Source organism: Bradyrhizobium sp. MI1.7 (assembly GCF_055811795.1).
Genome location: NZ_JBVVPO010000022.1, coordinates 13703 through 70461, shown reverse-complemented (window position 1 = coordinate 70461; position 56759 = coordinate 13703). Strand labels below are relative to the sequence as shown.

Annotated in this window: 51 protein-coding genes and 1 pseudogene (1 of these 52 cut by a window edge); 27 read left to right on the top strand and 25 right to left on the bottom strand. The window is 62.6% G+C overall.

Annotated elements, in window-relative coordinates; genetic code table 11:
• The 4 genes from AC0L3X_RS21035 to AC0L3X_RS21020 all read right to left on the bottom strand — a co-directional run.
• Positions 1-2421 carry the 5' portion of an autotransporter outer membrane beta-barrel domain-containing protein gene (locus tag AC0L3X_RS21035; RefSeq protein WP_354131889.1) on the bottom strand. The gene continues 168 nt to the left of window position 1, outside the view, so the window shows 2421 of its 2589 coding nt (coding positions 1-2421); it begins with the start codon at positions 2419-2421; its stop codon lies off the left edge, out of view.
• 311 nt (positions 2422-2732) lie between these two features.
• Entirely contained in the window at positions 2733-4046 is a 1314-nt protein-coding gene (locus AC0L3X_RS21030; protein ID WP_041955081.1) for a GGDEF domain-containing protein, read from the bottom strand.
• A gap of 246 nt (positions 4047-4292) precedes the next feature.
• A complete protein-coding gene (gene pncB / locus AC0L3X_RS21025) occupies positions 4293-5597 on the bottom strand; it encodes a nicotinate phosphoribosyltransferase (RefSeq protein ID WP_028159033.1) in 1305 nt (434 codons plus the stop codon).
• An 80-nt stretch (positions 5598-5677) separates the two neighbouring features.
• Positions 5678-6607 carry a LysR family transcriptional regulator gene (locus AC0L3X_RS21020; RefSeq protein ID WP_063985254.1) on the bottom strand — a complete coding sequence of 310 codons (930 nt, stop codon included), beginning with the start codon at positions 6605-6607 and terminating at the stop codon, positions 5678-5680.
• Positions 6608-6702: 95 nt separating this feature from the next.
• Between AC0L3X_RS21020 and pcaH the strand changes: the two genes are divergently transcribed.
• Both pcaH and pcaG read left to right on the top strand, forming a co-directional pair.
• Entirely contained in the window at positions 6703-7485 is a 783-nt protein-coding gene (gene pcaH, locus AC0L3X_RS21015) for a protocatechuate 3,4-dioxygenase subunit beta (protein ID WP_063985253.1), read from the top strand.
• A 4-nt stretch (positions 7486-7489) separates the two neighbouring features.
• Positions 7490-8116 carry a protocatechuate 3,4-dioxygenase subunit alpha gene (gene pcaG / locus AC0L3X_RS21010; protein ID WP_063985252.1) on the top strand — a complete coding sequence of 209 codons (627 nt, stop codon included), beginning with the start codon at positions 7490-7492 and terminating at the stop codon, positions 8114-8116.
• Positions 8117-8140: 24 nt separating this feature from the next.
• On the opposite strand, the gene AC0L3X_RS21005 is transcribed toward pcaG, so the two are convergent.
• Positions 8141-8755 carry a LabA-like NYN domain-containing protein gene (locus AC0L3X_RS21005; protein ID WP_166350011.1) on the bottom strand — a complete coding sequence of 205 codons (615 nt, stop codon included), beginning with the start codon at positions 8753-8755 and terminating at the stop codon, positions 8141-8143.
• Positions 8756-9155: 400 nt separating this feature from the next.
• The gene (locus AC0L3X_RS21000; RefSeq protein WP_063986646.1) at positions 9156-10061 is read right to left on the bottom strand and encodes a helix-turn-helix domain-containing protein; all 906 of its coding nucleotides are present in this window, start codon (positions 10059-10061) and stop codon (positions 9156-9158) included.
• A gap of 51 nt (positions 10062-10112) precedes the next feature.
• Here AC0L3X_RS21000 and pobA point away from each other — a divergent pair, with 51 nt between their 5' ends.
• A complete protein-coding gene (pobA, locus tag AC0L3X_RS20995) occupies positions 10113-11285 on the top strand; it encodes a 4-hydroxybenzoate 3-monooxygenase (RefSeq protein ID WP_231144289.1) in 1173 nt (390 codons plus the stop codon).
• A 177-nt stretch (positions 11286-11462) separates the two neighbouring features.
• Positions 11463-12527, top strand: a complete 1065-nt coding sequence (locus AC0L3X_RS20990) for an SDR family oxidoreductase (RefSeq protein WP_354131888.1) — start codon at positions 11463-11465, stop codon at positions 12525-12527.
• Positions 12528-12553: 26 nt separating this feature from the next.
• On the opposite strand, the gene AC0L3X_RS20985 is transcribed toward AC0L3X_RS20990, so the two are convergent.
• The 3 genes from AC0L3X_RS20985 to AC0L3X_RS20975 all read right to left on the bottom strand — a co-directional run bounded on the left by AC0L3X_RS20985 (position 12554) and on the right by AC0L3X_RS20975 (position 16707).
• A complete protein-coding gene (locus AC0L3X_RS20985; RefSeq protein ID WP_354131887.1) occupies positions 12554-14704 on the bottom strand; it encodes an adenylate/guanylate cyclase domain-containing protein in 2151 nt (716 codons plus the stop codon).
• Positions 14705-14722: 18 nt separating this feature from the next.
• Complete coding sequence (locus AC0L3X_RS20980; RefSeq protein ID WP_354131886.1) at positions 14723-15394, bottom strand: hypothetical protein; 672 nt, start codon at positions 15392-15394, stop codon at positions 14723-14725.
• 188 nt (positions 15395-15582) lie between these two features.
• Positions 15583-16707: a response regulator gene (locus AC0L3X_RS20975; RefSeq protein WP_473316719.1), complete on the bottom strand. Its 1125-nt coding sequence runs from the start codon at positions 16705-16707 to the stop codon at positions 15583-15585.
• Positions 16708-16993: 286 nt separating this feature from the next.
• Here AC0L3X_RS20975 and AC0L3X_RS20970 point away from each other — a divergent pair, with 286 nt between their 5' ends.
• From AC0L3X_RS20970 to AC0L3X_RS20915, 12 genes are all read left to right on the top strand, one after another.
• Positions 16994-17317 (top strand): STAS domain-containing protein, encoded by a 324-nt coding sequence (locus tag AC0L3X_RS20970; RefSeq protein WP_354131885.1) that lies wholly within the window; start codon positions 16994-16996, stop codon positions 17315-17317.
• Positions 17317-17682, top strand: coding sequence for a response regulator (locus AC0L3X_RS20965; RefSeq protein WP_354131884.1), 366 nt, complete (start codon positions 17317-17319; stop codon positions 17680-17682). The genes AC0L3X_RS20970 and AC0L3X_RS20965 overlap by 1 nt, the downstream gene beginning before the upstream one ends.
• A complete protein-coding gene (locus tag AC0L3X_RS20960) occupies positions 17679-19766 on the top strand; it encodes a chemotaxis protein CheA (protein WP_063985244.1) in 2088 nt (695 codons plus the stop codon). Before AC0L3X_RS20965 ends, AC0L3X_RS20960 begins: the two co-directional genes overlap by 4 nt.
• Positions 19766-20227, top strand: coding sequence for a chemotaxis protein CheW (locus AC0L3X_RS20955; RefSeq protein WP_166350025.1), 462 nt, complete (start codon positions 19766-19768; stop codon positions 20225-20227). The genes AC0L3X_RS20960 and AC0L3X_RS20955 overlap by 1 nt, the downstream gene beginning before the upstream one ends.
• A 38-nt stretch (positions 20228-20265) precedes the next feature.
• A complete protein-coding gene (locus tag AC0L3X_RS20950) occupies positions 20266-21963 on the top strand; it encodes a methyl-accepting chemotaxis protein (protein ID WP_473316713.1) in 1698 nt (565 codons plus the stop codon).
• Between the two features lie 36 nt (positions 21964-21999).
• Complete coding sequence (locus tag AC0L3X_RS20945; RefSeq protein ID WP_063985241.1) at positions 22000-22476, top strand: chemotaxis protein CheW; 477 nt, start codon at positions 22000-22002, stop codon at positions 22474-22476.
• 60 nt (positions 22477-22536) lie between these two features.
• Entirely contained in the window at positions 22537-24339 is a 1803-nt protein-coding gene (locus AC0L3X_RS20940; RefSeq protein ID WP_354131883.1) for a methyl-accepting chemotaxis protein, read from the top strand.
• A gap of 138 nt (positions 24340-24477) precedes the next feature.
• A complete protein-coding gene (locus tag AC0L3X_RS20935) occupies positions 24478-25332 on the top strand; it encodes a CheR family methyltransferase (RefSeq protein ID WP_063985239.1) in 855 nt (284 codons plus the stop codon).
• A gap of 16 nt (positions 25333-25348) precedes the next feature.
• Positions 25349-26440: a protein-glutamate methylesterase/protein-glutamine glutaminase gene (locus tag AC0L3X_RS20930; protein WP_063985238.1), complete on the top strand. Its 1092-nt coding sequence runs from the start codon at positions 25349-25351 to the stop codon at positions 26438-26440.
• A 5-nt stretch (positions 26441-26445) separates the two neighbouring features.
• On the top strand, positions 26446-28173 hold the full coding sequence (locus tag AC0L3X_RS20925) for a chemotaxis protein (RefSeq protein WP_187387801.1): 1728 nt from the start codon (positions 26446-26448) through the stop codon (positions 28171-28173).
• 149 nt (positions 28174-28322) lie between these two features.
• Positions 28323-28769: a hypothetical protein gene (locus AC0L3X_RS20920; protein WP_028150364.1), complete on the top strand. Its 447-nt coding sequence runs from the start codon at positions 28323-28325 to the stop codon at positions 28767-28769.
• Positions 28770-28893: 124 nt separating this feature from the next.
• Positions 28894-29178: a hypothetical protein gene (locus AC0L3X_RS20915; protein WP_063985237.1), complete on the top strand. Its 285-nt coding sequence runs from the start codon at positions 28894-28896 to the stop codon at positions 29176-29178.
• A gap of 24 nt (positions 29179-29202) precedes the next feature.
• On the opposite strand, the gene AC0L3X_RS20910 is transcribed toward AC0L3X_RS20915, so the two are convergent.
• From AC0L3X_RS20910 to AC0L3X_RS20900, 3 genes are all read right to left on the bottom strand, one after another.
• Positions 29203-29568, bottom strand: a complete 366-nt coding sequence (locus tag AC0L3X_RS20910) for a VanZ family protein (RefSeq protein ID WP_014497531.1) — start codon at positions 29566-29568, stop codon at positions 29203-29205.
• A 499-nt stretch (positions 29569-30067) separates the two neighbouring features.
• Positions 30068-30319 carry a hypothetical protein gene (locus tag AC0L3X_RS20905; protein WP_063985235.1) on the bottom strand — a complete coding sequence of 84 codons (252 nt, stop codon included), beginning with the start codon at positions 30317-30319 and terminating at the stop codon, positions 30068-30070.
• A gap of 224 nt (positions 30320-30543) precedes the next feature.
• Entirely contained in the window at positions 30544-30717 is a 174-nt protein-coding gene (locus AC0L3X_RS20900; protein WP_187387800.1) for a hypothetical protein, read from the bottom strand.
• A gap of 435 nt (positions 30718-31152) precedes the next feature.
• Between AC0L3X_RS20900 and AC0L3X_RS20895 the strand changes: the two genes are divergently transcribed.
• The 4 genes from AC0L3X_RS20895 to AC0L3X_RS20880 all read left to right on the top strand — a co-directional run bounded on the left by AC0L3X_RS20895 (position 31153) and on the right by AC0L3X_RS20880 (position 32979).
• Positions 31153-31404 carry a hypothetical protein gene (locus AC0L3X_RS20895; protein WP_063985234.1) on the top strand — a complete coding sequence of 84 codons (252 nt, stop codon included), beginning with the start codon at positions 31153-31155 and terminating at the stop codon, positions 31402-31404.
• 254 nt (positions 31405-31658) lie between these two features.
• Entirely contained in the window at positions 31659-31865 is a 207-nt protein-coding gene (locus AC0L3X_RS20890) for a hypothetical protein (RefSeq protein ID WP_283018484.1), read from the top strand.
• Between the two features lie 394 nt (positions 31866-32259).
• Complete coding sequence (locus AC0L3X_RS20885; RefSeq protein ID WP_063985233.1) at positions 32260-32505, top strand: hypothetical protein; 246 nt, start codon at positions 32260-32262, stop codon at positions 32503-32505.
• A gap of 51 nt (positions 32506-32556) precedes the next feature.
• Positions 32557-32979, top strand: a complete 423-nt coding sequence (locus tag AC0L3X_RS20880; RefSeq protein WP_028159056.1) for a hypothetical protein — start codon at positions 32557-32559, stop codon at positions 32977-32979.
• 28 nt (positions 32980-33007) lie between these two features.
• Here the strand turns inward: AC0L3X_RS20880 and AC0L3X_RS20875 are convergent, their stop codons facing one another.
• On the bottom strand, positions 33008-33742 hold the full coding sequence (locus AC0L3X_RS20875; RefSeq protein WP_063985232.1) for a metallophosphoesterase family protein: 735 nt from the start codon (positions 33740-33742) through the stop codon (positions 33008-33010).
• Between the two features lie 132 nt (positions 33743-33874).
• A complete protein-coding gene (locus tag AC0L3X_RS20870) occupies positions 33875-34180 on the bottom strand; it encodes a hypothetical protein (RefSeq protein WP_245328482.1) in 306 nt (101 codons plus the stop codon).
• A gap of 345 nt (positions 34181-34525) precedes the next feature.
• Between AC0L3X_RS20870 and AC0L3X_RS20865 the strand changes: the two genes are divergently transcribed.
• Entirely contained in the window at positions 34526-35950 is a 1425-nt protein-coding gene (locus AC0L3X_RS20865) for an undecaprenyl-phosphate glucose phosphotransferase (RefSeq protein ID WP_166350045.1), read from the top strand.
• An 85-nt stretch (positions 35951-36035) separates the two neighbouring features.
• On the opposite strand, the gene AC0L3X_RS20860 is transcribed toward AC0L3X_RS20865, so the two are convergent.
• The 7 genes from AC0L3X_RS20860 to AC0L3X_RS20830 all read right to left on the bottom strand — a co-directional run bounded on the left by AC0L3X_RS20860 (position 36036) and on the right by AC0L3X_RS20830 (position 43712).
• Positions 36036-36833, bottom strand: a complete 798-nt coding sequence (locus tag AC0L3X_RS20860; protein WP_354131881.1) for a hypothetical protein — start codon at positions 36831-36833, stop codon at positions 36036-36038.
• The gene (locus tag AC0L3X_RS20855) at positions 36817-39042 is read right to left on the bottom strand and encodes a GNVR domain-containing protein (protein ID WP_354131880.1); all 2226 of its coding nucleotides are present in this window, start codon (positions 39040-39042) and stop codon (positions 36817-36819) included. The genes AC0L3X_RS20860 and AC0L3X_RS20855 overlap by 17 nt, the downstream gene beginning before the upstream one ends.
• Positions 39043-39061: 19 nt before the next feature.
• Positions 39062-39628 carry a hypothetical protein gene (locus AC0L3X_RS20850; RefSeq protein ID WP_354131879.1) on the bottom strand — a complete coding sequence of 189 codons (567 nt, stop codon included), beginning with the start codon at positions 39626-39628 and terminating at the stop codon, positions 39062-39064.
• Between the two features lie 360 nt (positions 39629-39988).
• Positions 39989-40636 carry a transglutaminase-like cysteine peptidase gene (locus AC0L3X_RS20845; protein WP_354131878.1) on the bottom strand — a complete coding sequence of 216 codons (648 nt, stop codon included), beginning with the start codon at positions 40634-40636 and terminating at the stop codon, positions 39989-39991.
• Between the two features lie 149 nt (positions 40637-40785).
• Positions 40786-41493, bottom strand: coding sequence for a hypothetical protein (locus AC0L3X_RS20840; protein WP_354131877.1), 708 nt, complete (start codon positions 41491-41493; stop codon positions 40786-40788).
• Positions 41477-42808 (bottom strand): O-antigen ligase family protein, encoded by a 1332-nt coding sequence (locus AC0L3X_RS20835; RefSeq protein ID WP_354131876.1) that lies wholly within the window; start codon positions 42806-42808, stop codon positions 41477-41479. Before AC0L3X_RS20835 ends, AC0L3X_RS20840 begins: the two co-directional genes overlap by 17 nt.
• A 199-nt stretch (positions 42809-43007) precedes the next feature.
• Positions 43008-43712, bottom strand: coding sequence for a class I SAM-dependent methyltransferase (locus tag AC0L3X_RS20830; RefSeq protein ID WP_354131875.1), 705 nt, complete (start codon positions 43710-43712; stop codon positions 43008-43010).
• A 14-nt stretch (positions 43713-43726) separates the two neighbouring features.
• Here AC0L3X_RS20830 and AC0L3X_RS20825 point away from each other — a divergent pair, with 14 nt between their 5' ends.
• The 6 genes from AC0L3X_RS20825 to AC0L3X_RS20800 all read left to right on the top strand — a co-directional run bounded on the left by AC0L3X_RS20825 (position 43727) and on the right by AC0L3X_RS20800 (position 50369).
• Positions 43727-43894 (top strand): hypothetical protein, encoded by a 168-nt coding sequence (locus AC0L3X_RS20825; RefSeq protein WP_167768125.1) that lies wholly within the window; start codon positions 43727-43729, stop codon positions 43892-43894.
• 144 nt (positions 43895-44038) lie between these two features.
• Positions 44039-45250: an acyltransferase family protein gene (locus AC0L3X_RS20820; RefSeq protein WP_354131874.1), complete on the top strand. Its 1212-nt coding sequence runs from the start codon at positions 44039-44041 to the stop codon at positions 45248-45250.
• Positions 45251-45261: 11 nt separating this feature from the next.
• Positions 45262-46572, top strand: coding sequence for a hypothetical protein (locus tag AC0L3X_RS20815; RefSeq protein ID WP_135215493.1), 1311 nt, complete (start codon positions 45262-45264; stop codon positions 46570-46572).
• A gap of 78 nt (positions 46573-46650) precedes the next feature.
• Entirely contained in the window at positions 46651-47748 is a 1098-nt protein-coding gene (locus AC0L3X_RS20810; protein WP_354131873.1) for an acyltransferase family protein, read from the top strand.
• On the top strand, positions 47745-48821 hold the full coding sequence (locus AC0L3X_RS20805) for an acyltransferase family protein (protein ID WP_354131872.1): 1077 nt from the start codon (positions 47745-47747) through the stop codon (positions 48819-48821). Before AC0L3X_RS20810 ends, AC0L3X_RS20805 begins: the two co-directional genes overlap by 4 nt.
• 93 nt (positions 48822-48914) lie before the next feature.
• Positions 48915-50369: an oligosaccharide flippase family protein gene (locus AC0L3X_RS20800; protein WP_354131871.1), complete on the top strand. Its 1455-nt coding sequence runs from the start codon at positions 48915-48917 to the stop codon at positions 50367-50369.
• A 27-nt stretch (positions 50370-50396) separates the two neighbouring features.
• Here AC0L3X_RS20800 and AC0L3X_RS20795 read toward each other — a convergent pair whose 3' ends face one another.
• The 4 genes and pseudogenes from AC0L3X_RS20795 to AC0L3X_RS20780 form a co-directional block, all read right to left on the bottom strand.
• Positions 50397-51692, bottom strand: coding sequence for a glycosyltransferase family 4 protein (locus AC0L3X_RS20795; protein WP_354131870.1), 1296 nt, complete (start codon positions 51690-51692; stop codon positions 50397-50399).
• A 186-nt stretch (positions 51693-51878) separates the two neighbouring features.
• The gene (locus AC0L3X_RS20790; protein ID WP_354131869.1) at positions 51879-53270 is read right to left on the bottom strand and encodes a hypothetical protein; all 1392 of its coding nucleotides are present in this window, start codon (positions 53268-53270) and stop codon (positions 51879-51881) included.
• Positions 53271-53352: 82 nt separating this feature from the next.
• Positions 53353-54498 (bottom strand): acyltransferase family protein, encoded by a 1146-nt coding sequence (locus tag AC0L3X_RS20785; RefSeq protein ID WP_135215487.1) that lies wholly within the window; start codon positions 54496-54498, stop codon positions 53353-53355.
• A gap of 206 nt (positions 54499-54704) precedes the next feature.
• Positions 54705-56759 (bottom strand): annotated as a pseudogene (locus AC0L3X_RS20780) (RHS repeat protein); the annotation flags it as partial.

Below are 56759 nucleotides of genomic sequence, written 5' to 3'. Positions count from 1 at the left end.
CGCGCCGGGCAGCGTCTGGAATGCGGCGACGAGCGTCGGATCGCTCACCCAATCATGGGCCCAGGCCGCGCGGCCGCGCAACGTGAGGACCGAGTTCGGCGTGACCAGCGTCGCGCGATCGAAGCGCGCGCCGAGCTCACTCCGTGTGTCGGAGGCCGTGCGTCCCTGATAGGTCAGGCCAAAGCCGCTGCCGGCCAGATCGGCCTCGGTATAAGTCGGTGTGCGAAAAGCCTGCGCCTGCGCCGCCACGTACGGCGTGAAGCCGCCAATCGGCGTGGCGAAGCGATAGCCGCCCTCGATGCGGCCTCCGACGGTTTGCGCGTCGAATTTGGCGGTGAGCTGGTTGCCGAACGGAGCGAGCCGGTCTGTCGACATCCAATGATTGGCCACGGCGAGAGAGGCGGCGAAATAGGCCGGCCCTGTACGCACGGCGGTGTAGACGCCGGCCTGGATTGCATCGCTCTTGCCGCCGCCGATCGCCTGCGCGAGGTCCCATTTGGTGCCGCCGCCCGACAGCGCGAAACCGACCAGCGCATCGCGGCCGAAATGATAATCGGCGCCGGCCGCGACGCCGCCGGTGCGCGCGCCGAGGTCGTGACTGCCGATCACGACGGGGTCGCCGCTGGTGCGGTTGGTACCGCCGAACGCCGTGCCCCAAGCCGTCCAGCGCTCCGCAAAGACCGGCGCTTTCATGGCAGGCGTCCCCAGCACCTTGTTGTAGGCGAGGGCGATATCGTCCGGCAGCGCGGCGCGTTCGGGGCTGAAACCAAGCGCCGTGTCGCCGGTGCTCATGCCACTGCGTCCACCTACGAACGGATCAAGCATGAGGCCGAGGAATTGGCTCGTGAACTGGAAGGCGCCCTGCTGGGCGCCGGTGGCGGCTTCACCCGAAAGCTGGTCCAGACTGTAACGGAGTTGGGCGTCGCTCTGGCCTGCGAAGGAGGAGAGGAAAGGCAGGTTGGGACCGAACGCGCTCAAGGCGCCGGCCACGGCCTTCTGGTTCTGCGTCTGGGCGAGGGAGAGGAATGCGGCGTTGTTGTAGTTGAGCGTCAGGAAGACGCTGAACCCGTCATAGCTGAGGGAGGAAGCGAAGAGCAGCGGATTGTATCCGCTGACAGTGACGCCCGAGAAGCTGCCGGTGACGCCAGTCGTCGTGCTGAGGATCGTGTATTGCGTCGAGGGGTTATAGGCGCCGGCGATCGTGTTGACTGCGACGGTGCCGCCGTTCAACGTTGCGCTGACCGCGAGGATCTTCTCGGATTGTCCGGTAGCGGTGACGGAGATCGCGTAGGTCGAACCGGAGTTGAACGTGACGTTGCCATTGCTCGTCAGGGTACCGAGATTGCCGGGCAAGACCGTGCCGCCCGATAGCACCGTGATATTGCCGATCGCGCCGTTACCGCTGAGGATGCCCGCGCTGACGGTCGTCGCGATGTTGGGCATCGAGCCGTTCACCTCGACGGTGCCGGCCAGGACATTCATGGTCGCGATCTCCGTCGTCGAGCCGTTCATCGTCCAGGTGGAGCTGCCGGTCTTTTCCAGCACCTCGAATTCCCGGAACTGACCGGCCGCGCCGAATATGCTGAGATTGAACGCTGCGTTGGTGGCCCCGCCCAGGCGCAGCGTGTCCGTTCCGTTGCCGCCGAGGACCCATCCCGTGATGCTCGATCCCGCTCGCAACTCGAAGACGTCGTTGCCTCCCTTCAGGTCGACAGCCGTGCTGACGCCACCGCTGATGATCGTGCCTGAGTTGATGATGGTGTCCTGATTGGCCGAGCCGATGATTGCCGTGCCCGAGGCACTCGAGATCGTGCCGGCGTTGCTGACGACGTTGCCGTCGGCCGCGCCGCTCAGATCGACGGCCGCGACATTGATGGCATGGACAAAGCCGCTCGACAGGATGTTCGCCTGATTGTTCGCCGACCCGGCACCGATGCTGATGCTGATGGCTCCGGTGACGCCGTTTCCGACCGTACCTCCGATCACGATGATGTTGTTGCTCGAATTGGCCAGTGCGAGCCCCGACGTGCCGAGGCTCGATGACCCAACCATGGCGCCGGCATCCACGGTGATGGTGTTGCCGCCGCCGCCGATCACTGCAATGCCGTCGCTGTTGGCGGAGGTGACGGTTGCGTTGCCGAAGACCTTGGCCGCGCTATTGGATGCCGCCTCGAGGACAACGCTGGCAAAGGTCGGGTCATTCAGAGAGGTCGCGGTGCCGTCTCCAATGTTGACGGTGACACCGCTGACCACGGGCGCCGTCTTGATCTGGGTGTTGCCCGCTCCGGTGCAGGTGATCGAATCGCCTGACTGCAGCGCTGCCTGCGCGCCGCTTCCAGTCACCACACAGGCCGCCTCTGCCGGCGTCGCGAGCCACGGCAGCGCACCACCTGCGGCAACAGCGCCGATCGCGGTGCTCAAGAGAAACGCACGCCGCCGACACGTCTTCGCGCGACGGATCCGGGGCGGGGGCAACAAACCATTCCAGGGCACCTGCAAACTCCTCTTTCGGCACGGTCCGGGCGGAATTCGGACCGCAACGTTGGCTGGTGCCATGCTTAGCGAGGGAGGTTCTGGCCATCGTGGATCAGCGCGCAAGGCGGTGTGGCGGAAAGCGAAAGACGCAGTTTTTTGGGAGCAATGTGGCCGCGGCGTCACATAGCCGCGCCGCTGCGACGCCGTTGGACGATGTCTGCAATCGGATGCCGGGGTTGAGAGGGCGCCGGCGCCTGTCAACCTCGCGCTGCGACGGCCTCGCGCGGACGGGCTGCAACGACGACGACGTCCGGTCTGCCATTGTCGACCTGTACCCGGTTGCGCCCCTTTTCCTTGGCGCGGTAGCAGGCGGCATCCGCGCGCCGCATGGCGTCCTCGAGCGTGGTGTTGCCGTCCGCGATACAGGCGACGCCGATGCTGGCAGTCACCGCGAAGCAACGATCGTCCCAGGCGAAGGTGAACAGCTCGAGCGATCTGCGCAGGCGTTCGGCGATATCGACGGTGGTCGAGGGCGAGCACTGCGGCAGGATCAGGCCGAATTCGTCGCCGCCGAGCCGGGCCACCAGATCATGCGGCCCCCGGTCCTGTTGCAGCAGGCGCGAGACCTGGCAGAGCAGGCGGTCGCCGGCGAGGTGGCCGCAGGTGTCGTTGACGCTCTTGAACTGGTCGAGGTCGAGCAGGATCAGGCCCAGCGAACCCGCCGCGGTGGTGTCCAGCACGCTTTGCAGGCGCGCCTCGAAGGCGCGGCGGTTGGACAGGCCGGTCAACCAGTCGTGCGATGCCTGCCATGCCAGGCGCTCCTTCTCGGCATGCAAAGCATCCTCGAACGCCTGTCGTTGCAGCATCAAGCGCCGCGTGTGCCAGATCAGGAGCAGGATCAGCGTCGCGGCCGCCACGATGTTGATGCACGTCAGCGTGACCTTGATGGCGCGCGAGCCTTCGCCGAGGACGGTCGAGAACCGCTTTGCATGCACCGTGAACTGCGTGTTGAGTTCCGAGAGCCGCGACGACAGCAGCCGCAGGCGGTCGCGGTCCTCAATGGGTCCGTGCGCCAACTCGGACCGGATGACCTCGCCGAAGACGCTGAGCTCCAGCAACATGGGATCGGTGGCCGCCCACTCGTGGATCGCTTCCTGGAGGAAGCTGACGCGGTTGAAATAGCGGAACAGCCAGATCAATCCCGGAACGTCATCGGGATGGTTGCCGCCTTGCAGAAACCCGACGCGGGCGGCCTCGACGTCGACCGGATCGCGCTCGAGTGCCCAGCGCGCGAACTCATCGCCGATGGGAACGGCGAGGGACGCCTGGTAGTGGGTGAACTGGCTCGGTTCGCCTGAATGCAGATAGAGATTGAGGAAATAGACCGCGTTCTTCTGTGACCGCGACCACATCGCTTCGCCCGCGACATAGGCGCGGACCGATGACATCACCTCGAGGCTGAATCCCGCGATCGTTGCCTGGAGCACGACGACCATCACGAATGGCGAGACAAGTTTGATGACGTGAAGGAAACTACGCCCCTTCGTCGACGTCGCTGTTCTGCGAAACACCCTGCATTCCCCAAATCGATCAACGACCCCACCGGAGCGTCGCGCCTGCAACGCCAAGTAGAGGGGAAAGTTGCTTAACTCGACCCCAAGGACGCAGGCGACTGCACTGCAGGGTGAAAGCGTCGTGAAGCGGATGCCCGCAGATCGTTGCAAATGCCGACCAACCGGAACCGATGCGGTCGTGGCGAACCAATGCCTCGCATTCGTCCTGCGCGGTTTACCTGATCGAGAGAGTTTGGTCCGGCGCTAGACCAGCACCGGCTTGCGCACCCGGCCAGCGTCGCCGAACACGCGCAAATAGCGTTCGATCTCGGAGGGCATGCCGGTCGCCTTCTCCGGATTGTCCGAGAGCTTGACGGCCGGGTGGCCGTCAACCGACGACACCTTGCAGACCAGCGAGATGGGATCGAGATTGAACGAGCCGTCCGGCGGGCAGCCGACGAAATCATTGGTGAGGTTGGTGCCCCAGCCGAACGAGAGCCGCGAGCGACCGGAGAAGTGGTGATAGGTCTCCTCAATCGAGCCGACATCCATCGCATCGGAGAAGACGAGCAGCTTGTCCTTGGGGTTGCGGCCCTTCTTTTCCCACCAGGCGATGATCTCCTCGCCGGCCTGGATCGGTGGCGCGCTGTCGGGGCGGAAGCCGGTCCAGTCGGCGACCCATTCCGGCGCATCGCGCAGGAAGGATTTGGTGCCGAAGGCGTCGGGCAGCGCGATCAGGAGATTGCCGCCATAGGTCTGGCGCCATTGGTCGAGAATGCGATAGGGCGCCCAGCGCAACTCCTCGTCGTCCTTGGCAAGCGCAGCCGCGACCATCGGCAGCTCATGCGCATTGGTGCCGATGGCTTCGAGATCATTGTCCATCGCCAGCAGCACGTTGGAGGTGCCGATGAAGGACGGGCCCAGGCCTTCCTTCACCGCCTCGACGCACCAGCGCTGCCAGAGGAAGCCGTGGCGGCGGCGGGTGCCGAAGTCGGAGAGCCGCAAATTCTCGAGCTGGCGCAGCCGCTCGACCTTGGTCCACAGCTTGGCCTTGGCGCGGGCATAGAGCACGTCGAGCTCGAAGCGGCCGCGGCCCTTCATCGCGGCGCGCGACCGCAACTCGTTGAGGATGGCGAGCGCCGGAATTTCCCACATCGTGGTGTGGGTCCAGGGGCCGTGGAAATGCAGCTCGTACTGGCCCTCGACCTTGCGCAGCTCGTATTCGGGCAGCCGGAATTCGGCCAGCCAGCGGATGAAGTCCGCCGAGAACATGTGGGTCTTGCCGTAGAAGGTGTTACCGGCAAGCCAGATCAGCTCTTTCTTGGCGAAGCGGATGGTGCGGGCGTGGTCGAGCTGGGCGCGCAGCTCGCCCTCGTCGATGATCTCGGCCAGCCGCACATGGCGCGAGCGGTTGATGACCGAGAAGGTCACCTGCTGATTCGGATAGTCCTCCCGAATCATCTGCAACATCAATAGCTTGTAGAAGTCGGTATCCAGCAGGCTGCGGATGATGGGGTCCAGCCGCCAGCTATGATTGTAGGTCCGGCTCGCAATATCGGTCACTGTCATGGGACAATTCTAGCGTGGCGGCCCTCGCGCAACCAGTGGGTTTGGCGAAGGGCAGACTTCCCTGAAACCGTAACCGAGGCTCAGTCTCCGGCCGCCGTTGCCGCCACGGTTTCGAGCTGGCCGCGGATCCAGCGATGGGCCGGGTCTTTCTGATAGCGCTGATGCCAGACCATGAACATCGGCAGCTCGGCCAGCGTCTTTGTCCGCGACGCCAGCGGAATCGGTACATGCGCAAAGCCGCGCATCACACCGGAGGCGAGCAGGCTCGGCATGCTGGCCAGCATCTGCGAGCCGTGCAGGAAGGGCGGCACGCCGGAAAAGCTCGGCACGGAGATGGCGATGTCACGAAGAAAGCCGTTCGCCGCCAGCCGGCGGTCGAAGTCGAGCCGCTCGTTGTCGGTATAGACCACCGTGATGTGGCGTGCTGCGAGATAGGCGCTGCGGCCGGCCGGCGCGGTGCGCGCCTTGGGATCGAAGTAGCAGACGTAGTGATCGCTGAGCAGCCGCTTCTGCACGATGTCCACGCCGGATGGCGGCAGCGGCGTGACCATGAGATCGCAGCGGTTTTCGCGCAGCATCGCGGGCGACGGCGATTGCGAGGGGATCACGCGCAGGTTCAGGCTCCTGACCTGTCCCGCGACATGATCGAAGAACCGCGGCAACAGCAGATCGCGCTGGAAATCATTGGCGGCGATCGTCAGCGAAAGCTGCGCGCGCGCCGGCTCGAAGGTGACGCCGCCGGCAAAGCTGCGCATCTCGTCGATCAGCGCCCGCGCTTTCGCAGCCAAGGCCTGGGCATGGGCGGTGGCGACGATGCCGCGGCCGGATTTGGCAAACAGCGGATCGCCCGCGATCCGCCGCAACTTGTTCAGCCCGTGACTGACCGCCGATTGCGTCAGACCAAGCCGCGTCGCTGCCGCCGTGACCGAGCCTTCCTCCAGCACGGCAAGGAACAGTTCGAGGGCGTGGCCGTCGAGCGCCAAATGATCGATTTCCTTCATGTAATTCATTATAATCGATCTATTTATCTTGAGAATAGATCGTCCCATGATCTCCCGATAAGCCGCGCCCCCGGACCCGGGCGCCACAGGGAGAGACAACGCCGATGAACGTCCAGGCGCCAGCCTTGCAGGATCCCCGCCTCAACCGACCCGAGCCGTTCAGCCTTCGCGACGGCGGCTTCTTCCAGCGCGACCGCTCGATCCATCCACCGGCACATGCGCCCGGCTACAAATCCTCGGTGCTGCGCTCGCCGCGCCAGCCGTTGCTGTCGATCGAGAACTCGGTCTCGGAGATCACGGGTCCGGTGTTCGGCCACAACGATCTCGGCCCGCTCGACAATGATCTGATCCGCAACTACGCCAAGGATGGCGATCCCGTCGGCGAGCGCATCATCGTCCATGGCCGCGTGCTGGACGAGACCGGCCGCGGCGTGCCGAACACGCTGGTCGAGTTCTGGCAGGCCAATGCCGGCGGTCGCTACCGGCACAAGAAGGACACCTATCTCGCCCCGATCGATCCGAATTTCGGCGGCTGCGGCCGCGCGCTGAGCGACGACACCGGCTACTATTATTTCCGCACCGTGAAGCCGGGTCCCTATCCCTGGCGCAACTTCGTCAACAGCTGGCGTCCCGCCCACATCCACTTCTCGGTGTTCGGCTCGGGCTTTGCGCAGCGGCTGATCACCCAGATGTATTTTGAGGGCGATCCCCTGATCCCGGTCTGCCCGATCCTGACGACGATCCCGGACAAGGACGCGCTCGACCGCCTCGTGGCGCCGCTCGACCTCAACGCCTCGACGCCGTTCGACTCGCTCGCCTACCGCTTCGACATCGTGCTGCGCGGCCAGCGTTCCACCTATTTCGAAAATCGCACCGCGGGGAACTGAGCCAATGCCGCAGCCGCTCGACTATCTCAAGGAAACCGCCTCGCAGACCGCCGGGCCCTACGTCCATATCGGCCTGATCCCGGCCATGGCCGGCTTCGACATTTTTAAGAAGAACTTTTCTAACGTGCTGGTGACGCCGAACACGCCAGGCGAGCGCATCACGCTGGAGGGCAAGGTGTTCGACGGCAGCGGCACGCCGCTGCGCGATGTGCTGCTCGAAATCTGGCAGGCCAACGCAACCGGCCGCTATAACCATCCGGCCGATCGCCCGGCCGGCCCGGTGGACGAGGAGTTTCGCGGCTGGGGCCGCGCCGGCTCCGATTTCGAGAGCGGGTTGGTGACGTTCGAGACCATCAAGCCGGGCGCGATCACGGACAAGGCAGGCCGCAAAGGCGCGCCGTACGTCAATATCTGGATCGTCGCGCGCGGCATCAACATCGGTCTCAATACGCGGCTCTATTTCTCCGACGAAGAAGCCGCGAATGCCGCCGACCCCGTGCTCAACCTGGTCGAGCCGCCGGTGCGGCGCGCGACGCTGATCGCCACGCGCGGTGAGCGCGCCGGCAAGGTCGTGTACTCCTTCACGATCAATCTGCAGGGGGCGGAGGAGACGGTGTTCTTCGACGTCTGACGATCCGCCGATCGCCCCGCAGGATCATTCCACCTGGTCGCCTCGATTGATCGATCCGCGCGTGGTGGCTTGCGGTGGTTGCGGGCGCATCTCGCGCGATCCCGGCCGCTCGGCCGGGGCGCGCCCCACTCTTGGCTTCAGCTCTGTCAAATCGATGAAGACGTCGGCCTGCCGGCGCAGTTCGTCGGCAACCATGGGAGGCTGGCTCGCAAGCGTGGAGACGACCGTCACGCGGACGCCGCGGCGTTGCACGGCTTCCACCAGTGAACGAAAATCCCCATCGCCCGAGAACAGCACGATCTGATTGACGTGCTCGGCGAGTTCCATGGCGTTCACGGCGAGTTCCACATCCATGCTGCCCCTCATCTTGCGGCGGCCGGTCGTGGCGTCAACGAACTCCTTGGCGAGCTTGGTGACGACGGTGTACCCGTTATAGTCGAGCCAATCGATCAATGGGCGGATTGACGAGTATTCCTGATCCTCGCTCACGGTCGTGTAGTAGAAGGCTCGCAGCAACGTACCTCGGCCGTGAAATTCGCCGAGCAGGCGCCTGTAGTCGATATCGAAACCGAGCGCCTTGGTGGCGGCATAGAGATTGGGGCCATCGATGAAGACCGCAATCTTCTCAAGCGAAGACATTATGCACTAATCCCCAGTTCCGCATTGAAGCCGGCAGGTTCAGCCGCCAGGGCTGTGTGCCGGCCGGAAAACGCCGAAGTCGCCGATGGCCCGCGGAAAAAGGCGGCGCAGACGGCCGGAGGGGGGGCCGTCCCGCGCCAGTTAAGGGAGGTTGCTGCTATCAGCGCCAGGATTCCGAATGCAGTCACGTTAAGGCGTGCGCATGCCACGCTCAATTGTACGGAGGTAAACGGCGCGTATCCAAAGGGTTGGATGCTCTATACGAAGGTAAGTGGCGCGCCGGTTCGGATCTCGACAGCCCGGCGCGATCACGGATGCGGCCGGCCGCAAATGCGCGCCGCACGTCGATGTCTGGATTGTTGCGCGCACCCGAGGACCGGATCATCGACGTGGGATGGCCTCAAGCCTCGCCGCCATGGAGTTGGGCGCGAAAGGCGCGCGGCGACAGGCCCGTGGCCGCGGCATAGACGCGGCTGAAATAGGCGGGATCCTCGAAGCCGAGCGCGTAGGCGATCGTCGAGACCGGCAAATTGGTGTAGACGAGGTTGCGACGCGCCTCGCGGATCAGCCGGTTGAGGATCAGGTGGGAGGCGGTGTCGCCGGTCGCCGCCCGCGTCAGCCGGTTGAGATGGGTCGGCGTGATCGACAGCGCGCCGGCATAGTCCGCAACGCTCCAGCGTTCCAGATGATGCTGTTCCAACAGCGCCTCGAAGCGGCGGAACAACCCGCTTTCCGCCGTGCCGTTGCCGCCGCTCTCGCTGGTGAGCGCGCGGGCCACCAGCCCGATCATGGCCGCCGACAGTGCACGCAGCACGTGCGCGCGGCCGAAATCGCGCGCGGCGTGCTCGGCGAAGATCTGCTTCATGGTGGTGCGGATCTGCGGCGTGCCGCGCACCACGGCCGATCGGGACAGGGCGCCGCGCAGTCCTTCCGAGGCAAGCAGTGCCTCGTCCAGAATTTCCGCAGCGATGGTCAGCACCCAGCCCTGGGTATCGGGCTCGAAGCGGAAGCCGTGGACATGGCCGACCGGCACATTGACGACCTGCATTGGCCGGAGCGGCACCACGCGCCCGTCGAGCGTCGCCTCGCCACCACCGCGCTCGATCAGCAGCACCTGGTGCAGCCGGGCATGGCGGTGCACGGCCAGCGTCCAGTCGTGCAGCACCGAGCGTGACGCGATCGTCTCGCAATGCACGACGTCGGGCAGATCGCCGGACTCGCCGAAGAGGTTGTAGACCCGGATTGCCGGGGCTGAGGCTGCGCTTTTCATGTTCGAATAGTACAAGACAAAGACGAAACCCTCCATCGGTTTGCGGCGGCGGATCTGCAAAAAACGCAGCGACGGGAGGACGTAAAAATGAAAGTTCAGGTCTGCATCATCGGCGGTGGGCCGTCCGGGCTGCTGTTGTCCCAGCTTCTGCACCTGAAGGGCATCGATACGGTCGTGCTGGAGAAATACAGCCGCGACCACGTTCTCGCCCGCATCCGTGCCGGCGTGCTCGAGCACGGCTTCGCCAGGTTGATGCGCGAGGCGCAGTGCGGCGAGCGGATGGACCGCGAGGGCGAGATCCACAACGGTTTCGAGATCGCGCATGACGGCGTGCTCTCCCACATCGACCTGCACAAGCATTCCGGCGGCAATTCGGTGCTGGTCTACGGCCAGACCGAGCTGACGCGCGACCTCTACGAGGCGCGCGATCGCCTCGGCGGCAAGGTCGTGCACAACGCCGAGGACGTGACGCCACACGATCTGACGTCGGACCGGCCCTACGTGACCTATCGATCGAACGACGAGATCGTCCGCATCGATTGCGACTACGTCGTTGGCGCCGACGGCTTTCACGGCGTCAGCCGCAGGTCCATCCCGAAGGACGTGCTGCGCGAATACGAGAAGGTCTATCCGTTCGGCTGGCTCGGCGTGCTGTCGCGCACGAAACCGGTGTCGCCCGAGCTGATCTATGTGAAGCATGAACGCGGCTTTGCGCTCTGCTCGCTGCGCTCACAAGTGCTGAGCCGCTACTACGTCCAGGTGCCGTTGACCGACAAGGTGGAGGACTGGAGCGACGATGCGTTCTGGACGGAGCTGAAGCGTCGCCTGCCGGACGAGGTCGCCGGCCACCTGATCACCGGGCCCTCGATCGAGAAGAGCATCGCGCCCCTGCGCAGCTTCGTCGCCGAGCCGATGAGCTACGGCCGCCTGTTCCTCGCCGGCGATGCCGCCCACATCGTGCCACCGACCGGCGCGCGCGGGCTCAACAGCGCCGCCTCCGACATCTACTATCTCTACCACGCCATGCTTGCGCATTATCAGCACGGCGACGATTCCGGCCTTGCGGGCTATTCCGCCAAGGCGCTTGCGCGGATATGGAAAGCGCAGCGTTTTTCGTGGTGGATGACGATGCTGCTGCATCGTTTTCCCGACCGTTCCGAATACGAGGACCGGCTTCAGCAGACGGAGCTCGAGTACCTGCTCTCGTCCGAGACGGCGCAGCGGCTGCTCGCGGAGAATTATGTGGGATTGCCGTTTTAGCGACGGTTTGTGACCGCTCAGCTGACGTTGCCGCTCCAAAGGGGAGCTCTCCTCGCGGCACGAGGCGAGTTCGCCTGTCAGGCCGGTTCCCTTTCAATAAGTGGTGACGGACGCCGAAATGCTCTGTTGCCTTGTGCGATCGTTCCTACCTCCTCAACCGAACAGGAGGGCGCAGCGATGACGAACACAGCGCTTGTGGTCGGCGCCAGCGGTATTGTCGGCAGCAATCTCGCCCGCCATCTCAGCGATCGCGGCTGGCAGGTGCTTGGGCTCGCAAGGCGCCCACCAAGCGACCTCGATGGTGTTCGTCCCATCGCGGCCGATCTGCAGGATCCGGCCTCGCTTCGCGACATCCTGGCGAGCCTTCGTCCCACTCACGTGTTTCTCGCCACATGGCTACGTCAGCCGACCGAGGCGGAAAATATCCGCGTTAACGCTGCGATGGTGCGCAACGTGTTGGGGGCACTTTCCGGCGCAGATACGCTTTCTCATGTCGCGCTGGTCACCGGGCTAAAGCATTACCTGGGACCGTTCGAGTCCTACGGTAAAGGCAGGCTGCCCGCGACGCCATTCCGCGAGGAGCAACCGCGGCTCGATGTCGAAAACTTCTACTACGCTCAGGAGGACGAACTATTCGATGCAGCCAGGCGCGGTGGTTTCAGCTGGAGCATTCACCGCCCGCACACGATCATCGGTTATGCGATAGGCAACGCCATGAACATGGGAACGACGCTTGCCGTCTACGCGACGATCTGTCGAGAAACGGGGCGGCCATTTCTCTTTCCAGGCTCGGCGATGCAATGGACCGGCTTGACGGATATGACGGATGCCAGATTGCTGGCGCGGCACCTGGAATGGGCCGCGACGACGACGGTCGCGCGAGACCAGGCATTCAACGTCGTAAATGGCGATGTCTTCCGATGGAGCTGGATGTGGGCGCGACTGGCCGGCTGGTTCGGGTTGCAGCCTGCCCCCTTTCCAGAGGAAATTTCGCCGCTTGAGCGTCAGCTTGCCGATTCAGGTCGTATATGGGCTGATATCGCGCTCAAGTATGATCTCGCCGAAAGCGACCTCTCCGTCCTTTCGTCGGCGTGGCACACCGATGCCGACTTGGGCCGACCTATCGAAGTCGTCACCGATATGAGCAAGAGCCGTAAGCTCGGTTTCCTTGAATATCAGGCGACGGACGACAGTTTTTTCGATCTCTTCAGCAGGTTGCGTGCCGCGAACGTCATTCCTTGAGCCTTCTGACGAAGAGTAAACAACCGCTACTTTCCTTCCAGCGTATTGACCGGCGTCCACTCTGGCGATGGTGGATTTGCGGCGAGGGCTTTCGCGCGCTTGGCGAACAGCGCCGACGCCGGGTCGATCTTCGCGACGCCGTCGAACGCCTCGGCCGCCTTCGCAAACTCCCTCGTCCGCCAGGAGGCGAGCCCCTCCGCATACGCCGCGGCCATCTTTGTTTGCGCCGCGCTCTCTGCGCCCTTGTCCGCCAGCGGCTCGAACACCTTGATTGCCTCGCCGCGGCCGAGCACCCTGATCGCATCGAGCTCACGCCAGACGAAAGTGTCGCCGGTCTGCGCCATCGTCGTTTCCGAGGCCATGATGGCGGTGCCGTAATATTTGTTGGCGCCCTCGAGGCGCGAGGCGACGTTCACGGTGTCGCTCATCACGGTGTAGTTGAAGCGGCGGCGCGAGCCGATATTGCCGACCACGGCTTCGCCGCTGTTGAGCCCGATGCGGTGCGACAGTCCGTGCCCTGCGAAGGCGGGATTGCTGGCGTTCAATTCCGCGAGCTTCTCGTGGCACTTCAGCGCGGCGTGAACGGCATTGCGCGCGTGGGCGGGATCGTCGGCCGGGGCGCCGAACATGGCGACGATGGAATCGCCGATATATTTGTCGACATAGCCGCCATGGCCCTCGATGATGTCGGTCATGGCGGAGAGATATTCGTTCATCAACGTCACCAGCTCGCCCGGTGTCATCGTCTCCGCAATGGAGGAGAAACCGCTGAGGTCGGAGAAGAACATGGTGACGTTGCGCATCTCGCCGCCGAGCGCCGGCATCTTGCCGGAGGTAACCATGGTGTTGATTACTTCGGGCGCGAGATAGAAGGCAAAGCTCTGGCGCAGGAAGCGCTCGTCGCGATCGGCCAGCACGAAGCGGTAGCCGATCATCATCGCGAGCGCGGCGAGACTTGCGAGCGCAGGCTCGGTCAGCGGCAGCGCCACGGCTTGGACGAATGCCCCGACAGTCACGGCAGTGTAAGCGGCGGTAAGGACGAACCAGACAATCAGTGCGCCGCTCGGTGCGAGTATGCAGGCCGCGCTGGCGATGATCGCTGCAAACATAACGGTGAGAACGGTTCGCAGCGGAAAGCCGAGTTCAGTCACGGCGTCGCGCTCGATCAGGTTTCGCACGACGGTGGCATGCACGAACACGCCGGCGATGTCGCTGCGGGCCTTCTGTGCGGTGCTTGCCGGGGCGGGCAGGGCACAACGCGCGGCCGGCGCTCCGTCATATCCGCCCGCAAGGCGCATCGAGGTGAGCTTGCGGTCCTCGAAGTTCAGGGCGGTGCCGAGCAGCACGACCTTACCGTCGAAGGCGTGGCGGAAGAAATCGCGGCCGCCTTTTTCGACGCAGGCGCGCAGATCGGCGAAGGAATAGGTCGGAACGTCGCGGCCCATTCCGCGGAAGTTGAGCGTCAGCGTGTTCGGCACCGCGCTCGGGACCGAATAGCCGGACAGCTCGGTCGCACCGGACGGCGCAATCGCGGGCTTTCCGCCGAGCGCGCGCGCGGCGAGCTCGACTGCCATCGCGGGGGCCGGCTTGCCGTCGATGGAGAAGCTGAGTGGCATTCGCCGGATCACATCATCGGTGTCGGTATGCACGTTGAGGGCGCGGACATTGTTTTTCACCGCAAGTCGTTGTGCGGGGTAGGGTACGTCCGGATGGTCATTGCTGAGGATCTCGCCAAGCACCAGCTTGCCGCCGTCGGAGAGTTGCCGGAGTGCGATGAGGTAGTCCCGGTCAAAGCCCTTCAAGCGGCTGCCGAACGACGCATCGCCGAACGGAATCTCCGATTGCTCGATCGAGCTTGGAAAGATCACGTCGAAGCCGATGACCTTGGCGCCGCCTTCGGTGATGCTTCCGAGCACCCGGCCGATCTCGCGCGTCCAGGTCTGGGTCGGCGATCCCTTGAAAGGGGGAGTGTCGTAGGTCTCCCCGTCGATCGCAACCACGACGACCGGCGATGTTGCGGGATCACGGTGGTCGCCGACCAGCTTGCCGCGCATCGCGGTGAGGATGTCGAGCGACAGGCCTTGCAGCGTCTGAAGCGGAGGGGACGTGAAGACCGCGCCCGCGACGAGCGCAATCAGGATCGCCGCAACGATGTCCCGTCCCCCGATCCGCCGCATCGCCCCGTCGCAGACCGCCTATTCGAGCCGCAGCAGGCGACCGACGATCGGCGTCGGCGATGACGTGGCGCTGGCATCGACCTGGAAGGCGTAACGCTTGGCGCCGAGAATGGCGAGATAGCTGCCACCCGGGGTCAGTGTCTTCCCGGCCTTGGCAAAGTCATAGAACCTGCCGCCGACCATGATCTCACTCTTGAGCGGCACGCTGATCGTGGGTTCCTTGCCGTCGGTGCGTTCGATCACCAGCGTGCTGCCGCTCTTGGCTTGCACCAGCGGGGCGACGCCATAGAGCGTCGGCAGCTTGGCCGGCGGCGCTCCCTTGGCGTCCGATCGCATGGTGCGGAAGGTCGTTGCGGCGCTCTGGTTCGCCTCGCGCTCGGACAGTTTTGCTGCATTGGTATCGCAGGGCACCTTCTCGCGCTTGACCTCGCCGAGTTGCACGGTGCTCTGCTCGGCGCCGACCAGGACGACGCCTTCGCTGATGGTCTCGCGCTGGCAGGATTTGAGGTAGCTGAGCGTGATGCTGGCCTTGGGCCCGAGCTTGATGATCTTGCCGGGCGCCACATAGTCCATGAACGCGATGCCGTCGACCTTGCCCTGGACGTCCTCGACGATCGCGGCAGGGGTCTCCGCCAAAGCGGGGGCCGCAAGACAGAACGCGCCGACACCAGCGCCGATCAGGCTTCTCATGGGAATTCTCATCCAATTCGACCGATAAATCGCCGGTCCCCGTCCTGGTTCGATGCTTAGCATCGGCGCGTCCAGGTAAGTGTGACCGGAATCACTCTTGGTTATTGGTGCACTCTAGCAGGAACTGGTTCAAACCGGCGACCGGAGAAAAGCGAAGCCGCGGCAAGCGGTTGGCCGCATGGATCATGTCAGGCGGCCGGGACGGGCTCAGCCAACTGGTCCTCGGCCGCACTCTCAATAATGGGCGCGAGATGCGCTTCGGTCTTCTGATACGGCGTCGCTTGTTGACCGGCGGCGATTTCCACGACCTCGTCCCAGCGTGACAGGAAGGCCTCGACGCAGGCCGGGTCGAACTGCCGGCCCTGGTTCTCGACCAGATAGTCGCGCGCCACGTCGAGCGGCATCGGCTCTTTATATGGCCGGCGCGTCGTCAGGGCGTCGAACACGTCGGCGACCGCGACGACGCGCGCGGCGACCGGGATCTCGTCTGCCTGAAGGCCGTTCGGATAGCCCGCGCCGTCCCAACGCTCGTGATGGCCTGCGGCAATTTGCGCACCGAGCTGGATCAGCTCGCAGCTGGAGTCCGCCAGAATCTTTTCGCCGATCGTCGCATGGGTGCGGATCACCGCCATCTCTTCGTCGGTGAGCCTGCCGGGCTTGAGGAGGATATGGTCGGGGATGGCGACCTTGCCGACGTCGTGCAGGGGCGCGGCCAGATAGATGTCGCGGCAGAGCCGGGGCGGCAGGCCGAGCTGCTCGGCGATGATGCGGCTGTAGCGGGCGACCCGCAGCGTGTGCTCGCCGGTGTCGTTGTCGCGGTATTCGACCGCAAGCGCGAGCCGCAGGATGATCTCCTCCTCGCGCTCGCCGAGCTTCTGGGTCGTGGCCGCGACCGCGCTCGCCAGATCGGCGGCACGGTCGTTCTGCTTGCGCACGGCTGCACCAAGGCGCACCAAGTTGCGCAGGCGCACCGTCATCTCGAGGCTCTGTGGCTGTTTCGGTAAGAAATCGGTTGCACCAACCTGCAGCGCTTCCATCTTGACGTCATCGGTCTGTCGCGACGTGATCATCGCGATCGGGATGTCGTGGCAGCCGGGCAGGGCGCGGAAGGCGCGGATAAAGCTGATGCCGTCCATATGCGGCATCTCGTAGTCGACCAGCACGAGGTCGAAGACGCGCTCGCGTGCGCAAGCCAGCGCCTCGACGGGATCGAGGAACGTCGCGGCCTCGACCAGGCCTTCGGCTTCGATATGACGTTTCAGGAAATTGAGGACAGAGCGGCTGTCATCAACGAGAAGCGCTTGGGTCAGCAGCGGCGGCCGGTCTCGTTCGGATGCGAGGCGTGACCTACACGAATAGTCTTTGCGATTTAACGCGGAGCAAACGCCCGGGCTGCGGCGAACTGACTCAAGACTGCGCACAGCGCATGCGAATTGAGCGAACCATGCACGTCTGCATGCATGCGCGAAGTTCTTCGGTTTGTGACCCGTAGTTGTACGGTGATGCCCATTAGGGGTTTGCACACTCTCCCAAGCGAATAGTCGTCGCGCGAGATTCGCGTCATGCGTGCAGCGAATCCCGAGGAAATCTGGGGGACGAATGCCGTCTGATGTCACTGAGCCGAAGTGGTCCCTACGGCTGCCTGCAGATTGCAGCATCGCTGCGATCCGCAACGTCTATGACCTGATCCGCGAAGCTTTCGGCCGGCAGGACCGGCTCGAGATCGATTGCTCGAGCGTCGACAAGGCCGACGTAACCTCGATCCAGCTTCTGCTGTCGACCGCCAAGACGGGCGAGGCCCAAGGCCGCCCGGTGGTGCTCACATCATTCTCCCAGTCTCTGCGCAACACCCTTCGCCGCGCCGGCTTCGCCAGCGATGCGATGATCGAACAGCACTTCCCGCAAAAGAAAGATGGCACCTGATGGCCACGGTTCTCACGGTCGACGATTCCCCCAGCATCCGTCAGATGATCAAGGTCGTGCTCGAGCCGGCCGGTCACAACGTGATCGAGGCCGGCGACGGCGCGCAAGGGCTCGCCAAGGCGCAGGCCGGCAAGCTCGACCTCGTCATCACCGACCTCAATATGCCCGTCATGAACGGGCTGGAGCTGATCCGGGCGCTGCGCAAGCTGCCGAGCGCGGTCGGCATGCCCATCGTGTTCCTGACCACCGAATCCAACGACACGGTGAAGCAGGAAGCCAAGAGCGCCGGCGCCACCGGCTGGATTACCAAGCCGTTCAAGCCGGAGCAGCTGCTCGCCGTGGTCGGCAAGCTGGTGCGTGCATGAACGCGATGGACCCGACAGAGGTCTTTCGCCAGGAAGCCAGCGAGCTGTTCGAGGTCCTGGAAGGGGCCCTGCTCGACCTCGGCCAGCGTCCCGACGACCGCGAGTTGGTCGATTCCGCCTTCCGCGCCCTGCATACGATCAAGGGCTCGGGCGCCATGTTCGGCTTCGACAAGGTCGCCTCCTTTACCCACGAATTCGAGACCGCGTTCGACCGCGTCCGCAAGGGCGAGATCAAGCCGACGCAGGAGCTGATCTCGGTCGCGCTTGCGGCCAAGGACTATATCCGCGCGCTGATCGAGGATCCGCAGTCGACCGACGACATCATCGGCGAGGCCATCCTCGACGACCTCAAGCGCTTCGTGTTTCCCGACCAGTCCGCCGCGCCCGTCGCCGAAATCGCCGAAGCGCCGCCGCTGGCCCCCGGTGAAAGCAAGCAGGCCGGCTGGCACCTGTATCTGGAATTTGAATCCCACATCCTGCGCAACGGCTCGAACCCGCTCGATCTGCTGGAAGACCTTTGCAAGCTCGGCCCGTGCTTCGTCGTGCCCGTGACCGACGGCATCCCGTTCCTCGACGAGATGGAGCCGGAAGATTGCTATCTGAAGTGGGACGTCAAGCTGCACGCCGCCTGCGACAAGGACGCGATCGACGACGTCTTCATGTTCGTCCAGGACGAGATGAAGCTGACGCTCTCGCCGCTTGAGCAGGTTGAAGCGCCCGCGCCGCTGCCGTTGTTCCAGCTCCTCGACGAAGAGCCGGCTCCCGTGGCCGAGATGGCCGCGCCGGCGGTCGAGGTCGCTGACGCGCCCGTCGCCGCGCAGCCCCTCCTCAAGGCAGAGCCGAAGCCGGAAGCCAAGCCTGAATCGAAGTCTGAACCGAAACCCGAGGCCAAGCGTGACGATCGCGGCATCGCCACCGTCCGCGTCCAGGCCGAGCGTCTCGACGAGTTGATGGACCGGGTCGGCGAGCTCGTCATCGCCCAGGCGCGGCTGACGCAGCTCGCCTCGTCCGGCTCGGATCTCTCGATCAAGATGATCGCCGAGGAAATCGAGCGCCTCGCCTCCTCCCTGCGCGACACCACGATGGGCGCGCGCATGGTACCGATCGGCTCGCTGTTCGGCCGCTTCCGCCGCCTGGTGCACGATTTGTCGCGCGACCTGTCGAAGCCGGTCGAATTCGTCACCACGGGCGAGGACACCGAGCTCGACAAGACCATGATCGAGTGCCTGGCCGATCCGCTGGTTCACCTGATCCGCAACGCCATCGACCATGGCATCGAAGACACCGCGACCCGCTCCGCCAACGGCAAGACGGAGCAGGGCCGGATCGAGCTCGCGGCCGTTCATTCCGGTGCGCAGGTGCTCGTCACCGTGAAGGACAATGGCGGCGGCCTCAACACCGCGCGCATCCGCGCGAAAGCGGAAGAGCAGGGGCTGATCGCCTCCGGCGCCGTGCTGACCGATCACGAGATCCACCAATTCCTGTTCCACCCGGGCTTCTCGACCGCGCAGACCATCTCGGCGCTGTCGGGCCGCGGCGTCGGCATGGACGTCGTCAAGCGCACCATCGAGAACATGCGCGGCACGATCGATCTGTCGACCCGGCCGGGCCAGGGCACCACGGTGACGCTGCGCCTGCCGCTGACGCTTGCGATCATCGAGGGTCTTTTGATCCGTGTCGGCGAGGGCCGCTACATCATTCCGTTGTCGGCCGTGGAGGAATGCATCGAGCTGACCGCCGAGGACGAGCGCTCCCGCGGCCGCAACTTCCTCAACGTGCGAGGCAATCTCGTGCCCTTCCTCAGGCTGCGCGAAATCATGACTGCGTCGGGTACGCCCGACCGGCACCAGAAGACGATCATCATCTCGACCGGTGAGACGCACGTCGGTCTTGTCGCGGACCAGATCATCGGCAACCACCAGACCGTGATCAAGTCGCTCTCCAAGCTGCACTCCGACGTCACGATCTTCTCCGGCGCGACGATTTTGGGTGACGGCACGGCGACGCTGATCCTCGATGTCGCGCAGCTCGTCACGCTGGCGCAGTCGAAGGTCGAGAAACAGCATATCAGCGAGGCGGCCTGATGAACGATGGTTTGACGGGCGAGCATCACGCCGACGCGATGCAGGTCGTAATGATCGGCCTCGGCGAGGAGAAGTTCGCGCTCGACGCAGGCCTCGTGCGCGAGATCATCGATCCCGTGCCGGTGACCAAGGTGGCGGGCGCGCGGGCCTTCGTTCCGAGCGTCATCAACGTGCGCGGCAACGTCATTCCGCTTGCGGACCTGCGCATCCGCTTCGGCATGCCGCAGCTCGACAATTCGGCCGACACGCGCATCGTCGTCATCGAGCTCACGCTCGACGGCGAGCCGGTCCTGGTCGGCGTCACCGCCGACAAGGTCTACGAGGTCACCGAGATATCGCAGACCGACGTGCAGCAGACGCCGCGCGTCGGCATGCACTGGAAGCCGGAGTTCATCCGTTTCATCGCCAAGTGGCGAGAAGAGTTTGTCATCGTTCCCAACATGGAACGCATCCTGAATTGAAATGAGGTCTCGGGGCGAGACTGGGGTAGGGGCTGGAAATGAGATTCACGGTCAAGGCAAAGCTTGCCATCGCGTTCGGTGTGGTCCTATTGCTGTCGATGGCGGCGGGCGGCCTCGCTTATGTGAAACTGAGCGAGATGATCGACACCGCCGACAGTCTGGTGTCGCGTGCCAACCGGATGGACCGTGCGGCGGAGATCGAGAAGGGTATCCTGCTTCAGGTTCGCGCCGAGAAGAACCTCATTCTCGCGCCTGAAGGCGAGGCGGATCGTTTTATCGCCGAAATCGCCAAGCAGCGCGAGACGCTCTCGAAGTTGAAGGAAGAGATCCAGGCCGCGGCTTCCCCCGAAGGCAAGAAACTCATGGAGAATTTCGGCGTCGCGTACGCGCGGATGAACGCCGTTCAGGACGACGCCCTCAAGACCGCCCGGACCGACAAGGCGAAAGCCGCCGAGCGCTCCATGACCGAGGTCCGCAAGGCGGTCGCCGAGGCCATGGAAGCCGCCAACGTCTACGTCACCAACGTCAAGAAGAACATGGCCGCTCAGGCGGCCCAGGCTCACGAGGACGGCAACCGGGCCCAGCTCCTGCTGATCTCGGCCGTGCTGGCTTCGCTTGTCATCGGCCTGATCGCCGCGATCTGGATTTCCTTGAGCATCTCCCGCGGTCTCGGCCGCGCCGTCGGGCTCGCCGGCGCGGTTGCCGATGGCGATCTCAGCCAGTCGATCAAGGTCACAAGCAACGACGAGATCGGCGATCTTGTTACCTCGCTGAACTCCATGGTCGAGAAGCTCAAGCAGATCGTCGCCGAAGCACTCACCGCGGCGCAGAACGTCTCGGCCGGAAGCCAGGAGCTTTCGGCCAGTGCCGAGCAGCTGTCGCAGGGCGCGACCGAACAGGCCTCGTCGGCCGAGGAAGCCTCGTCCTCGATGGAAGAGATGGCCTCGAACGTGAAGCAGAATGCCGACAACGCCAACCAGACCGAGAAGATCGCCGCGCAGTCGGCCAAGGACGCGGAAGCCAGCGGCGTCGCCGTCGGGCGCGCCGTCAATGCGATGCAGACCATCGCCGAGAAGATCACGATCGTGCAGGAGATCGCGCGCCAGACCGACCTGCTTGCCCTCAACGCCGCGGTCGAGGCCGCGCGCGCCGGTGAGCATGGCAAGGGCTTTGCCGTGGTCGCGTCCGAAGTGCGCAAGCTCGCCGAACGCAGCCAGGCGGCCGCGGCCGACATCGGTACGCTGTCGACGGAAACCGTGAAGGTCGCTCGGGAAGCCGGCGACATGCTGTCCAAGCTCGTGCCCGACATCAAGAAGACTGCCGAGCTGGTCCAGGAGATCACGGCGGCCTGCCGCGAGCAGGACGTCGGCTCAGCCCAGATCAATCAGGCGATCCAGCAGCTCGACAAGGTCGGCCAGCAGAACGCCAGCGCCTCCGAGCAGGTGTCCTCGACATCCGAGGAGCTCGCCTCGCAGGCCGAGCAGCTTCAGTCGACCATCTCGTTCTTCCGCATCGAGCATGCCGGCCGCGGCGAGGCTGCCGCGCCCGCGCCGATCGACCGTGCGGTCACCCAGCTCCGCGCCAAGGCCGCGCACATGGCGGCAGCGGACCGCGGCGTCAAGAAGCCCGCGCCCGCCCGCAAGCCGGCGCGCGCGCTGAAGGTCGCCAATGGCGGCGGCTTCGCCGTCGACATGCATGACGGCGAAGACGACCGCGACGCCGAGTTTCAGCGCTGACCGCAACTTGAAAACAATCTGACTCTGGACCGTACCATGGCCGCAACCTCGCAATATCTGACGCTCGGGCTCGCCGGCGAGACGTTCGGCATCAGCATCCGCAATGTCCGGGAAATTCTCGACATGCGGCCGATCTCACGGCTGCCGCATGCGCCGAATTTCCTGCTCGGCATGATCGACGTGCGCGGCAGCGGCTATCCCATCGTCGACCTCCGCACCAAGCTCGGCCTGCCGGCCGTGGAAGCGACTGAAGCGACCCGCATCATCATCCTCGACGTGCCGATGAAGGATCGCCTGGTCGGCGTCGGCTTCGTCGCCGATTGCGTGTTCGAGGTCACCGATATCGACGAGCAGGCGATCGAGCCCATCCCCGAGGTCGGCGGAAAATGGCAGTCCGACTATGCCGCCGGGATCGGCCGCAAGGGCGAGAAATTCGTCGTCATCTTCGATCTCGCCAAGCTGATGGCGAACGACGAGATCCCGGAAGGGCGCGATACTTCTCGCGCCGCCTGAAGTTGCAAGCGTGAAGCGTGGTCAAGCGTAAGCACCCCAATTCGAACCAACGAGACTGACATGAGATTCACCGTCAAAGCCAAGCTTGCCAGCGCCTTCGGCGTCGTCATCCTGCTGTCCATGATCGCCGGTGCGGTCGGCTATGTGAAGCTGGCGGACATGGTCGGCACCACCGAGCTTCTGGTCAGCCGTGCGGGCCGGATGGAAAAGGCGGCGGAGCTGAAGGAAGGCATCCTGTTCCTTGTGCGCGCGGAGAAGAACGCGATTCTCGCAGCGTCCGATGCAGAGCACGAGCAATTCCAGGCCGACCTCATCAAGAACCGCGACGCGATCACCAAGTCGAAGGACGAGATCTACGCAGCCGCCAGCGAAAGCGGCAAGAAGCTGATGGAGGTCTTCAACGTCGCTTTCGCCAAGCTCAACGCCTATCAGGACGAGACGGTCCGGCTCGCGAAGACCGACAAGCCGAAGGCCCTGGATCGCTCCATGCATGATGGCCGCAAGGTCGTTGCGGACGCGATCGAAGCGGCCGACGTCTACATCAAGAATGTCAAGAAGAACATGGCTGAGCAGGCCGAGCAGTCAAAGCAGGACGGTGCGCGCGCCGAGATGCTGCTGATGAGCCTGGTCATTGCCTCGCTGCTGATCGCCGCGGTCGCGGCGACCTGGATTGCGCTGAACATCAGCCGTGCGCTGGCGCAGGCGGTGGGCCTCGCTGATGCGGTGGCGATCGGCGATCTCAGCCACAAGATCGAGTCCTCCAGCAATGACGAGATCGGAGATCTCATCAAGTCGCTGAACGCGATGACGGTCAACCTCAACGCGACGGCGGCGCTCGCCAACCAGATCGCGCAGGGCGATCTCATGGTCGAGGCCAAACCGCTGTCGGACAAGGATACGCTCGGCCTCGCGCTCGAGCGCATGGTGGAGAAGCTCCGTCAGATCGTGTCGGAAGCCCTGACCGCGGCGCAGAACGTCTCCGCCGGCAGCCAGGAGCTCTCCGCCAGCGCCGAGCAGCTCTCGCAGGGCGCGACCGAGCAGGCCTCGTCCGCCGAGGAAGCTTCTTCTTCGATGGAAGAGATGGCCTCGAACGTGAAGCAGAACGCCGACAACGCCAACCAGACCGAGAAGATCGCCGCGCAGTCCGCCAAGGATGCCGAGGCCAGCGGCGCCGCGGTCGGCCGCGCCGTCAACGCGATGCAGACCATCGCAGAGAAGATCACGATCGTGCAGGAGATCGCGCGCCAGACCGACCTGCTCGCGCTCAACGCCGCGGTCGAGGCCGCGCGCGCCGGCGAGCACGGCAAGGGCTTTGCCGTGGTTGCGTCCGAAGTGCGCAAGCTCGCCGAACGCAGCCAGGCCGCCGCCGCCGAGATCGGCACGCTCTCGACTGAAACCGTCAAGGTTGCGCAGGAGGCCGGCAATATGCTCTCCAGGCTCGTCCCTGATATCAAGAGGACGGCAGAGCTCGTCGAGGAAATCACCGCCGCCTGCCGCGAGCAGGACGTCGGCTCGGCCCAGATCAACCAGGCGATCCAGCAGCTCGACAAGGTCGGCCAGCAGAACGCCAGCGCCTCCGAGCAGGTGTCCTCGACCTCCGAGGAGCTCGCCTCGCAGGCCGAGCAGCTTCAGTCGACGATCGCCTATTTCCGCATCGAGCAGGGACGCGCCCAAGCCGCTGCGCCGATCGACCGAGCGGTCACCCAGCTCCGCGCCAAGGCGGCGACAATGGCGGCCGTCGAGCGGCCGGCCAAGAAGCCGCAGGCGAGGCCGGCGCGCGCGGTGAAGGCGGCCGGTGGCGGCGGCTTCGCCTTCGAGATGAACGACGGCGAGGACGATCGGGACGCCGATTTCCAGCGCTGAGACCCGTCAAGAGGTCGGCCCATCCTTCGCCGGTGGGCCGATCCGCCGTCAGTGATCGTGTAAACGCGTGGGATTCAAGATGGCCCGTTCGGCCCGACATTCAGTGCAGGCGGCCATCGCGGACCGGGGCATTCAGCCATGATGCCCGCCGTGCAGGATACGGTCGTCCATCTGTCCGACCGCCACTTCCGGACCATCGCCGAACTGATCGAGGGCCAGGTCGGCATCAAGCTGCCGCAGGGCAAGCGGCTGATGCTGGAGGGGCGGCTGCACAAGCGCGTGCGCGCGCTGAACTTCTCCGACCTCAACGAGTATGTCGACAACCTGTTCGAGGCCGATCATTTCGACACCGAGCTGACCCATCTCATCGATGTGGTGACGACCAACAAGACCGACTTCTTCCGGGAGCCCCAGCACTTCACCTTCATGAGGGACGTCGCGATCCCGGCCCTGCTCAAGTCGCACGGGCGGAAAAACGCGAACCTGAAGATCTGGAGCTCGGCGAGTTCCACCGGCATGGAAGCCTACACCACCGCCATGGTGCTCGACGACATGACGCGGAACGGCTCGCGGTTTCAGTACCGCATCCTCGGGACCGACATTTCGACCGCGGTACTGCGTCTTGCCAAGACCGCGATCTACACCCGCGACGTGCTGGCGCCGGTGCCGGAGCATTTCCTGAAGCGATATTTCCTGTCGTCACGCGACAAGTTGCGCGGCGAAGTGCGGGTGGTGCCGGAATTGCGGCGCATGACGCATTTCATGAGGATGAACCTCATGGATAAGTCCTACCCCGTCGACCGGGACGTCGACATCATCTTCTGCCGCAACGTCCTGATCTATTTCGAGCGCGAGACCCAGCGCAAGGTGATCGAGCAATTGTGCAGCCATTTGCGGCCCGGCGGCTATCTTCTGGTCGGTCATTCGGAATCGATGATTCACAGTGCAGTGCCGGGTCTGAAGCAAGTTCAGCCAACCATTTTCAAGGTCTAGCCGGAGCGCAACCAGAATGCCGAGGGAGAAAGTTCGCGTACTGATCGTGGACGATTCGGCGTCGGTGCGCCAAATCCTGCAAACGATCCTCAACGACGATCCTGACATCGAGGTGATGGGGGCGGCCTCCGATCCGTTCGCGGCGGCGCGCCGCCTCCAGAACGAAATCCCCGATGTCATGATCCTCGACCTGGAAATGCCGCGCATGGACGGCATGACCTTCCTGCGCAAGATCATGGCGCAGCGCCCGATCCCGGTGATCATCTGCTCCTCACTCACCGAGGAAGGCTCCAACGTGATGTTCGAGGCGTTCGAGGCGGGCGCGGTCGACATCGTGCCGAAGCCGAAGATCGACACCCGGCAGGCGCTGCTCGAATGCTCGACGCGGCTGCGCGAGGCCGTGAAATCGGCAGCGCGCGCGCGGGTGCGCCCGCGGGCGGAGCGCCGTATGATCGAGAGGAAGCTGACCGCCGACGCCATCATCCCGCCGCCGGTGCAGGGTAAGGTCCGGCCGACGACTGAACGCATCGTGTGCATCGGTGCATCGACCGGCGGGACCGAAGCGCTCAACGACGTCCTCGAGATGCTGCCGCCGCACTGTCCTCCCATCGTCATCGTCCAGCACATGCCGGCTGGTTTCACCGCCGCCTTCGCCAGGCGCCTCGACAGCGTCTGCCAGGTCCGCGTCAAGGAAGCCGAGGACGGCGAGCCGGTGCTGCCGGGCTGCGCCTATATCGCGCCGGGCGCCCGTCACATGCTGCTCCAGCGCATTGGCCTGCGCTATCAGATCGCGATCAAGGACGGCCCGCCGGTGTCGCGGCATCGCCCCTCGGTCGACGTGCTGTTTCGCTCCGCGGCCCAGCATGCCGGCGCCAACGCGCTCGGCGTGATCATGACGGGCATGGGCGACGACGGCGCGCGCGGCATGCTGGAGATGCGCAAGCTCGGCGCCTCGACGCGCGCGCAGGACGAGGAGAGCTGCGTGGTGTTCGGCATGCCCAAGGAAGCCATCGCGCATGGCGGTGTCGAGAAGGTCGTCTCGCTGCATCATATCCCGCGCGAGATCATGCTCTGGTATCAGGCCGGACACGTTGCGGTGGCAGGTTGATTGCGATGTCCGCCATTCCGGCCAATACGCTCACCGAGGCGATCGTCGCGATCGAGGATGTCTCGTCGCGGATCGAGGACGTCTTCGCGCGCGTCGGTCACGAGCTCGGTCGCGGTCACCTCATCTTCAAGGAGCTGAACCAGGGCCTCGCGACGCTCTCGGAGGAACTCTCCGGCGCCGAGATCGAGGGCGCCGCCACCGCGCTACAGGAGATCGCCGCGCGGCTCAGCGAGCTGGCAGAGGCGCTGCCGGCCGAGAGCGCCCTGCTTGCGACCATCGGCACGAGTACGGCGGAGGCGTCCGCGCTGCTCAAGCCGCTGTTCAAGCACATCCAGATGATCACCATCATCGCGCGCAGCGCGCGGATCGAGGCGGCCTCGCTCGACGGCGACCGCGAGGGCTTTCTCGCCTTCACGCAGGAAGCCTACGATCTCGGCAAGGCGGTACAAGGTTCGATCGAGGGCTGCGCGCGGGACCAGCAGCGCCTGTCCGAGGCGGTTGCTACGGCCTCCGGTCGGCAGAAGGAGTTCGAGAGCCGTTATCGGAATCAATTGGTGTCGGAGAGCGCCGAGCTCGGCGCAGCCTATTCCGGATTGCGCGGCCAGCGCCGGGACAGCAGCCAGCTCGCCGACCTCGCGAGCACCAGCACCAGGAAGATCGCCGAGGCGGTCGGCGGCGCAATCATTTCCTTGCAGGCCGGCGACAGCACGCGCCAGCGCCTCGAACATGTCTGTCATGGCCTCGGCCAGGCGTCGGAAGCTGCGCCGGGCCTTGTTCCCGAACGGGGCGCGAGCGAGGACGGCGCGCGCGCGATCGGCCAGTTGCAGGCGGCCCTGCTCAGGGACGCCCAGCGCGAATTCGGCGGCGACATCGGCCAGATCGTTCGCGCGCTCACCGCCATCCTGCACGATGCGGGCAATGTCGTCGGCCATGGCCGCAATCTGTTCGGCGGCGCGGATGGCGGCTCGTCATCGTTCCTCGCGCGCATCAAGCAGGCACTGGCACATGCCTCGACCCTGATCGCTACCTGCGAGAGCGCCGGCCGCTCGGTCGACGAGGCGCTGGCCATCGTCGAGGGCACGTTGGCAAAGTTTCGCCAGGCCATCGCAGGACTTGCCGAAGCGACCGTCGACATTACCCTGATCGGAATGAATGCCGGCCTCAAGGCAAGCCATCTGGGCAGCCGCGGCAGCGCGTTCGTCGTGATCGCCAACGAGCTCAAGGCGACCGCCGACCAGGTCTCTGTGGGCGCGGGGCGCCTGCGGCCCGTGCTCGACGGCATCGAGCGCTCTGCGAACGAGCTGAAGGAGCTCCGCGTCCGGGGCGATCCCACGCAGCTCGCCAAGTTCGAGCCGCAGATCCTCCAGGCGCTGCGCGAGGTCGAGGTCGGCAACGAACGGCTCGGCAAGCTGATGAGCCGGCTCGTCGATGAAGGCGCGGAATTCGAGGGCCTGATGAATTCGGCGCAAGGTCTGATGAGCTCGCTAGGCGAGAGCTCCGCGGCCTTGCCTGCGGTTGCCGCGCGGCTCGAGACCGCGAGCGCCGGCGCGCAGCGGCCGCAGCCGGAGGCGCAGGATCAGGCGATGCTCGATGATCTCTTCGCGCGCTACACGATGGAGCGCGAGCGGGACGTTCACCGGGAATTCCTGCAAACGCTTGGCCTTGCGTCGATCGCCGCCACGCGCCGCGTCGAAGCGGTCGAGACCGCGGATGACGGCATAGAGTTGTTCTGACGTTCGCCGCCGGCGTCGCGCGTCGGCGGCAATTCGACGGATTGGGTTTTCCGAGCATTAACCTTGCCCGAAGGGCTGGCCGTTAGGTCATTGTCGCGCCCCAGAGTTGGTCGCAAATACAGGGCGATCTTCACCTCGGAAAATTCCCCATGCTGAGAGACGGTAAATACGCTGCCTGGTTCAGGACCCCACGAGGTCAGGGCACCGGCATCGTGGATCTGGCCGAGGGCCGGATCTCGGGCCGCGACAGCTTCTTTACTTATGGTGGTTCCTACCGGGTCGATGAGCAGCACTTCTCGGCCGTCCTGACCGTGAACCGGCATGCTGACGGTCCGTTGAGCGTCTTTGGGCCTGATGAGGTCGAGGTCAAACTTTCGGGTGTGTGCAACGGCCTGGTGGCGAGCTGTTCGGGAACGGCCAAGGAAGCACCCGACGTGAAGTTCGAGGCGACGCTGATCTACAGCCAGGAAGATGCGCCGGCAGCCGACGCCAAATGCGCGGTCGTGAAGCTCAACGCCGACAAGCTGCCCAAGGGCCTCGACAACCGTTCCCGGCCGCGTCACCCGTTCACGCCGCCCAAGGCGCCTGTGTCGTAAGGTGCCGGTTTTTAGCTTTGCATTGACGCTGTTGTCGCGAAATCACGGCGCGACTGGACTGCGGCAACACTAGTTTTAGAGGTGAAATCTAGGTTGGGGCCCATAACAAAAGGCGGACAGGGACATGCCTCAGATCTGGATGACATATGACGAACTCGCGACCCTCAGCGGCTGCAGCGCTGCCGAGGCCAGGATGCAGGCGATGCATCTGTCGCTCGATCGCCGCAAGAGCCGCGACGGGAACACCCGCGTCAAGCTGAACCTCGCCTTGATGGCCCGGTTCTTCGAGACCGTTCGCGAAGCCGAATTCGACCTCGATGACGCGATCACGGCGCTGCGCGATGCTCACCGGCAGATGTCCGGGGTTCTTTCGACGAGTCAGCCGAGCTTGCGGAGCGGAGTGGCGTAAGTTCTCGCGGCGCCGGCGGCCGCCTCAGGACGGCGGCCTCGGCAGGAAAGCCAGGATGGTTTGGGCCAGAAGGACGCCGACGGTGCCGCCGGCGGCCTTTTGCAGCACATCGATGAATCGTGGATCACGATCCGGCGTCACGGCCTGCAAGACCTCTAACCCGACTGCGACGGCGATCACGAACGCGCAAGCCAGCTTGACGCGCCCCGGTAGCAGGAAGGACAGCAGGAAGCCCAACAGGCCGTAGGCGCTGAAGCGCTCGATCACGACGACCCAGTAGGCCTCCGCGTGGCCCATGAGTGCCGGCCGGCCCGCGAGCTTGGCCAGCGTCGCATAGACGATGAGCACGAGACAGATAACCGCGGCTGCGATGAGATGATTGCGGCGCATTGCGCCAACATAGCCGGTCGACCGGCTGGCCGCTTTCGAAAGCCAAGAACATCGTTAAGGTTCACAAACCCTCGATGGCATGAACCGAGGTTCACGGGCGAGCCGCGCAGCCGTGGCTACGGCCCAATCCGCACGCATGCAGTTGACGTCAAACGTGGCGGTGTAGTCGCGATCTCACGCGGACGGCGCTGAGTTGGCGAGGGCAGGCATTCATCTGCCAGTTCTTCGGCCTGGTGATCCAAAGCCGGACTGCCAAGAACAGGATGTTGATGCCGAACCAGATCGACATCACGATAAGGAAAGAGCTTGCCATGACGGCTCCGCCTCCCGCTTTTCTTTCGAAAACAATGCGGAGCGCGGCTGAGAGTTCCACCGTCAGGGGAACGGGCAGGCGATCGTCCCTGCCCAAATTCTCGTCATCGACAAAACCAGGCCACCCCGGTCAAGCACGAAGCAACGCGCCAGACCGCATGACCAAGCTGTTCGCAGGGACCGACGTTCAACGCCGATTGTAGGTCCAGCCCTTGTCGACATTGGTCGGGTAGTGGGCTGCGAAGTACGGATTCTTGAGGCAGTTGCGCGCGGGATCGAAAATCCAGTCGGCGCATTCCCGGTAATTCAGGAATCGGCAATCGAAACCGAAGGCGCACCACGGCGCGCCGTTTGGAAATCCGAACCCCACGGGGACTTGCGCCGACGCTACTGAGGGCAGAGCCAGGAGCAGAGCTACGGCGAGCGCGCGGGACAACATGGTGCATTCCTCCAACAATCTATCAAACTGAGACCGAAGCCGGTCCGGCGATCGTTCTGCGCCGAAAAGGGACGATGTTCAATCTTCATCGTTGGATAGTCTAACATCCGGGCACGGAGAGATCGAGAGCGCCGAAAGCGATCGGCCCATGTCGATTGGCGGCTGCCATTCATCGATTGATGAGGCGGACGCGCCCGTCCATGACGTGTCGCGCGCGGCCGACGCTAGCCCTTCTTGGGGCCCTTGGATTTCAGCGACAGGCCGAGGCGCAAGGCCATACGCTTGATCGCATCGGGCGAGCGCCCGAGAAGTTTTGCTGCCTCTTCCAGCGAAGTCGAAGACTTGGCCAATTCCATCAGCCGGCGGTCTTCCTTGAACGACCAGGGCCTGCGCGCCATAACCGAAATCATCCTCTCGTCGACACAAAGACAAAGCCGCCAAGCGGACCCACGTTCGCTCGACGGCTTTGCTTGGGTGGGGCCGGGCCTGGGGGAGCCCGGTGAGAAGATGGATATGCGATCCACTAAGGTTCGCAACAAACAACGCGGATTAAGCTAACTGCTCAACCTTACCGCGATGAAATCGGCGCGTTGCGCTCCGTATAACCACGGAGTTTCGCTAACCAAGATCGGTCTGCACGCTTTGATGGTGGGGATCGAGGATGCTCTGCCACGACGTCCGGTTGTCGCAGAACCGGCGCACGGTCTTCGCAAGTCCGCGCTCGAAATCCTTGCAGGGGGCGCCTGCCGATATCGGAAGATCACGACCCCGCGTCTCGGCGCTGCGGCGAGACGCGGCAGCTCCACCAATCCGCGCGGACTGTTCTGACGAGCATGGAAGAAGTGTCGGCCGATCGTCGAGCCGTCGCCGACAGCCGTCGAAACAGTGACCGGTCCTTCGACGTGGTGGCGATGAAGATGTTCCTGATGCCTGCGAGCGTCAGGATGAATCGCAGACACTGGATCATCGGCTTACCGAAGACAGGCAGGAGCTGCTCGGACGCCATGCTGACGATGGAGGCGAGCAGGGAACTTGTTCCCTGCGCCCTCAATGTCCTCCAAGCTCAGGCGGCAATCTCCCCTTGATAATGGATGGCACGGCGTTTCGGCGTCAGCACTTGTGCGCGATTAGGAATTAAGTGCTTCGAGATCACGACATTGTTTGCTTCGAAATCACGACGTCGATTCGAGCGATCAACTTGAATTGAATCGGCGCCGGTTGGTCGCAACGGCTTCGAACGAGAAAAAAATTCAATCGCGATGCATGCGGCAGCGGTTTGACGAGCAGTATTGTGCTTCTCTCGGTTGAGTCGTCACGAGATCGTCGAATTCGTTCGGCTATGGTGCGCGCGCACGAACAAATCAAAATCAACAAAATCAAGAAGACCGAGATGCTTCAAAAGGCGCGAGCGGCACTTCCTCTCACCAAGCTCAGAGAGCGGGCGTTTGAAGGCGCGTTTTTCAGCGTTGCGCTGATCGCGATGGCGGGCTGGGTGTATTTCATCACGCTGATGCTGGTGCGATTGTTCCTCTGGTTTTTCGGTTGACGCACGAGCCCGATCAGTTCGCATGCAGGGTGCTGCCCAAAAAATCCCTGGCATGACGAGAAAATCAGCGGCGGTGATCATGATCTCGACACAACTCGAGGATGAGACTGCCAGTGTCACTGGAACGAATTGCGAATGATGCTGCTCGCGATCCTTGTCTCGCTCCTCGCTGGCTTTGGCGCAGGCTATGCGACACGCGCGCTGCGGCCTCGCGAGCGCACGGAGCGCCATCCGTTCCACCGTCCCTACAGTCCCACCGCGTTCCGGCAGAACAGTTCATTGGCGAGGGCGCGGCGTGCATTCTAAGGATTTACAACCGGCGTGCGGTTCTCGCCGTTGCGACTCGCATGGCGGCGGAGGGGAGTGAAGCATGACGGGATTTCGGGGAGACGCCATGACGAGCCCGACGTACAACGCGCCACGGCGGTATTTCGTCGACGGGGGAGGTCGCCGCGTCCTGATCGGCCTGACGCCCGAGGAGACGTTCGAGTTCGAGCGGCTCGACAGCGAGCAGGCGCAGGTCGCGCCCGATGCCGGCGAGCAGCGCAGGCTCGAGCTCTATGAGAAGCACGAGGGTGCCTGGAGGGCCTGGATGGCGCAAAGCCGCACCGAGCGACGCGAAGGATTCAGCCTTTATTAACCATCGCGGGCCCATTTTCTGGTCTGGCGCCTCGAACCGGAAAATGCACGCATGTTTCAGCTCTTCCTGCGGGCCCGCACCCATAACTTCCTGAAAGACCGCTTCGGCGGCGAGCAGGTGTTCCGCGCGCGCTCGCCCGAGCGCGACGCAGAAACAGATCGCACCCGCATCGAAGCCATCATGATTGCGATCGATGACGCCCTGCATGCGGCGGAGCGCGAGCAGTCAGGTCTCAACCGCCGGGTCGAGGACGTGCTGGCGCGCGCCGCCGTGACGATCGGGAACGGCGACGACGAATATCTCGAGCGCGAGGCGCTCGACAATCACCACCAGGACCTGTTCGACAAGGAAATCCTGAACGGCCAGCGCCGGCTCAAGGAGCTCGGCGCCTCGATCGCCCATTTCAAGTTCCTGAAGGCGGCGATGCTGAGCCGTTTCCCGGACTACCGGCCTCCGGCGAGCCCCACCAACTGACGCCTGATACGGCGCGCGAGCGAGACCGCTAGATCGCGAGCATGCTGTTGCCCTGAATGGACAGCAGCGTCAGGTTTCCGGTGGCATAGGCCCCGGTATCGATGTTGGCCCGGTTCTCGAGCAGCTCGGCCTGCTTCACCGGCGTATGGCCGTGCACGACGTATTTGCCGAAGCGCCTATTGCTTTGCAGGAACTCGTCCCTGATCCACAACAGGTCCTGCTCGCGCTGCTCGGAGAGCGGAATTCCCGGACGCACCCCTGCATGGACGAAGAAGAAGTCGCCGCATGTGAAGGTCGGCCGCAACTGGCGCAGGAACGCGATGTGCTCCGGCGGCATCACGGATGTGAGCTCGCGAACCAGATCGGGCAACTCGTCCTTGCCAAGGCCGGGCGCGGCCGACACGCCGTACGACATCAGGGTCTGGAGCCCGCCGAACTGAAACCATTCGGCGGCGCGGGCGGGATCTTCCAGCACCGAGGTGAAATAGGCCTCGTGATTGCCCTTGAGAAAGACGGTGTTGCGGCGGCGGCTGCGGTTGATCAGGAGATCGAGGGTATGACGCGAGTCCGGTCCGCGATCGATGTAGTCGCCGAGGAAGACCTCGATCGCGCGAAACGGCCGGCTGTTCGCCATGTCCGCATCGATCACGGCGAACATCTGCTCGAGCAGATGCGCGCAGCCGTGGATATCGCTGATCGCATAGATGCGCACGCCGTTCGGTAGCTTCGGCCGGGGCGAACTTCGGGGCGCAATCATGGACATGGGGTGCAACTCTTTCAAAGAGCTTCGCCCGGGATGTCAATATGCTATCGGAGAATTTGGGTGTCCGAGCAGGTTTTTTTCTACCCCTGCCGGCAAGCCTGCGCCTGCCCGATCATTCACCCGCGCTGCGAATCACCTGTCCACAAGCTTGCGCGAGGCTAGCCGAAGCTGCGGCTGTCGAACGAGGGTGCGGCCTTGCCGCGATAGGCCCGCCGCTCGCGCGCGCACCAGAACCGCGCCGCAGAAATAGCCAAGCTGGAGCACCGACGCGAAGACGAGAATCGTCACAACGATGTGAGCTGAATCATGTCCCTGCCACGCGGAGCCCACACCGAGGATCGTCGCACCGAGAACGATGGCGGGCGGCAGGATGAAGATCCGGAATCGGCCTCCCAGCAACGATCCGATCAGCAGACTGAAAATGGCAACCGTACTCACGACGCAACTCCTCGAATTGGTCACGAGTGTTAATGGCCGCGGCCTAATAACGGCTTAAGCGGCATGGTTGAACAGCCGTTCAAATGCGCGCGACAATGCTGTGCGAAAATGACGCGATTTGGTGTGAAACGCGGCGTGATGCCTGCTTAATTGTCACGCGTGTGACAGTAGTTTGAGCATTGTTTTGCTGCGACGCTGCATTGCATGAAAATCGATTTGATTTTTTCGGTGCACTGCCGCAATGTCGCTTTGTTTAGTTAAGATATACTTCGGCGCACATCGAAAAAATTAGATCGATTTGCTCGCAATTCTGATTGCGAGTGGTGACGAGGCAGCGAGGTTCGGATGGCTGTAGCAACTTACGGTTCGGAAAACTATTATTCGGTTATCTCGAACCGACGCGGTGCCCTCCAAAGACCCCTGCAAGTGGCTTTGATCGCCGGAGACTTCGTCGCCGTACTGCTCAGCTATTTCGTGGCGAGCGGCCTGTATCGCGTGCTCGTGATCGAGCAGGACTCATCCGTCGGAGCAGGCTTGGTCGTCGGCGCGGTGTTCGTGACCATCGCTTACTTCCAGGGCGTCTACGATCACCATCGTCTGCTGAACACGGTCTGGCAGCTGCGCAAGGCCCTGGCGGTCTGGCTGATCTCGCTCACCATTCTCGCCGTCGAGGCGTTCCTGCTCAAATCGTCCGCGGACCTGTCGCGCGGAACCACGCTGCTGTTCGCCGCGACCGGCGGCGTCGCCTTGGGCGGTCTGCGCGTGCTGTGGCGCCTGGCGCTGACCTCGAGCTACGCCAAGGGCCGTCTGGTGGACCGCAAGGTCGTGCTGCTCAGCCTCAAGCCTCTCGATTTCACCTCGACCCGGTTCAAGGATCTGCGCAAGCACGGCTTCAACGTCGTGCGACATTTCGTGCTCGATCCGTCTGAAGAGGGCGCGGGCTGGGATCACGAGATTCGCGACATCACCCGTCAGGCGCGCACGGCGGATGTGGAAGAATATCTCCTGGTCATCGACTGGGACGAGATGCCGCTTCTCCAGAAGCTGAGCCAGCATCTGCGCGTTGTCCCCCAGCCGATCCGCCTTCTGCCAGATTTCCCGATCGCCGATCTGGTCTCGCGTCCGTTCCAGCCCGTCAGCGGCACGGTCGCGATCGAGATCCAGCGCGCGCCGCTCAGCGTGTTCGAGCAGGCGCAGAAGCGCTGCCTCGACATCGGCCTTGCCTCGTTCGCGCTTCTGCTGCTGGCGCCGCTGCTGATCACGGCTGCGATCATGATCAAGCTCGATTCCAAGGGCAAAGTGATCTTCAAGCAGGCCCGGCGCGGCTTCAACGGCAAGCAATTCGATATCTGGAAGTTCCGCTCGATGACGGTGGCGGAGAACGGTCATGTGGTCACGCAGGCGACGAAGAGCGACGCGCGGGTGACCCGTGTCGGCCGTGCGCTGCGGCGGACCAGCATCGACGAACTGCCGCAGCTCTGGAACGTTCTGCGCGGCGAGATGTCGCTGGTCGGGCCGCGCCCGCATGCGCTCGCGCACGACAATTACTACGATCCGATCATCAGCAACTACGTGTACCGGCATCACATGAAGCCGGGCCTGACCGGTTGGGCCCAGGTCAACGGCTTCCGCGGCGAGACGCCGACCATCGATCTGATGGAAAAGCGGGTCGAGTACGACATCTGGTACGTCAGCAATTGGAGCATCTGGCTCGACATCAGGATCATCCTGAAGACCGCGCTGGCGCTGATCCATCAGGAAGCCTACTGAGCTCCTTCTGAATTGCCTCCCGCCTCCGGAACGCGCGGGTTTAGTTGACCGGCGTACCCGATCTTCGCAATCGAGCGGGACCGCGCTAATCCCTTTGATAGGCAGGCCGTTCGTCAGTCGGGTAGCAGGGGTGACGCAGTTGCAGTCCCTTGCCCGTGACGTAACCGCGAAACAGCTCCCGGTCTGTTTCAGGGGCGTCGCAAGTCCGATTGAGAAGATCAGCGCGGGCCCCCACCGCTGCCGCCTGATAAAGCGCGGCCGCGCTCGGGAAGAGGCGTGCCCCAAAGACGTCCGCGAAGTCCTGAACCGCGCCGGCCCGCAGCTCCGGCGACAGCGCGCCGTAGACCCGAAGGGCCAGCGGTGCACGAATGAGCTGGAGCCAGGCTTCATGAGGTGCGAGCTTGTAGGAATGGCCGAGGAAGGCCGCCGTTCGCGGTCCAAAGCCTTCCTGACGGATCGCCGACCAGTAGCTGCCAAGCCAGCCAAGTCCCTCGGACGGAGCACAGAGCAGCAACGCACGGCTGGCCAAAGCAACAGCTTCGGTGTCGGCATCCGCCTGCTTCATGCTGTCACTGCGCGTCGACTCATCGGCGATGGCCAGTTGCAGCAATAGAAGCTCCCGCATGCTCTTGACGCTGCATTGGCGTCGCGCAGCCGGCAGGTTCTCCGCGATGATCTGTCTGAGCCGATCGAGATCGTATCGTTCACCGCGCGAAATCCGGCCAGCGATCTGGGGGATCGCCGGAGACGTCAGATTGGGCGCAACAGATGCTACCCAAGCCAATGCACAGACCGCAATAGTGATGTTTGAACCGAGCAGGACTCGGCGGTAAGCTCGATCCGAACGCTGGCGCGTTACTGGCGCGCTAGGCTCCTTCGACATAGTAGCTGCCGTAGTGCGAGCCCTTATAGGCCTCGATCCGCTTCAGCATCTTCGGATTGGCTCGATTGAGCACGGCACCCAGAACCTTCTTCTGGATGCCTTCGGAGCTTGCCATGGATTCCTGGAGCGCGTTGCGGCTGGTGCGGCCCCACTCGATCACATAGACCATCGCGTCGACGAGGTGGCTAACGGCCTTGGCATCCGACACCGGCATCACCGGCGCCAGGTCGATGATGATGTATTCGTATTCTTCGCGCACCACTGCAAGCAGGTCGGCCATCGACTTCGACGCAATGACGTCCGCGGAGTTCACCATTCGCGATGCGACGAAGGACGGCAGGAAGTCCAGCCCGCTCTCCTTGCTGCGCTGGATATGGTATCCGAACGAACGAGGATCCTTCAGGGCCTCGACCAAGCCGGACTTGGCGTGAGGCGCGAGCTCGCGTGTGAGCGACCGGGTGTGGAGGTCACCGTCGATCAGCAGTGTGCGATGGCCGGTCAGCGCGGTCAGATGCCCGAAATTGGCTGAAACCGTCGTCTTGCCTTCCTTGGGCAATGACGACAGGATTCCGATCACCTTGACCTCGCGGGATAGCCGGGCCACGTCGATCGAAACCTTGATGTTCCGCAACGTCTCGGCAAACCGTGAGAACGGGTGGTCGACGACGTAGTTGGATATCACGGCATCCACCGTCGAGCCGTCCGCCCCCTTCACAAGCTGGCCGGTGGCACGAATATCCGGAAGCACGCCAAGGCACTTCACGCCGAGCAGGTCTTCGACGTCGCTCGGAGATCTCAGCACGTCGCTCAGCAATTCCCTGGCGAAGGCGGCGCCGAAGCCGAAGCACAATCCGCCGAACAGGCCGCCGACCAATGCCAGCACGGTCTTCGGCGAGCTCTTCTTGTCGGGCTTGACCGCCGTGCCGATGATGCGCGCTTCGCTGATCGGGAAGCTCTGGTTTTGCGTCGCGTTCTGCAGCTTCTCGAGGAAGCTGTTGTAGAGATTGCGATAGGTGTCGGCCGCGCTCTCGAGGTCGCGCAGCTTGACCTGCGCCTGGCTGGTGCTGCCGGCCTGAGATACGAGATTGTTGAGATTGTCTTCGAGCGATTTTTCGCGGCTCTTCGAGATTTCGTATTCGCTGCGGTATGCGTCAGCGATGCGCCGTACCTCGTCGGCCATCGACTTGCGCAACTCCTCCATGCGGTTAGCCAGATTGATCGCCGCCTGATGCGTCTTGCCGTAGCGGGTCGACCAGTCGGCATACTGGGCCTGAAGATCGAGGTATTGCGCGCGCAAACGCGTGATCACGGTGTTGTTGAGGGCGTCGGTCACGGTCGGCTGGACCAGATCCTTGTCGAGCAGCGCTTCGATCCGGTCCAGGCGAGCCTTGGCCTCGGCGGTCGATGCGCGCGCAGTCACGAGCTGCGAGTTGGCGTCCCCGAGCTGCTGCTCGCTCATCAGGCCGCGGCTGGTGCCGACGATGTTGTTCTGTGCCTTGAACGTCTGCACGGCGCGGTCGCTTGCGGTCGCCTGTTCGCGCAGCTCGGCGCTGCGCTGCTGCAGCCATTCTCCGGCCCGCTTGGTCGACTGGTACTTGGCCTCGAGTGCCCCGACGATGTAGGCGTCCGAGATCGCATTGGCGATGACTGCCGCCTTGTCGGGGTTCATCGAGCGGAACGACACCGACAGCACATAGGTGGTCAGAACGCGTTCGACCTTGAGGTTCCTCTGAATGGTTTCGACCGCATTGCGCTCGATTTTGTCTTTCGATGCCGGACCGTCCGATCCGAGTAGCGATATCAGCTTGCCGATGACCAGTGCGGGCAGCCCGGGCTGCGAGCCATTGTACTCGGGGTCATCCGCGAGTTTCAGACGGCGAACGATGGAAAGGATCAGATCGTCCGATTGGATGATCTCGACCTGACTGTCGACAAAGCCGGTATCGATCAGGGCATTCGACTGGCCGCTGTCCTTGTCGAGGACCTGGGTCTGCCTCGTATCCATGAGAATGCGGGCATTCGCGGTGTACATCGGCGTCGCCGCCAGCAGGTAGGCGACGACGAGCGCCAGTGCGGCTCCCACAATCGAAGCGATCAACGGCCATTGCCGGCGCAGGATGTCGAACACCCGGTCGACGCTGAGAGTCGTGCCGCCGAGCTCGATGGCGTATTTGGCGCGGGGCTGGAATTGGTCGCGAGGTTGAAACATCTGTCGGGCGCTCGCAGGGTTATTCGGGAAGCGGCATGGCGGCGAAAGGGTCGGCGATGTCGGTCTTGAATTCGCCTGACATCAGGCCTGACCCGGATTGGGCAGGCAGGTTGGCTGTCGTCGGCGGAGGCGACGGCGCTGCGTCATCCGGTTCGGAGGAATACCCTGCGAGCACGGCGCTGTCGTGAAGCTTGCCGACGAAATCGCCGATTTTCTGTGCAAACTCCGGCTTGCTTGAGCGGCAGCGAATTTCAGCCCGGTGCAGCGCGGCCCCGATCGAGGCGCGGTCGGCCTGGGTCGCGGCCCGCGTAAGGGCTGGCACCGATTTGAGGACCGATATGTCGCTGACCAGATAGCCCTGTAGCCGGCCCGACAATTTTTCCTTCTCGCTGCGCAACTGAACCAGGAGCGAGCTGGGCTCGGCGACGAAGGCGTCGATGGCGATCTGTGCTGTTCGCTCCGAACGCGTGACGCATTGCGCATCGGAACTGCTGGTCATCGCACACAGAATAGCAGCCGCCATGACGATCGGAACGATCGATCGGCGACTAGCGTCCATGATCGTCTGAGGCAAATTGTCTTCCATTCCACTTACGTTCGTCGACTGCGCTGGAAGTCCTACGAGAAGCCCTCGATGCGCATAAAGTATGTCAAATTTTTGTGCGGTGCAAAATTAGCTGGAAACGATGCATTCTGCCAAGAAATTTTTCGATTTGCCGCAATCCCTTTGGGCAGGCGGTGACACGAGAGTCGCCTCTTAACAGAGCAGCAAAATCCGCGCCACGGCGTAGCACGTGCGGGTGACAGGATTTCGAAAACGTGGTTGCTCCCCGGGCATCCATGCCCGCCAAATGCCGTGGCCAGGCTACACGATACGTCACAAACGCGTTGATCGGCCCCGACGAGGATCGGGACCGATCAGAAAGGCTTGTTGCAGCGTTGTGTCTTAGGACGGGGTCCGCACCGAGGCGGGGCGGCTGGCGCGCAGATGTGCACCGTGCTCACCGATGGCCACCCAGAAGCGAGGATTGCTTCCGGATTGCATCGAAATCCACTGATAGCCGGCCGTGCTCCAGGGGCGGACCGATGAGGAGAGGTTGTCGAGCACCACGTCGCCATCGCTCATCCGCGCAACGAGAACCAGATGGCCCTGTCCGCCTTCGGTGAGGACAACCGCAAGTCGCAGCGCCGATCTCGGCCAGCCCATTGCGATCAGGCGGTGGCGCTTGGTCACGGCGTAGTCATTGCAGTCGCCGGCGTCGGGCGACACCGTCCAATGCGCAAGCATCGGGCTGGTCGGCTTTTTCATCGGCGTGATGGCATCGTTCACCGCGCGATTGACTTCGCGAAGCATGTCCCGCGCGCGTTCGCCCGAAGGCAGCGTCTGCTGGTCCGCGGTCGCATCCTGCTCGCACTCCGCCCCGTAATTCATGCAGAATTTCACAAACTGCAGCGGTGCGAGGGCGTTGTCATACTCGCTGATGAAGGAGCCAGCCACGGCCGTTGAGGGCGTCTCGACGATTGTGTCGGCTTTGGCAGCAGCGCCAGCGCAAGCGAGCCCAGCCGCCAGGAAAGATCTGAAAATCCAGCTCATAGTCATCCCCGTTATTCGCCATTCTTCTTGGCGCTAGGGATACAACGAACCAATTAGGTTCGGGTTTTGCAGACAATTACAATTTTAGCTGATTCCGGTGGCTGGTTCCCGGAACATTCGTTTGGTTAAAATTTCTCCGCCCGGAATTGCTAGCGGGACGGGCTGACTGAAGTCAGCGTCGTCGTCGTGGCGGCAGCGGTGAACAAAGTCTGCGTCTGCGTCTGCGACGCTGCGCTGGGTCCACTTGTGTTGAGCGTCGTCGGCACAGTGTTCGACGCTGCACCGCCACGCTCTGGGGCGGCTGAATTGGTTCCCCCGCCGCCGGTCGTCGTCTCGCCGGTGGGATCAGCGCCGTTGGTCGCTTCCGTCTTGATGTCGCCGGTGATGCCGGTGAAAGATTCAATCAGCGGCGGATTCTCGGTCTTCAGGACCGCTTCCTGAATGCGCTGAGCCACGTCCGGTTGCGACAGCACACAGACGGAAGCGGCAGTTCCAAGACCCGCACCGATGGCGCGGCTCTGGTCCTCGTTGCTGGCTCTTGCCAGCGAAACGATACCCTCGACGGTTTCCGGTCGCGATGTCAAAAAGTCGCGAATTTGCGAGGCAAGGCCGCCCTGACCATCTTTGAATTGATCGAGCAAAGCTGCCGGATTCGAGAGAAACGAGTTCGCTTTCTCCGCCGATACCACGTTGGCATTCGGTCCGCAGGGTGAGCTATTTCCGGTGGCCGCGAACGACTGGGAAACTGTGCCGAGCAGCGCAGTCGCGCCGAGGATGACAGGCAAAATTTTTCGAAACTGCATAATGACCACCAGAATTTCTTGCCTCTTATAGTTCAATTTATTCAAACTTGCCACGTTCTTTCCGTAGTTCGGACGGAATCGACTGGGCAAGTCCGCAACCGGCAATGGCAGCAAAAAAGATCCCGAAGCCAGGTATTTGCAACGAAAAGTCGATGCAGCTATGGACCAGCCCGAGCGCCGCTACGCTGACGCCGACAATGGGTATGTAGCGGTCGCGTTTTCGCCGCAAGCTGCTTCTTAACAAAAGGTAAACATACCAGAGGCAGCATAACACGACGAGGCTTGCCGCTGGCAGACCAAGCTCTGCTGCGAGCTCAAGCGGAGTCGAGTGGGCGCGATCCCACACTCCGAGGCTGCCGAGCTCCGTCGTCCGGTAGGCCGGGAACGTCGTCTCGAAATTGCCCCAGCCGACACCGAGCAGCGGATAGTCACGGACGATGGCAACGCTTCTTTGATAGGCACCAAGCCGCTGCTCATCGATCAGGCCGTAGGTGCCAATTCGTCCGGCAACGGCGCCACCGACAAGCTGGAGGATCAGCAGCGCTGCGACGGCTGCGCCCCCGGCAAGCGCCCATCTCCGCAGATTGCCGAGCGGCAACGGCGCAAGATAGAGCACGCCGGCGAGCAGAAATGCACAGATCGACAGCAGCAGTCCTGCGCGAGAACCGGTCATCGCAGTTGCCGTCAGGCAGATCGCAAAGCCGATGCCGAGCGCGGCTGGTGAAGATGAATAGAATGTGACGCGGTCCGACAAACGGGGCGATGCCGGCGCATCTGGACGGTCGCGGCGATGCGCGAAACGCACCAACGGGACCAGAAACAAGATTGCGCTGCTGCCCCAGAAAATTGCAGCCGTGTTTCGGTTGACGAAGGTGCCGGTCGCGTAGCCGAGATAGGCTTCCTTCCGTCTCGACAGGAGGCCGTTGGGGTCGCCGAATTCGGCAAGGATGCCGTAGACCGCGTAGGCGCAGCCGACCCAGGCAAGGAGCAAGAGGAGCCGGCGGGCGCTGCTCGCGTCAGTTGAAATCACGAATACGCGAATGAGCACCATCGCAAGGAGGAGCGGATAGCCCACCGCCAGCCACGGGCCGTTGACGGTCGTCGAAACGCGGCTGGACGACGGCGAACCAAGCCATTTCGAGGCGGTCTGCCAGACCGGGTTGCCGAGCTCAAACGGCGGATCGCGCCATTCCTGAACGACGACGAACGCCGCAATCATTGCGAGCGCGGCAAATAAAGGCATCAGCAGCCACGCATCCTCGCGGGCCACGCCGTCAAGATTGGCCGTCACCAGACTGGCGGCCATCAGCACGCACCAGATACAGATCCAGATCTGGTCGGTGGATCCGAGCGGCAGGGGCGCCAGCATGACAACCGCCAGAGCCAAGATCCTGGACACGGTGTTCAGCTGGTATTCCCCCGCAAGCGACAATCGATCCCGTTCGCGGACCTCCGTCCGCGGCAATGTGCTGCATTAAGCATCAATCAGCGCCTTCAGGAAGCGCTGATTTCAATGTCTGGGGGGCAGGGGAGCGGCAACCGTCCCCTCGGACGGGTGCTAGATGGTGCTACGCCTTTCGCGCGAAACGGAAGAACACCTGGCTGTTAATCATGTGGGTTGGCAGTGGAATCGGCGAGTAGCCGAAAGATTCCACCTCGAAACCACATTCTGCGAACAAGACGGGGATCACACGAAAATCGAATCCAAGGTGGGAAGAGATCCATCCGGTCTCGCTCGGTGGCCGTGCGATGGCAGCCGTATTGCCGATGAAGGAATCCCAGACAATCTTCCAGGTGGTGCCGCGATGGCGCTGGCCCGCAGCCATGCGAAAGAGGTTCTTCAGCAGGGAAGAGAGTCCGATCTCGATCGGCACCGAGACGAGGATGTGACCGTTCGGAGCCGTCTGCTGCGTGAGGAAAGTGACGATATCCATGAGAGGAGGGCCGACAAAGTGCTCGAGCGTCTCGAGACAATAGACCTTGTCGTAGGGACCGCCGACGATGCTGTCGCGCTCGCGCACAAATTGGACATCCGGAAACCGTTGTTTCACCTCATTTGCCATTGCGTCCAGATGCGGGTCGAAGCCGCAGACGCTGACGGAGGGGCATCGCTCCTTGAGCAAGCCGACAAGATGTCCATCTCCCGTTCCGAAATCGAGGATGCGATCGTTTTCCGCCGGCGGCATGACGCTCAATGCCTTGGTGAATCGCGAATTGTGGCTCCAGCGCTTGATGGAGCTGGTGTTCCCAATCGTCATGGAAGAATAGGCCACTAGGAATTCTCCCAATGTTGCGGCTGATCGATCATGTGGACGTCTACCGTTCGTTGCTGGTCGAGGACAATGGAAATCTCGCTCACGTCAGGATCGACTTCGCATTGCATTGGATTCGCTATTCAGAACTCGTGCCAGCCGGGCATCGATCGACATTCTCGCGTGGCGGAACATGGTGCTGACTGTCGTTCCGTGCGCATCAACGTTAATCGTGACCTTGGCATTCCCGTTCAACAAATCGCGTGTGCCGAAACTCAGATTCTCATTGAAAACTGAGCTCAAAAGTTAGAATATTGCAACGCAACAAATTAAGCAACGGGATAGTGATGGAGTCGACGCACAAGCCTAAACCGCACTATCTCCCATTGGATAGTATTCGAGGAATCGCAGCGCTCTCAGTCGCGATCCATCATGTCATTCTGATGAAGATCTTCCTCGCCGCCTTCTCCAACAAGGCGTGGTTCGACTGCGCCTTCTTCCATAATGCGTGGCTGTTCGTCGATCTGTTCTTCGTGTTGAGCGGAATCGTGATTTCGATGAGCTACACGGATGCGGACTTCGGAAAATTCTCGTTCCGCGATTTCATGGTTCGTCGTCTGGCGCGAATCTATCCGCTTCACATCGTGATGCTGATCGCACTGCTGGTCTTTCGGCTCGCGCGGATCGGCCTGGTGACCCTAGGCCTGCTGACCGTCACGCCCTGGCAATTCGAGGTCAACACCACCTATACGTTCGTCTTGAACGTCTTCCTGCTCCACTCGCTCGGGTTCGTCGATTACCTCAGCTGGAATGGCCCGAGCTGGAGCATCAGCGTCGAGTTCTATACCTACATCGTGTTCGCGCTGCTGTTGTTATTTGCCCAGCGCTTGAATTCGCGGAAGATTCTCTATGCGACCGCAGCGATCATGGTTGTCGGGAACTGGCTCATCATCGTCTTCGTGCTGGAGAAGAAGGCGCTCGGCCTTCAATATGATTTCGGCATGCTGCGTTGTCTGCTGAGCTTCTTCCTCGGCGTCCTCGTTGTTCGAGCTGTCGGTCCCCTCTCGAAGATCAAGGCGCCCGTCATCCAATTCGGTCTCCAGGTCGGCTCGCTGGTCGCGAGCTTCGGCCTGGTCGTACTTGTCAGCGACTATCCTGCTGCGAGCTTCGCAGCTCCGTTCGTGTTCGCCATCCTGCTTGCCAGCCTGATGGCCTTTCCGAAGGCTCCATTGTTGCCGCGTGTCCTCGAGAGCAAGCCGCTTGTCTGGCTCGGCGCCCGCTCGTATTCGATCTACATGGTGCATGCGTTCGTCATCCTTCTCGCGGAGTACGCAGTCCGCGTCGTCGGGCAGCGACCGATCGCGGCGCTCGATGCGATCAGCCCGGGGTTGGCGTCGACGCTGACCTATGGCGTGATCATAGCCGCTGTCATCGTGCTCTCGGATTTCACCTATCGGCTGGTCGAGATTCCAGGCGGGAAATTCGTCCGTCGATTGTTGCAACGTGAGCCGTCGTTTTCGACGGCTCAGTCCGTTCAAACTTCGCGCCGCTTGAGCTAGGAGGGCGCGAGGTGACGCCACAACAGGACAATGCCGCCGTTCCGCTCGCGTTTCGCATCGAGGTGATCGCGCTCGCGCTCTACTTCATCCGGGACGCTTTCGGCGGAGCGATGCGGTACTATACGAGCATCTTTCACGTTGAGGTGCTCTGGTTCACGCCCGATATCGTCGCGGTGTTTTGCGTCGGTCTCTTCATTCAGCGGTGCATCATCCAGAACCGCAGCGTCGTGGCCGTCCTCGTCCTGCTGCAAATCGTCCTGTCATTGATCATCGGCTACTTCTTTCTGGGCTCGTTCAATGCCATGCTGTCGGCGTTCAAGATGATGATCCCGGTATTCGCGGGCTTCTGCTTCTGTGACAGCGACATTGGTTCCAACAGGAGATTGCTTCAGGTCATCGCGTCGACCTTCTACATCTCGCTGGTCGGCGTGCTTCTCGCCTCGCACTGGACGTTCCCCTGGGTGGGCTTCAAGTACGAATCCTTCGGTGCGACGCGCGAAGCCGGACGGCTCTGGTGGGCTTTTGCGGAACAGCGGATTTCGGGCTTCGCCGCCGACAACACGATGGCCGCCTTCTTCATCCTCATCACCTTCGTCATGACCTCGATTCGCAAGAGCGTGCTCTGGGTCCTGCTGTTCGGCATCACTTCGCTCTATGCGATACGCCTCACCACGAGCAAGACGACGATGGTCGTTCTCGGCATCTACATCCTTTGTCTTCTCGTCGTGCGCGCGCTGCCCGAGCAGAGCAAGTTGCCGACGCTTCGTAGGCTCACGCTGAGTTCCTTCGCGGCGATTCTGATCCCGCCCACGCTCATTCTGCTGCTGACTGGCGTCGAGCTCGCGCCGGGCCATAACGGGTTCTTCTTCAGCATGCAGGATCGCATCAACAACAGCTGGCAGCTGCCGTTCGTCTATCTCGGTCAGCTGATGCCGATCGGGATCTTCACCGGATGCGGAATCGGGTGCTTCAACTACCCGCAGCAATTGTTCTCGAACCTGCAGGCCTATTGGGTGCCGGTCGATAATTTCTACATCGGCACCTACATCATGTTCGGCTTCCCGTTCGTCATCTTCATGTGGATGGTTTTCCGCGCCGCGGGTGGCATCACGGACGTCTACAAGCTGTCGATGATCTTCGTGATGAACATCTTCACGATCACGGTGCTCAGCTATGGACCTGCAACCGGCCTTCTGGTCATCGCGGTGGGTTTCAGCGAGGTGTTCTCGAAGCGAATGACTGGCGTGCTTCAGGGGGCTCGGAGAAGTGACGGGCCGGCGCTTCACGGAACTGCGGTTGGGGCCATGCGGCCTGTCAGTTGATGTGCGTGGCTTGGCCGACCCGATATCGGCGAGCTCGATCGGCAGGTGTGGGCGCTAACCGGCGGCGAAGGAATGTAGATGCAAAACCGACTTGCCTTTGTCGACACCTTGCGCGGAATTGCCGTTCTCAGCGTGATCGTTCAGCACGTGCTGGAGAAAATCGTGCTCACGGGGCTGACTGGGTCATACGAAGGGTTTCTGCACGGCCTGCTTGGATATTATTTCAATCTCGGCCGCTTCGGCGTCGTGCTGTTCTTCTTTGTCAGCGGCTTCGTCGTGCCCTTCAGCTTTCCCAACAGCTCGATGCCGGTTCGGGACTTCGCTGTCAGCCGCTTCTTCCGGCTCTATCCGATGTACTGGCTGTCGATCATTCTGGCTGTCGCGATCCTGCCGGTCACCGAAGCCAAGGAGTTTCCAGCCTGGCAGCTCGGCGTGAACCTGACGATGTTCCAGAATCTCCTCGGGGTGCCGAACATGGTGGTCGCGCATTGGACTCTGGCGATCGAGCTGATCTTCTACATCGGCTGTGTTGTTCTTTTCGCCCTGGGCCTGCTCCAGCGCAGCGCCGCCGTCTTTGCCATCGTCGTCGTGATTTCCCTGGCGGGCATTGTTCTGCCGGTCATGTTCGAGCAACGCATCGTGTCGCGCCTGCTCGAGGTCGTCCTCAACATCGACGCGATGCTGATCGGCAAGGTGATCCGCGACACGGTGATGGCGAGGCGATTGCAGTGGTGGCACGTCGCGATTTGTCTCGGCCTGTATTGCGGATTCGCAGTCCAGATTTTCCAGCGCCTTTACGGTGAGGTCTATCAGGACTTCTTCTACAGCTACTCGATCGCTTCGGCCTATATCGCCGCGGGGCTGGTGTTCGTCATTTTCGCCGCCTTTGGCGATCGTCTAGCCTCGGCAAGCCTGAGCTTCATCGGCCGGATCAGCTATTCGATGTACCTGATGCAGGTCTATGTGCTGACGATCGTGCTGCATTATTTCGGAGCCGGCGAGACCCTCCCGCAGTGGCTGCTTTTTGCCGTCGGGGTGTTGGCTTCGACCGGGTTGCTCAGTTGGGGCACCTACGCGCTGGTCGAGAAGCCGGCCATCGCGTTTGGCCGGAAGTTCCGGTCACGGCGAGCCGACGAGGCCGGAGCGTTGCCGGCCGCGCAGCGGAGCGTGGCATGAGTGCGTTGGCCAAATCGAGCGAGACGGGCGCGAGCGGTGGCGGCTTTATTCCTTCGATCCAAGGGCTGCGCGGCGTCGCGGCGTTGAGCGTTCTGCTCGTGCACATGTACGTCATGCCGCTATTGGCGGGATTTCTACCCTCTCTGCCGCCGTGGTTTCATGCGATCGCCAATACGGGCGGCCATGGCGTCGAGCTGTTCTTCATGATCAGCGGATATCTGATCCCGGCCAGCCTCGTGCGCCACGGCGATGTGTCTGCCTTCTTCTATGATCGTTGCATGCGCATTCTGCCGGTCTTCGTGGTGCTGCATGTCGCGTTGTTCACGATCGGGCCGATCGTCGGATACAAGTTCTTCAAGGGTATCGACGTCGTCACCTATATCGAGGTGTTCGTCGCCAATCTGTTGTTCCTGCCTGATGCGCTCGGCCTGCCGTTGGGGCAGCAGAATGCCTGGACGTTGAGCTATGAATGGGCCTTCTACATCTGGTTCGCGGCGATCTTCGCGTCGCGCCGCGGTGGCAATTGGTTGATAACCTGGGTGCTGATCGGCGTTGCCGTCGCGGCGGTCGCCTACCGCCCGAACGCGGCGTTCTTCGGGATCGGCATGATTCTCAGCCGCGTGAACTTCCGGCTCGCGATCGCGGGGTGGCGGGGCCTGCTCGCCGCGGCCGCCTGCGTGATCGTAATGTATGGCTCCCTCGAATATCTGCACGCGCTGCCGGCGCTGCTCCCCGGCCTGCTGCTGTTCGCCATGGTTCTCAGTCCGGGTTCCGGCGTTGCAACGCTGCTGGACTCGCCGTCACTGCAATATGCCGGGAAGATCAGCTACAGCCTTTATCTGGTCCATCCCTTCGCGCTGTATCCGCTTCAGGCGCTCGGTGCCAAATTCGTTGCGGCCGGCGTCAATCCGTGGCTGCTATGGGGCGGCTTCGTCGCGATTGGCCTGCCGACCGCCTTCGTCGCGTCGACCTTAAGCTACAGATTCATCGAGGTGGGGCTGCGTCGCAGGCTCGACCGGATGCTGAGGGGAACGCCAACCCTTCGCGCCGAAGAGCTGCAGCAACGTGCCTGACCGTATCCCTTTCCGGTTGCCTGCGAACGCAGCGTCGCCAAATCCTGCTTCACGCTTCCAGCGGGCAAGCAAAGAGTTCGAGGTTGTCCAAACATGATGATCCGCAGTGTGTCGTTCATGTCGGTGGTGAACATCAGCCGGGCCGCGACCCAGGTTGCGATCAATATCATTTCGGCGCGGTTCATCACGCCGCACGACTATGGGCTGGTCGCGTTCTCGATGTCGTTCATTCTGTTCATTGCGCTATTGACTGACCTCGGGCTCTCCAGCGCAATCGTGCGCCATCCGGATCTCGACGGGAGGCAGGTCGGCGCGGCGGCAACGCTGATCACGCTGTTCGGGACGCTGCTGGCCATTTTGATCTGTGTCAGCGGGCCGACGTTGTCGAGCGTGTCCAATCTCGAAGGGCTGACGTCGGTGTTGGCCGGACTTGCGCTCTCGATCGTCTTTGCCGTCGCGGCGGTAGCGCCCCGCGCCCTGCTCGAGCGCCACCTCGATTATCAGAGGATTGCCACGATCGAGGGCTTGGCGGTGGCAATAGGGTTCATCTGCTATCTGATTGCGCTCCTGTGCGGTGTCGGCGTGATGGCGCTGGTGCTCTATCAGATCGCCATGCATCTGGTGCGGGCCATCGCCTTCACTGTGACCGTCCGAAAGCAGATGACGCTCAATTTCGGATGGTCCCGATTGAAGCCGCTGATGGCCTTTGGCGGCTGGGTGCTGCTGACCAACGCGCTCAACTTTCTCGCGCGCACCTCCGGCCCCATCGTGATCGGCATCTATCTGGGGGCGGCAAGCGTCGGTCTCTACGGTTTCGCGAACCAGTTCATGATCATGCCGCTGGTCGTCCTGGCGTGGCCGGCGAGCGGCGTGCTGATGTCGGCGCTGGGTCCGCAGGCCGGCCTGGTGCAGGAAAGCAAATCATCGCTGACCATGGCGACCATGGCCATGACCGCGCTGCTTACTTTTCCCGGAATGTTCTACTTCGTCATCGGTACCGGATATCTGGTGGATCATCTGCTGGATCCCAAGTGGCACGAGGCGATCTGGCTGATGAAGGTGCTCGCGCCGATCGGGGCGGTGCAGTCGATTGCCGCCTACAGCGGCTCAGTCATTCTCGCGCGCGGCGAGGGCAGCCTGAACTTTAACCTGAGCGTCATCAACAGCGTCGTGTCCTTCGCTGTGTTCATCCTGATGCTGCCCTATGGCCTGCATGTGTTTGCGGTTGGCTACGCGGTGACAGGCCTGGCGCTGGCCGCATTGTCGCTCGGGGTCGTCTTCTACAAGATCAGGGCGTCGGGCATGTCGCTGGTCAATGCGTTCCTGCCGCCGACGGCCGCAAGCTGCCTCGGTGTTGCAGCGGTCTGGATGTTGTTCGGCCCGGACCCCGACACGTTCGTGACCTGGCTGGAGGCGAGTGCAACCTACTTCGCCGTTGTCCTGGTCGTGTATCTCGGCTGGCGGAAGGCGATCGTCGCCCATCTGACCGCGATGCGATCGCTCGTTTCCTCGCGGCGTCAGGGGGCTCCGATAGCGCAGCCGGCCTGATCGGGGACTGCGCAGGGACCGGCAGGATCAAGATCCTGTAGGACGCCGGGCGAACTTTTCGTAAGTCGCCGCCAGCCGTCGCGCAATGGTGTCGTAGGAGCGGTTCTCGAGCACGTAGGTGCGTCCCCGCGATGCCATGGTCTGACGGAGCGCCGGATCGGACAACAGCTTGCCGACCGCCTCCGCATAGCGCGCGGTGTCGAGGTCAGTGCAGAATCCCGCTCCGCTCTCGTCAATGACCTTGCGCTGGTCCGGATGGTCGTTCGCGACCACCGGCTTGCCCATCGCGAGATATTCGACGAGCTTCGTGGGCGTCGTCGAATCCAGCAATGGATCGGGCGGCATCAGGGCGAGGCAGACGTCGGCTGCAGCGAGATGGGCTTGTGCGGCTTCCTGCGGGAGCCAACCGGTTATCACCACGCGGCCGGTCGCCCCGGTTTCGTCCACGCGCCGCCGTAGCCATGCTTGATCGGGCCCGTCGGGAGCGTCGCCGATGATCAGCAGGGTCACCAGCGGATCGGTTGCAGCAACGGCAGCGACGACTTCGAACAGAAAATCGATCCGGCGCATGCGCTCGCACGTGCCGAGATAGGCGATCACATGGCGGCCAGACAGGCGTGGATCGGGTTGAGCTGGTGTATCCACGCGAAACCGCTCGGGATCGATCCCCATGGGCACAGGCGTCATGCGCGATGGATCGATCCCCTGTGCCGCGAGATCGGCTTTCATTTTGTCGCTCTGGACAAACACGTGAGAGGCCCACGGCAGGACGAACCTGTTCAGCACCTCACGGCCCGCATAACCCGCCGTCGCCAGGATGAGCCATTTCAGGAATCCCTGCGAGCGCCCGCGTTCACGGGCGACCCTGATGGCGGCATCGGCCATCGGGAACGACATCCAGTAGTAGAAGGGGATCCCGAGCCAACGCGCTCTCAGAATGCCGACCACCGAGGCGAAGACCTTGTTGCGGATCTGGATCGCCGAATATCTGTTGCGCTTTGCCCCCCACAACGCGCCGATGTCGTGAAAGAAACCACGTAGCGGAAGCCGCAGCCGCGATCGGCGGCGATGGGTCAGGAATACGTCGCCGGCCTCCCACGTTCCGCCATCGCCGTCCGCTTCCGCGACGAGATCGGTCAGAACACCATGTCGCGGCAGATAGGTGCCGAACAGGGACGAAACGTCGGCGCGGAAGGTCGGAAATCCGGTGTCGACGATGAACAGGAGCCTCGTGGCGGAACGAGCCGTGCGGCGATCCGAAGGTTGCGCCGCGTCCTTAATCGTCTCGATCCTCTCTGCGCCAGAATAGCTATCTTGGTCCATCGCGGGCATCTCGGCATCATGTCCTGTTCGCGCCGGCGGCCAATCGACGGCGTGGGTGCGATATCATCTGCTGAATGTGCCCACCCCGCATGTCAACCGCAAAAATGGGCGGCACTGTGCTGCCGCAGTTCATCGAAGTGTTACGTGCATGTAGCGCAAACATCGTCATTCCATGCTGGTTCGACGTCAGGCCTTGTCGTGATGCAGGAAATCGCCGAACCACACGATGGCTGATGTCACCACCGCTGCCACGATGATCTTACCGAAGAGCAACGCCAGCGGCTCGGAAGGCAACGCGGCCAATCCCCCGACGATGGCCGAACTGATTGCGGTGAATAGAACCAGGCCCGGGCGCGGATAGGCGCCAAATCGGAGCGTCGGGCCGCAAGCCGCCAGGATGACCAGTGCGGTTGCGAGGGCGGCGCCGGCAAGCGCGGTTGTCGGCGCGGAGCCTGCGAAACTGCTGATCAGGACAAAGACGGAGATGAGGACCAGTTGCCCGGCCGCAATCAGAATGAGACGCAGGGCGGCCTTCTGCAGGTGCGGGACGAGCGCCAATGTGGCTTGAAGGTGAGTGTGCAGGAAATAGAAGGCCGCCACACTTGGCGTCGCAGCGAGGAAGCTTGCAATCAGGGCAGGGGGAACGAAGAACCTCGCGGCGTCCGGAATGAATGCGATCAATCCGCCCAGCATCAGCGCCGTGGAGCAGAACGCGAGTTCGAACAGCTCGGCTGCGGCTTGCTGCGCTTCTTTCCTGGTCCCTGTGTCGTAGCGCAACACCACGTCGGGATAGCTGATGGTATGAATGGCGGACAGCAGCACCGAGAACGGCCTCTGCAGAAGGTCGATCGCCATGGAGAAGCCGGCGCTTGCGCTCGAGGTGATGCCGAAACGGCCGACAATCATGAAGCGAATGAGGATCGGGGCGGACAGGTGCACCACCGACGCGCCGGATGCCAGCATCCCGTAGCGAGCGAAGGTCGAAAGATCCGCCTTCCTGGCGAGCCGGGGAGACCAGTTAAGCAAGGTGCGGTCGATCAGCGAGCCGAGAACAAGGCCAAGGACGTGGCCAGCCAAGATACCGACCAGCGCGGCTTCCGCCGTTCCATAGAGCTTCGCGCTGACGGTCGCCCCCACGAGAAGAAATGTGGCGCGGCAAATCATCAGGATCGAAGACGAGGACAATCTCCCGGAGACCCGGATCATCATGTAGTGCAGGTCGACCGTCCCCTGCACGATCGTTGCGGCGAGCCCTATTCCGATCAGGGACGTCGGAAGCCGACCGGACAGCGCGGCAAGCCCTGCGACCGCGATCAGAGCGGCGATGCTGAGTGCGAGCGCACTGAACAGGGATGATTGCAGTCGCGGTGTCTCGTCTCCCTGGCTCGATGCGAGGAAACGCTGACCCGCCAGTTGCAGCCATTCAAAAGCCACCACCGTGGCGAACTGGCTCACGGCAACCGTCAGGGAATAGGTCGTATACGACGCCGGCTCCAGCAGATGGCTGAGAGCCAGAATGAGAAGGATCGCGACCAGGCTTTGGTAGAAATAGCTGCCAAGAGCAAGAAGTCGAAGCATGCGGACTTACTTCCTGCTCGTCGTCACAAGGGGTCGAAATCCGGAATCTCGCACGCGCCTGGTGGCGGCGCGCCGCCGACACTCAAGCTCTTTTTGTAAGGCTCTGTGCCTTCGCGAAAATGACATTCCGGAATCGAGCTAGAGGGCTTAGCCAGTCCATCAGAGGATCCAACTTCGAGACGTGGTGACGGAGGCCGAGGAACGGCTTTTCGACGCAAGTCCACGAGAACAGCGCGAACAGCAGGCAGAGCGGCACCGCGAACAGCAAATTGGTCCACCATTCCCGGACGCCGACGTAAACCACCAGCTGTTGAATGGTGAAGCTATACAGAAACACGCCGTAACTGAGGTCTCCGATCTTCACGATGAGCGTTTTTGGCGGATTGGTCAGTCCCAAATAGACCGTCAGGTAGGCCATAAATGGAAGCGAGAGATAATCCATTGCCGATGATTGCGGCCATAGCAGAGCCAGCGAAACAAGCGTGCTGGCAAGGAAAATCCACTTGCTCCAGATCAGCTTGTCCCTGAACTGGTAAATGATGACACCGTAGAAAAATGTCATCGTGAGCTGGTTCCCGGACAGGACCGAATGCACCCGAATGAGAGTCGGCGGGGAAATGATGTTCTTGATGACGAACGCAGCTTGCAGGAACGCGACGATGAAAAGGAGCAGCGCCCGATTCCTGACGATGCCGACCACGGCGGCGGCGGTCAGTGCGACGTAGCATTCGAGCTCAAAGGGGACCGTCCACAATTGGCCGTTGACGATCAACGGGAGGGGATTGGTCTCGAATGCTCCGGGAAGCTTGAACTGCACATGGCCAATGATGTTGAAAAAATAGCGAAAGAAAAGCGAATCCGAGAAATAGTCCCGGAGCGCGTAGCTGGTGACGGCAGGTCCGACCAGCAAAGCCGAAAGCAGCACCTCCGCCGAGAGGGCCGGAAAGATACGCAGGATACGCAAGGACAGGAAGTGTACGATATTCTTCGATCGCTCGAGGCTTCCCGCTACCAGGAATCCGCTCAGAGCAAAAAAGCACGGCAGGATGAGCGCGATGAAGGAATGCAGCGGCCCCGTGACAAGGCGGTCCTGGGCGGCCTGTCCGTACGAGGTGATCGCGCTGTGGTAGCCGACCACACCAAATGCAAGAGAAATGCGAAGGTAGTCGAAGCCGGTAGAATGTCCCCCAACATTCTTGATACGTTCGGAAATCGTGACGCTCTGCATCAGCCAGTCTCAACCTATTTCAATCTGGTGCAGTGCTTATCCTAACATGATGACCTTTGAAAGGACTGCCAAATTATTGATCGCGCTGGTGCGGTCAAAATAAGCAATCGGTTATTTGTCAAGCCGGGAATTTGCAGTCCTCAATCCTGCATATCGACCCGCTCCGTTCCCACGCGCCGCAGGCGGCGCGTGGGGTGCTCAATCGATCACACGAACAGGAAATTGCCGTGGTCGAGATTCTGGGCGTTGATGCCCTGAAGGACGATCGAGTCGGTCGCCGAGATCTGGACCACGGCGTTGGAGCCGCTCTGCGTCACCTGCAGATGGGCGTAGTCCGCGACCAGGGCTTTCGAGATCTCGATGACGTCGTGACTGGCCGCCGTTCCTGCGTGGAAGCCGATGACAGTGTCATTGCCATGATCGTAGACGACCGTGGTCGATCCGGGCGCTATCTGGAACTGGTCGTTGTTCGCAGATCCCTGGAGCGTCTGGCCTGCCGTCACGGCCGTGACCTTGTGAGTCCCGTCGGCATTCTGCATGTCGATCTTGACCAGTGTGCCGCTGGCGTCGCGACTGTCGTGTTCGATGGCGCCGGGCTTGCCGGACACGGAGAAGATGAACACGTCGGAGCTGCCGTCGGCGTATTTGATCGTCTCCTGCGTCTTCGTGCCGGCGCTGTCGTAATTGTCCGTCACCTTGCTACCGTCGCTGTTTAGGACCTGCTTGAAGTCGAACGAGCCGTCGGCATGGAGACGGGTGTCCGAAAGCACGGTGCCGGCTGCGTCGGTATGCTGATATTCGGTGACGTAGCTCTTCCCCGTAATGTTGAAGAACGAGTTGTCGTGCGTGCCGTCGGCATTGGTGACGTAGCTGGCCGTCTTGACGCCGGACGAGTAGACGGTCGAGGAGGTGGAGCCGTCCGTACTGTAGACGGTGTCGTTGGTGAGGTTGCCGCTGGAGTCGAACAGCTTGGTTTCCTTCCAGCCGTCGGTGTGGACCTCGTAGATCGACGTCGGATTGCCGCCGGAATAGTTGGTGGTCGTCGTGTCGCCGTTGGCGGCTTTCTGGATCGCCTGCGTCGTTGCGCCTGACGTGTTGTAGTTGAGCGTGAGGCTCGATCCGTCGGTGTGGGCCTGTACCTCGTTCAGCTTGTGGCCGGCGCTGTCATAGACGTCGGTGACCTTGGTTCCGTCGCTGCTGACATTCTGCTGATAGTCGAGCGATCCGTCCGCGTGGTAGCGGATGTCCTTGGTCACGACGCCGCTGGCGTTGGCATGCTGGAACTCGGTGACATAGCTCTTGCCGGTGATGTTGTAGGTCGTCGTATCGTGGCTTCCGTCCGCGTTGGTGACGTACAGAGCCGTCTTGACGCCGGCGGTATAGACCAGGTTCGACGAGGATCCGTCGGTTGACGCGATCATGTCACTCGTCAGCCGGCCGGCCGAATCGTACAGCTTTGTCTCTTTCGATCCGTCGGCGTTGATGATGTAGACGGACGCCAGCAACGTTCCGTTGTAGTTGGTCGTCGTCGTGGCGCCGTTGCTGTTCTGCACGATCTCCTGGAGCAGCGCTCCCGACGTATTGTATTTGTCGGTGATGGTTGCCGCAGTCGACCACGTGATTGCCGTCGTCTTGTGGCCGGTCGAGTCGTAGAGGGTCGTCAGCTTGCTGCCGTCGGAATTGACCACCTGGCTGTAGTCCAGCGTGCCGTCCGTGTGATATCGCGTGACGGATGTGACCGCGCCAGCCGCCGTGGTGTGCTGGGTCTCGGTGACGTAGGTCGTGCCCTTGATGTTGTAGGTGGCCGTGTCGTGAGAGCCGTCGGCATTGGTGACGTAGAGCTTTGACTTCACGCCTGACGCATAGACGGTGCTCGACGAGGAGCCGTTGGTGTTGATGACGGTGTCGCTGGTGAGCACGCCTGTGGAGCTGTAGAGCTTCGTCTCCTTCGAGCCGTCGGCATTGAGGATGTAGACGGATGCGAGCAGCGCGCCGTTGTAGTTGGTCGTCGTCACCGCGCCGTTGCTGTTCTGAACGATTTCCTGGAGCAGCGTCCCAGACGTATTGTATTTGTCGGTGACGGTCGCCGTCGCCGACCATTTGATGGCCGTCGTCTTGTGACCGGTCGAGTCGTAGAGGGTCGTCAGCTTGCTGCCGTCGGAATTGACCACCTGGCTGTAGTCGAGCGTGCCGTCCGTGTGATATCGCGTGACGGATGTGACCGCGCCAGCCGCCGTGGTGTGCTGGGTCTCGGTGACGTA

Excerpts from the sequence above, each read along its gene's own strand:
- pncB (WP_028159033.1), bottom strand. The coding sequence starts at position 5,597 with ATGACAGTGACCGATATTGCGAGCCGGACCTACAATCATAGCTGGCGG.
- AC0L3X_RS21020 (WP_063985254.1), bottom strand. The coding sequence starts at position 6,607 with ATGAATTACATGAAGGAAATCGATCATTTGGCGCTCGACGGCCACGCC.
- pcaH (WP_063985253.1), top strand. The coding sequence starts at position 6,703 with ATGAACGTCCAGGCGCCAGCCTTGCAGGATCCCCGCCTCAACCGACCC.
- pcaG (WP_063985252.1), top strand. The coding sequence starts at position 7,490 with ATGCCGCAGCCGCTCGACTATCTCAAGGAAACCGCCTCGCAGACCGCC.
- AC0L3X_RS21005 (WP_166350011.1), bottom strand. The coding sequence starts at position 8,755 with ATGTCTTCGCTTGAGAAGATTGCGGTCTTCATCGATGGCCCCAATCTC.
- AC0L3X_RS21000 (WP_063986646.1), bottom strand. The coding sequence starts at position 10,061 with ATGGAGGGTTTCGTCTTTGTCTTGTACTATTCGAACATGAAAAGCGCA.
- pobA (WP_231144289.1), top strand. The coding sequence starts at position 10,113 with ATGAAAGTTCAGGTCTGCATCATCGGCGGTGGGCCGTCCGGGCTGCTG.
- AC0L3X_RS20990 (WP_354131888.1), top strand. The coding sequence starts at position 11,463 with ATGACGAACACAGCGCTTGTGGTCGGCGCCAGCGGTATTGTCGGCAGC.
- AC0L3X_RS20985 (WP_354131887.1), bottom strand. The coding sequence starts at position 14,704 with ATGCGGCGGATCGGGGGACGGGACATCGTTGCGGCGATCCTGATTGCG.
- AC0L3X_RS20980 (WP_354131886.1), bottom strand. The coding sequence starts at position 15,394 with ATGAGAAGCCTGATCGGCGCTGGTGTCGGCGCGTTCTGTCTTGCGGCC.
- AC0L3X_RS20970 (WP_354131885.1), top strand. The coding sequence starts at position 16,994 with ATGCCGTCTGATGTCACTGAGCCGAAGTGGTCCCTACGGCTGCCTGCA.
- AC0L3X_RS20965 (WP_354131884.1), top strand. The coding sequence starts at position 17,317 with ATGGCCACGGTTCTCACGGTCGACGATTCCCCCAGCATCCGTCAGATG.
- AC0L3X_RS20960 (WP_063985244.1), top strand. The coding sequence starts at position 17,679 with ATGAACGCGATGGACCCGACAGAGGTCTTTCGCCAGGAAGCCAGCGAG.
- AC0L3X_RS20955 (WP_166350025.1), top strand. The coding sequence starts at position 19,766 with ATGAACGATGGTTTGACGGGCGAGCATCACGCCGACGCGATGCAGGTC.
- AC0L3X_RS20950 (WP_473316713.1), top strand. The coding sequence starts at position 20,266 with ATGAGATTCACGGTCAAGGCAAAGCTTGCCATCGCGTTCGGTGTGGTC.
- AC0L3X_RS20945 (WP_063985241.1), top strand. The coding sequence starts at position 22,000 with ATGGCCGCAACCTCGCAATATCTGACGCTCGGGCTCGCCGGCGAGACG.
- AC0L3X_RS20940 (WP_354131883.1), top strand. The coding sequence starts at position 22,537 with ATGAGATTCACCGTCAAAGCCAAGCTTGCCAGCGCCTTCGGCGTCGTC.
- AC0L3X_RS20935 (WP_063985239.1), top strand. The coding sequence starts at position 24,478 with ATGATGCCCGCCGTGCAGGATACGGTCGTCCATCTGTCCGACCGCCAC.
- AC0L3X_RS20930 (WP_063985238.1), top strand. The coding sequence starts at position 25,349 with ATGCCGAGGGAGAAAGTTCGCGTACTGATCGTGGACGATTCGGCGTCG.
- AC0L3X_RS20925 (WP_187387801.1), top strand. The coding sequence starts at position 26,446 with ATGTCCGCCATTCCGGCCAATACGCTCACCGAGGCGATCGTCGCGATC.
- AC0L3X_RS20920 (WP_028150364.1), top strand. The coding sequence starts at position 28,323 with ATGCTGAGAGACGGTAAATACGCTGCCTGGTTCAGGACCCCACGAGGT.
- AC0L3X_RS20915 (WP_063985237.1), top strand. The coding sequence starts at position 28,894 with ATGCCTCAGATCTGGATGACATATGACGAACTCGCGACCCTCAGCGGC.
- AC0L3X_RS20910 (WP_014497531.1), bottom strand. The coding sequence starts at position 29,568 with ATGCGCCGCAATCATCTCATCGCAGCCGCGGTTATCTGTCTCGTGCTC.
- AC0L3X_RS20905 (WP_063985235.1), bottom strand. The coding sequence starts at position 30,319 with ATGTTGTCCCGCGCGCTCGCCGTAGCTCTGCTCCTGGCTCTGCCCTCA.
- AC0L3X_RS20900 (WP_187387800.1), bottom strand. The coding sequence starts at position 30,717 with ATGGCGCGCAGGCCCTGGTCGTTCAAGGAAGACCGCCGGCTGATGGAA.
- AC0L3X_RS20895 (WP_063985234.1), top strand. The coding sequence starts at position 31,153 with ATGGAAGAAGTGTCGGCCGATCGTCGAGCCGTCGCCGACAGCCGTCGA.
- AC0L3X_RS20890 (WP_283018484.1), top strand. The coding sequence starts at position 31,659 with ATGGTGCGCGCGCACGAACAAATCAAAATCAACAAAATCAAGAAGACC.
- AC0L3X_RS20885 (WP_063985233.1), top strand. The coding sequence starts at position 32,260 with ATGACGAGCCCGACGTACAACGCGCCACGGCGGTATTTCGTCGACGGG.
- AC0L3X_RS20880 (WP_028159056.1), top strand. The coding sequence starts at position 32,557 with ATGTTTCAGCTCTTCCTGCGGGCCCGCACCCATAACTTCCTGAAAGAC.
- AC0L3X_RS20875 (WP_063985232.1), bottom strand. The coding sequence starts at position 33,742 with ATGTCCATGATTGCGCCCCGAAGTTCGCCCCGGCCGAAGCTACCGAAC.
- AC0L3X_RS20865 (WP_166350045.1), top strand. The coding sequence starts at position 34,526 with ATGGCTGTAGCAACTTACGGTTCGGAAAACTATTATTCGGTTATCTCG.
- AC0L3X_RS20860 (WP_354131881.1), bottom strand. The coding sequence starts at position 36,833 with ATGTCGAAGGAGCCTAGCGCGCCAGTAACGCGCCAGCGTTCGGATCGA.
- AC0L3X_RS20855 (WP_354131880.1), bottom strand. The coding sequence starts at position 39,042 with ATGTTTCAACCTCGCGACCAATTCCAGCCCCGCGCCAAATACGCCATC.
- AC0L3X_RS20850 (WP_354131879.1), bottom strand. The coding sequence starts at position 39,628 with ATGGAAGACAATTTGCCTCAGACGATCATGGACGCTAGTCGCCGATCG.
- AC0L3X_RS20845 (WP_354131878.1), bottom strand. The coding sequence starts at position 40,636 with ATGAGCTGGATTTTCAGATCTTTCCTGGCGGCTGGGCTCGCTTGCGCT.
- AC0L3X_RS20835 (WP_354131876.1), bottom strand. The coding sequence starts at position 42,808 with ATGCTGGCGCCCCTGCCGCTCGGATCCACCGACCAGATCTGGATCTGT.
- AC0L3X_RS20825 (WP_167768125.1), top strand. The coding sequence starts at position 43,727 with ATGTTGCGGCTGATCGATCATGTGGACGTCTACCGTTCGTTGCTGGTC.
- AC0L3X_RS20820 (WP_354131874.1), top strand. The coding sequence starts at position 44,039 with ATGGAGTCGACGCACAAGCCTAAACCGCACTATCTCCCATTGGATAGT.
- AC0L3X_RS20810 (WP_354131873.1), top strand. The coding sequence starts at position 46,651 with ATGCAAAACCGACTTGCCTTTGTCGACACCTTGCGCGGAATTGCCGTT.
- AC0L3X_RS20805 (WP_354131872.1), top strand. The coding sequence starts at position 47,745 with ATGAGTGCGTTGGCCAAATCGAGCGAGACGGGCGCGAGCGGTGGCGGC.
- AC0L3X_RS20800 (WP_354131871.1), top strand. The coding sequence starts at position 48,915 with ATGATGATCCGCAGTGTGTCGTTCATGTCGGTGGTGAACATCAGCCGG.
- AC0L3X_RS20795 (WP_354131870.1), bottom strand. The coding sequence starts at position 51,692 with ATGGACCAAGATAGCTATTCTGGCGCAGAGAGGATCGAGACGATTAAG.
- AC0L3X_RS20790 (WP_354131869.1), bottom strand. The coding sequence starts at position 53,270 with ATGCTTCGACTTCTTGCTCTTGGCAGCTATTTCTACCAAAGCCTGGTC.
- AC0L3X_RS20785 (WP_135215487.1), bottom strand. The coding sequence starts at position 54,498 with ATGCAGAGCGTCACGATTTCCGAACGTATCAAGAATGTTGGGGGACAT.